The 57671-nt window shown below is 38.1% G+C and carries 45 protein-coding genes and 1 pseudogene; 13 read left to right on the forward strand and 33 right to left on the reverse strand.

The window, feature by feature from the left end; all coding sequences use genetic code 11:
- The coding region (locus ACLPIE_RS16295; RefSeq protein WP_430262767.1) for an IS3 family transposase at positions 1–708 on the forward strand (708 nt) is incomplete at its 5' end.
- A gap of 11 nt (positions 709–719) precedes the next feature.
- Here ACLPIE_RS16295 and ACLPIE_RS16300 read toward each other — a convergent pair.
- The gene (locus ACLPIE_RS16300; RefSeq protein WP_430262768.1) at positions 720–1220 is read right to left on the reverse strand and encodes a DUF4062 domain-containing protein; all 501 of its coding nucleotides are present in this window, start codon (positions 1218–1220) and stop codon (positions 720–722) included.
- Between the two features lie 666 nt (positions 1221–1886).
- On the opposite strand from ACLPIE_RS16300, the gene ACLPIE_RS16305 reads away from it, so the two are divergent.
- A complete protein-coding gene (locus tag ACLPIE_RS16305) occupies positions 1887–2906 on the forward strand; it encodes a glycosyltransferase (protein WP_430262769.1) in 1020 nt (339 codons plus the stop codon).
- Between the two features lie 140 nt (positions 2907–3046).
- Here ACLPIE_RS16305 and ACLPIE_RS16310 read toward each other — a convergent pair whose 3' ends face one another.
- From ACLPIE_RS16310 to ACLPIE_RS16320, 3 genes are all read right to left on the reverse strand, one after another.
- Complete coding sequence (locus ACLPIE_RS16310; protein ID WP_430262770.1) at positions 3047–4309, reverse strand: NupC/NupG family nucleoside CNT transporter; 1263 nt, start codon at positions 4307–4309, stop codon at positions 3047–3049.
- 123 nt (positions 4310–4432) lie between these two features.
- Positions 4433–5365 carry a pseudouridine-5'-phosphate glycosidase gene (locus tag ACLPIE_RS16315; RefSeq protein ID WP_430262771.1) on the reverse strand — a complete coding sequence of 311 codons (933 nt, stop codon included), beginning with the start codon at positions 5363–5365 and terminating at the stop codon, positions 4433–4435.
- Positions 5362–6453, reverse strand: coding sequence for a PfkB family carbohydrate kinase (locus tag ACLPIE_RS16320; protein ID WP_430262772.1), 1092 nt, complete (start codon positions 6451–6453; stop codon positions 5362–5364). The genes ACLPIE_RS16315 and ACLPIE_RS16320 overlap by 4 nt, the downstream gene beginning before the upstream one ends.
- 1647 nt (positions 6454–8100) lie before the next feature.
- On the opposite strand from ACLPIE_RS16320, the pseudogene ACLPIE_RS16325 reads away from it, so the two are divergent.
- Positions 8101–8711 (forward strand): annotated as a pseudogene (locus ACLPIE_RS16325) (LysR family transcriptional regulator); the annotation flags it as partial.
- 475 nt (positions 8712–9186) lie between these two features.
- On the opposite strand, the gene ACLPIE_RS16330 reads toward ACLPIE_RS16325, so the two are convergent.
- Positions 9187–10422 carry an MFS transporter gene (locus tag ACLPIE_RS16330; protein WP_430262773.1) on the reverse strand — a complete coding sequence of 412 codons (1236 nt, stop codon included), beginning with the start codon at positions 10420–10422 and terminating at the stop codon, positions 9187–9189.
- A gap of 27 nt (positions 10423–10449) precedes the next feature.
- Entirely contained in the window at positions 10450–11643 is a 1194-nt protein-coding gene (locus ACLPIE_RS16335) for a M20/M25/M40 family metallo-hydrolase (protein ID WP_430262774.1), read from the reverse strand.
- Between the two features lie 714 nt (positions 11644–12357).
- Here ACLPIE_RS16335 and ACLPIE_RS16340 point away from each other — a divergent pair.
- The gene (locus ACLPIE_RS16340) at positions 12358–13563 is read left to right on the forward strand and encodes an MFS transporter (RefSeq protein ID WP_430262775.1); all 1206 of its coding nucleotides are present in this window, start codon (positions 12358–12360) and stop codon (positions 13561–13563) included.
- 1 nt (position 13564) lies between these two features.
- On the forward strand, positions 13565–14494 hold the full coding sequence (locus ACLPIE_RS16345) for a LysR family transcriptional regulator (RefSeq protein ID WP_430262776.1): 930 nt from the start codon (positions 13565–13567) through the stop codon (positions 14492–14494).
- Positions 14495–14522: 28 nt separating this feature from the next.
- On the opposite strand, the gene ACLPIE_RS16350 is transcribed toward ACLPIE_RS16345, so the two are convergent.
- A complete protein-coding gene (locus ACLPIE_RS16350) occupies positions 14523–14669 on the reverse strand; it encodes a hypothetical protein (protein ID WP_430262777.1) in 147 nt (48 codons plus the stop codon).
- A gap of 153 nt (positions 14670–14822) precedes the next feature.
- Positions 14823–14993 carry a hypothetical protein gene (locus ACLPIE_RS16355; RefSeq protein WP_430262778.1) on the reverse strand — a complete coding sequence of 57 codons (171 nt, stop codon included), beginning with the start codon at positions 14991–14993 and terminating at the stop codon, positions 14823–14825.
- 645 nt (positions 14994–15638) lie between these two features.
- Here ACLPIE_RS16355 and ACLPIE_RS16360 point away from each other — a divergent pair.
- Positions 15639–15995: a tetratricopeptide repeat protein gene (locus ACLPIE_RS16360; protein ID WP_430262779.1), complete on the forward strand. Its 357-nt coding sequence runs from the start codon at positions 15639–15641 to the stop codon at positions 15993–15995.
- Between the two features lie 310 nt (positions 15996–16305).
- Here the strand turns inward: ACLPIE_RS16360 and ACLPIE_RS16365 are convergent, their stop codons facing one another.
- The 8 genes from ACLPIE_RS16365 to ACLPIE_RS16400 all read right to left on the reverse strand — a co-directional run bounded on the left by ACLPIE_RS16365 (position 16306) and on the right by ACLPIE_RS16400 (position 29095).
- A complete protein-coding gene (locus ACLPIE_RS16365) occupies positions 16306–17382 on the reverse strand; it encodes a DUF1120 domain-containing protein (protein ID WP_430262780.1) in 1077 nt (358 codons plus the stop codon).
- Positions 17383–17476: 94 nt separating this feature from the next.
- On the reverse strand, positions 17477–19855 hold the full coding sequence (locus ACLPIE_RS16370) for a fimbria/pilus outer membrane usher protein (protein ID WP_430262781.1): 2379 nt from the start codon (positions 19853–19855) through the stop codon (positions 17477–17479).
- The gene (locus tag ACLPIE_RS16375; RefSeq protein ID WP_430262782.1) at positions 19848–20555 is read right to left on the reverse strand and encodes a fimbria/pilus chaperone family protein; all 708 of its coding nucleotides are present in this window, start codon (positions 20553–20555) and stop codon (positions 19848–19850) included. Before ACLPIE_RS16375 ends, ACLPIE_RS16370 begins: the two co-directional genes overlap by 8 nt.
- Positions 20556–20634: 79 nt before the next feature.
- Positions 20635–21399 carry a DUF1120 domain-containing protein gene (locus ACLPIE_RS16380; RefSeq protein ID WP_430262783.1) on the reverse strand — a complete coding sequence of 255 codons (765 nt, stop codon included), beginning with the start codon at positions 21397–21399 and terminating at the stop codon, positions 20635–20637.
- Positions 21400–21961: 562 nt separating this feature from the next.
- Positions 21962–25240, reverse strand: coding sequence for a type I restriction endonuclease subunit R (locus ACLPIE_RS16385; RefSeq protein WP_430262784.1), 3279 nt, complete (start codon positions 25238–25240; stop codon positions 21962–21964).
- A 119-nt stretch (positions 25241–25359) separates the two neighbouring features.
- Positions 25360–26748: a restriction endonuclease subunit S gene (locus ACLPIE_RS16390; protein ID WP_430262785.1), complete on the reverse strand. Its 1389-nt coding sequence runs from the start codon at positions 26746–26748 to the stop codon at positions 25360–25362.
- Entirely contained in the window at positions 26738–28348 is a 1611-nt protein-coding gene (locus tag ACLPIE_RS16395) for a type I restriction-modification system subunit M (protein ID WP_430262851.1), read from the reverse strand. Before ACLPIE_RS16395 ends, ACLPIE_RS16390 begins: the two co-directional genes overlap by 11 nt.
- Before the next feature lie 177 nt (positions 28349–28525).
- Entirely contained in the window at positions 28526–29095 is a 570-nt protein-coding gene (locus ACLPIE_RS16400; RefSeq protein WP_430262786.1) for a hypothetical protein, read from the reverse strand.
- A gap of 262 nt (positions 29096–29357) precedes the next feature.
- On the opposite strand from ACLPIE_RS16400, the gene ACLPIE_RS16405 reads away from it, so the two are divergent.
- Complete coding sequence (locus ACLPIE_RS16405) at positions 29358–30374, forward strand: linear amide C-N hydrolase (RefSeq protein ID WP_430262787.1); 1017 nt, start codon at positions 29358–29360, stop codon at positions 30372–30374.
- 67 nt (positions 30375–30441) lie between these two features.
- Here the strand turns inward: ACLPIE_RS16405 and ACLPIE_RS16410 are convergent, their stop codons facing one another.
- The 4 genes from ACLPIE_RS16410 to ACLPIE_RS16425 are packed head-to-tail and all read right to left on the reverse strand — an operon-like array spanning position 30442 to position 35106.
- Positions 30442–31920 (reverse strand): TolC family protein, encoded by a 1479-nt coding sequence (locus tag ACLPIE_RS16410; RefSeq protein WP_430262788.1) that lies wholly within the window; start codon positions 31918–31920, stop codon positions 30442–30444.
- Positions 31921–31925: 5 nt separating this feature from the next.
- The gene (locus ACLPIE_RS16415) at positions 31926–33794 is read right to left on the reverse strand and encodes an FUSC family protein (protein ID WP_430262789.1); all 1869 of its coding nucleotides are present in this window, start codon (positions 33792–33794) and stop codon (positions 31926–31928) included.
- Entirely contained in the window at positions 33781–34821 is a 1041-nt protein-coding gene (gene mdtN, locus ACLPIE_RS16420) for a multidrug transporter subunit MdtN (RefSeq protein WP_430262790.1), read from the reverse strand. Before mdtN ends, ACLPIE_RS16415 begins: the two co-directional genes overlap by 14 nt.
- 3 nt (positions 34822–34824) lie before the next feature.
- Positions 34825–35106, reverse strand: coding sequence for a YtcA family lipoprotein (locus tag ACLPIE_RS16425; protein ID WP_430262791.1), 282 nt, complete (start codon positions 35104–35106; stop codon positions 34825–34827).
- Positions 35107–35642: 536 nt separating this feature from the next.
- On the opposite strand from ACLPIE_RS16425, the gene panS reads away from it, so the two are divergent.
- The gene (gene panS, locus ACLPIE_RS16430) at positions 35643–36554 is read left to right on the forward strand and encodes a ketopantoate/pantoate/pantothenate transporter PanS (protein ID WP_430262792.1); all 912 of its coding nucleotides are present in this window, start codon (positions 35643–35645) and stop codon (positions 36552–36554) included.
- Between the two features lie 412 nt (positions 36555–36966).
- Here panS and ymcF read toward each other — a convergent pair whose 3' ends face one another.
- The 3 genes from ymcF to ACLPIE_RS16445 all read right to left on the reverse strand — a co-directional run bounded on the left by ymcF (position 36967) and on the right by ACLPIE_RS16445 (position 39031).
- Entirely contained in the window at positions 36967–37131 is a 165-nt protein-coding gene (gene ymcF, locus ACLPIE_RS16435) for a cold shock small protein YmcF (protein WP_430262793.1), read from the reverse strand.
- Complete coding sequence (gene cspE / locus ACLPIE_RS16440; RefSeq protein WP_430262794.1) at positions 37115–37327, reverse strand: transcription antiterminator/RNA stability regulator CspE; 213 nt, start codon at positions 37325–37327, stop codon at positions 37115–37117. The genes ymcF and cspE overlap by 17 nt, the downstream gene beginning before the upstream one ends.
- Positions 37328–37891: 564 nt before the next feature.
- Complete coding sequence (locus tag ACLPIE_RS16445) at positions 37892–39031, reverse strand: glycerate kinase (RefSeq protein ID WP_430262795.1); 1140 nt, start codon at positions 39029–39031, stop codon at positions 37892–37894.
- Between the two features lie 752 nt (positions 39032–39783).
- Here ACLPIE_RS16445 and ACLPIE_RS16450 point away from each other — a divergent pair.
- The 3 genes from ACLPIE_RS16450 (at position 39784) to ACLPIE_RS16460 (ending at position 44103) form a co-directional block, all read left to right on the forward strand.
- Entirely contained in the window at positions 39784–41274 is a 1491-nt protein-coding gene (locus ACLPIE_RS16450; protein ID WP_430262796.1) for an allantoin transporter, read from the forward strand.
- Between the two features lie 101 nt (positions 41275–41375).
- Entirely contained in the window at positions 41376–42737 is a 1362-nt protein-coding gene (allB, locus tag ACLPIE_RS16455; protein ID WP_430262797.1) for an allantoinase AllB, read from the forward strand.
- A 70-nt stretch (positions 42738–42807) separates the two neighbouring features.
- Positions 42808–44103: a uracil/xanthine transporter gene (locus ACLPIE_RS16460; RefSeq protein WP_430262798.1), complete on the forward strand. Its 1296-nt coding sequence runs from the start codon at positions 42808–42810 to the stop codon at positions 44101–44103.
- 198 nt (positions 44104–44301) lie between these two features.
- Here the strand turns inward: ACLPIE_RS16460 and glxR are convergent, their stop codons facing one another.
- From glxR to ACLPIE_RS16485, 5 genes are all read right to left on the reverse strand, one after another.
- Positions 44302–45183 carry a 2-hydroxy-3-oxopropionate reductase gene (gene glxR, locus ACLPIE_RS16465; RefSeq protein WP_430262799.1) on the reverse strand — a complete coding sequence of 294 codons (882 nt, stop codon included), beginning with the start codon at positions 45181–45183 and terminating at the stop codon, positions 44302–44304.
- Positions 45184–45196: 13 nt separating this feature from the next.
- Complete coding sequence (gene hyi / locus ACLPIE_RS16470) at positions 45197–45973, reverse strand: hydroxypyruvate isomerase (protein ID WP_430262800.1); 777 nt, start codon at positions 45971–45973, stop codon at positions 45197–45199.
- 12 nt (positions 45974–45985) lie between these two features.
- Positions 45986–47767, reverse strand: a complete 1782-nt coding sequence (gcl, locus tag ACLPIE_RS16475; protein WP_430262801.1) for a glyoxylate carboligase — start codon at positions 47765–47767, stop codon at positions 45986–45988.
- Between the two features lie 177 nt (positions 47768–47944).
- The gene (locus ACLPIE_RS16480; protein ID WP_430262802.1) at positions 47945–48751 is read right to left on the reverse strand and encodes an IclR family transcriptional regulator domain-containing protein; all 807 of its coding nucleotides are present in this window, start codon (positions 48749–48751) and stop codon (positions 47945–47947) included.
- Positions 48752–48817: 66 nt separating this feature from the next.
- The gene (locus ACLPIE_RS16485; protein WP_430262803.1) at positions 48818–49303 is read right to left on the reverse strand and encodes an ureidoglycolate lyase; all 486 of its coding nucleotides are present in this window, start codon (positions 49301–49303) and stop codon (positions 48818–48820) included.
- A gap of 324 nt (positions 49304–49627) precedes the next feature.
- Between ACLPIE_RS16485 and allS the strand changes: the two genes are divergently transcribed.
- Complete coding sequence (gene allS, locus ACLPIE_RS16490) at positions 49628–50554, forward strand: HTH-type transcriptional activator AllS (protein WP_430262804.1); 927 nt, start codon at positions 49628–49630, stop codon at positions 50552–50554.
- 11 nt (positions 50555–50565) lie between these two features.
- On the opposite strand, the gene ACLPIE_RS16495 is transcribed toward allS, so the two are convergent.
- Genes ACLPIE_RS16495 through fdrA form a run of 5 tightly spaced genes read right to left on the reverse strand, consistent with a single transcriptional unit; the run spans position 50566 to position 56155 of the window.
- The gene (locus ACLPIE_RS16495; protein ID WP_430262805.1) at positions 50566–51402 is read right to left on the reverse strand and encodes an aldo/keto reductase; all 837 of its coding nucleotides are present in this window, start codon (positions 51400–51402) and stop codon (positions 50566–50568) included.
- Between the two features lie 33 nt (positions 51403–51435).
- A complete protein-coding gene (locus ACLPIE_RS16500) occupies positions 51436–52338 on the reverse strand; it encodes a carbamate kinase (RefSeq protein WP_430262806.1) in 903 nt (300 codons plus the stop codon).
- Between the two features lie 25 nt (positions 52339–52363).
- Positions 52364–53176 carry an oxamate carbamoyltransferase subunit AllH family protein gene (locus ACLPIE_RS16505; RefSeq protein ID WP_430262807.1) on the reverse strand — a complete coding sequence of 271 codons (813 nt, stop codon included), beginning with the start codon at positions 53174–53176 and terminating at the stop codon, positions 52364–52366.
- Positions 53177–53208: 32 nt separating this feature from the next.
- Positions 53209–54474 (reverse strand): YlbE family protein, encoded by a 1266-nt coding sequence (locus ACLPIE_RS16510; RefSeq protein ID WP_430262808.1) that lies wholly within the window; start codon positions 54472–54474, stop codon positions 53209–53211.
- 10 nt (positions 54475–54484) lie between these two features.
- Positions 54485–56155, reverse strand: coding sequence for an acyl-CoA synthetase FdrA (gene fdrA, locus ACLPIE_RS16515; RefSeq protein WP_430262809.1), 1671 nt, complete (start codon positions 56153–56155; stop codon positions 54485–54487).
- A 358-nt stretch (positions 56156–56513) separates the two neighbouring features.
- Here fdrA and allD point away from each other — a divergent pair, with 358 nt between their 5' ends.
- Positions 56514–57560, forward strand: a complete 1047-nt coding sequence (gene allD, locus ACLPIE_RS16520; protein WP_430262810.1) for an ureidoglycolate dehydrogenase — start codon at positions 56514–56516, stop codon at positions 57558–57560.
- Positions 57561–57671 lie beyond the last annotated feature (111 nt).

The raw sequence follows: 57671 nt of genomic DNA on the forward strand, positions 1-57671 counted from the left end.
ATACAGGCGCTGACAGAGGCGGCAGAACGTTATCCCCGTTACGGGTTTAAAAAGCTGTTTCAGATCCTGCGCAGGCAGGGCAACGGGTGGAATCATAAGCGCGTTCACCGGATCTATTGTCTGCTGAAGCTGAACTTTCGCCGTAAAGGCAAACAACGTCTGCCTGTGCGCAATCCGGCACCACTGGCAAAGCCGGAGGCACTGAATCAGAGCTGGTCGGTTGATTTTATGCATGATGCGTTGATCTGCGGCAGGCGTTTCAGAACGTTCAATATCGTGGATGATTTTAACCGTGAAGCCCTGGCGATAGAAATTGATCTGAATATCCCGGCTCAACGCGTTGTCCGGGTATTGGACCGAATAGTTGCAACACGCGGATACCCGGTGAAAATACGGATGGATAATGGTCCGGAGCTTATATCACTGACACTGGCGCACTGGGCAGAAGAGCATGGCGTGATACTGGAATTTATTAAACCGGGTAAGCCGACTCAGAATGCCTTTATCGAGCGTTTTAACCGGACATACCGGACTGAAATACTGGATTTTTATCTGTTCCGGACACTGAATGAAGTACGGGAGATCACGGAACACTGGCTGAGGGAATATAACCGGGAGCGTCCGCATGAATCCCTGAATAATCTGACACCGGAAGAATACCGGTTATTAGCTGAAAATAACGAAATCTCAAAAAGTGTGTGGAACTGAAACGGGTGTGCTTACACAGCTGGTCGGTCATACTTGGATATCGCTTTTACAATTGAACCCATTATTTTTAGAGTGAGGTCATCTTTGTTAGTCCAGAATTGAATCATCCTAGTGCTTTTTACATTATCTTTAAATTCACTCAACTTTTGATAACTAGCTTCATCCTCTCGAGGTGATTTATCTAGAGATACTGAATAATCTTTATCAGCTAAGAAAGCTAATACGGGTATTTTATGTTCTAATGCAAAGTGATATTCTTTTTCGGTATAACTCATCCCTGATGCAGCTTCGATACTGCCGTATCTATTCCCAATAATTAGAATATAATAATCACTATTAAGAATGACTTTTTGAATAGTATCCCATTGTTCTTCGTTGTCTGCGGAAAACAGCTCCATACCTGCTGGGATATGGTTTAGCTCCAAAATAAGGTCAGAAACTTTCTTTCGTTCCTGCTCCAAGTCTACATAGGTGGAACTAATAAAAAATTGATAACGAACCTCAGTGCTCATATATGCCCCATCAAATTAATTTCACATAATTTGTCTATGTATCCATAGTATCAAACTTGCAGTTTTTTACCTTTTAAATTAAAGGGGAGAAATTCGTTTTACCTCTATGCCAATAAGCTCTCACTCATCTAAAAACTGGTACAGAAAAGCACAGGTTAAAATTCAGCCGCACCTATTAGGCACAATCCGAGGAGTGATACAGCATCGGGACACAGAAAAAATGGGTGTCCTGCGCATCGTCCCATGATATGTACGTTAGGTAAACATATTAACTATATAATATATATAATATATAGGACAGACGGGACAGCGGGACAAACAAAAATAGATAAATATATTTATAAAAATACTATACTCTTCCTCTCCTCGGTCTAATCCCCCTAGCAAAATACTTTGGTAGTAAGCTTGGTAGTAAAAATAAAAACAATAAATACAAATGACATTATTTATCAAATAACTATATCACTAATTCAAACTCCGCCAGCTCGATAGTTAAGTAGCTTACTACCTGTAACATACTGATAAAAATCCAAAAATTAGGCATGTAATTTGAAAATTATTGTCAACATCCGTTTAATGATAGTTATTAGTATGTAAGTACCGCATTTTCGGCGTTATAATACATCAAAATATAGAAATTTAAATCGCCCATATCTAGGTATACAAATGAATTATTTTGAAAATGCAGTAAGGGATTATACGTGTTTCTCTGGTGCTAACACTGATGAATACAAACAAGGAAATGAGTTTAATATTGCATATGGTGCAGATAAAAACTTCTTATTTGGCACAGGCGTATCCATTGCCTCAGTTTTGCTAAACAATCCAGATATAAACTTCCACTTCCATGTTTTTACTGATTTTTTAAACGATAATGATGCTCAACTATTTAGTCAAATTAGTCAGCAGTACAGGACTTGCATCACACTCCATACGCTAAACTTGGATATGTTAAAAAAACTGCCAACAAATCAAGTATGGTCTCATGCTATTTATTTTAGGCTTATTATTGCCGACTATTTCTATAAGAAATGTGACAAAGTTTTGTATTTGGATTCTGATGTAGTTTGCACCGGAAGTATTCAAACTCTTAAATCACTAACTTTATCCTCTATGCCAGTCGCTGCAGTTATGGATATCGATGAGTCTTATTCAGTAGAAATGGCTAACCTATTTAACATTGAAGGGATTAAAAAGGGGTATTTTAACTCAGGCGTTATGCTGATAAACCCTGATGAGTGGAATTATAGGCAGCTAACTGAAAAATCAATGTCAGTATTTACTGATGAAAAATTACAATCAGTTATCAAATATTATGACCAAGATGCGATTAACATCGCTGTTAATGGTGATTGGTTAAAGTTAAATAATATTTTTAATCATAGAATAAACTTAAATGACATATATAAGAATAAGAAAAATAACGATATTTCTAATGCTGTTTTTGTACACTTTATTGGTTTAACGAAACCTTGGCATAATTGGTCTAAGTATTACCATGAAGTTAGTTGCTTCCTGATCGCCAAAGAAAAATCCCCTTGGAAAGATATAGATTTAATGACGCCTCAAAACATTACACACCATAAGTATGCATCTAAGCACTTTAGATACAACAAAAAATATTTATCATCATTTTATCATTATATTCTATACACAGCTTTAAAAATAAAAGGAAAAAAGAGGTAGTCATGCTTGGCTTTCATAATTAAAAAGTAGAAAGCCAAACATATAGTTATTAGTTTTAATTAATTCGATCCCCCATGAATCTACGAGGCAACATTGCTCGTGCATGAGGTTCCAACATACAGGGTATTCACCTGAACCAATCAGACACCAGGCGCTACAGCTAGGCCGATAAACAATCCGGCAATGGTGGCACTCATCAGGTTGGATAATGTCGCCGCTAATAGTGCACGAACCCCAACACGGGCAATATCTGATGCCCGATCCGGTGCAACTGCACTGAACGCCCCGACCACTACCGCAATCGAACCGAAGTTGGCAAAACCGCATAAGGCAAAGGAAATCACTGCAATCGTTTTGGCATCCAGTGTGCCATCGTGTAAATACGGGGAGAAATCCACATAAGCCACAAACTCATTAATCGCCAATTTTTCGCCGATCAGACTGCCAGCCAGCGTAATATGTTCACTGCTCACGCCCATCAGATAAGCCAATGGTGAGAAAATATAACCAAACAAACTTTGCAGACTGACACCCTCAAAACCCAGAACACCGCCGAGACTACCAACCATACCGTTAATAAGGGCTATCAATGCTACAAAGGCCAGTACTACTGTTGCTACACCGACAGCAATCTTCAGCCCGAGCATCGCACCACCCGCTGCCGCTTCAATAATACTCGCCGGACGCTTTTCACTGAAGGAGATCTCCGTGAACTCCACAGTGGATTCCTGTACTGCTGGACTTAATATCCTCGCAAATAGAATCCCGCCCGGAATCGCCATCAGTGATGCTGCCAGTAGATATTCAATCGGCACACCCAATCCGGCATACCCCACCAGCATTGACCCAGCAATTGAGGCCATACCACTGCATATTACAGTGAATAATTCATTATTATTCATCCGGCTGACAAAAGGTTTTAGTACCGCCGGCAACTCATTCTGACCGAGGAAAATAGTAGTTACTGCGGCAAAAGACTCAATCTTGCTAATTTTCATGGTCTTTTGGAAGGCATAGGCCAGCAGGTTGATCACCCAGCCCATAATTCCAAGGTAATACAAAATCGAGATCAGAGAGGTGATAAAGATAATGGCTGGTAATACACGGAACGCAAAGATAAACCCAGCACCATCAAATAACACATCCATTTTCGGACTAACCAGACTACCGAAAATAAAGGAACTGCCCGCATCACTGTAGGCAATAACGTTGTTCACCCCCGACGCAATGGTTTGAATAAACCATTTACCCGCAGGGATATACAGCATAATGGCACCGAGTGCCACCTGTAACAGCAGTGCCGCGCCGACTGTGCGCAGGCTGATTTTTCGTTTATTCACCGAAAAAAGAAATGCTATCAGTAATAAAACACCGATCCCAGCCAAACTCCGTAATAAATCCATAATCCGGCTCCGTGGTTATTATACTCATCAGTTGTATGCTGCAATGTCCCAGCAAAGGCTGATGGTGAGATCAACACATTACTGGGCTAGGTATTTCATTCGTTGTTATGACCGCTCGGTCACTTACAGTTGCTGATAGGCGGAAGCAATACGGGCAGCCAGCTTCGCGTTATTGAACACCAGTTCAATATTGGAGTTCACACTGTGACCACCGGTCAGCTCTGCCACTCTAGCCAGTAGGAATGGTGTACTGGCTTTGCCGTTAATGCCCTGCTCATCCGCTTCGCGCACAGCCTGTGCAATCGCACTATTGATAGTTTCTTCCTGCATGGCAAATTCATGTGGGATCGGGTTGGCAATCACCATACCTCCGTTCAGACCAGTCGCCCACTTGGTGTGCAGTGCTTTTGCCACGTTTTCTGGGGTTTCCATACGGATAGTGACTGGGAACTCGCTTTCACGGCAGAAAAATGCCGGCAATTTATCCGTCTGGTAGCCGACAATCGGCACACCGTAGGTTTCCAGATATTCCGTGGTCAGTCCCAGATCCAGTATAGATTTGGCACCGGCGCAGACAACCGCCACATTGGTTTGTGCCAGTTCCTGTAGATCTGCCGAAATATCAAAGGTATGTTCCGCACCACGGTGCACACCGCCGATCCCACCAGTGGCAAAAATAGCAATCCCAGCCATTTCCGCGATAATCATAGTGGAAGCAACGGTCGTCGCACCGTGGATGCCCTGAGCAATCACAAAAGGCAGGTCGCGGCGGCTCACTTTTACCACGTTATGGCCTTCTTTACCGAGCATCTCTATCTCATCATGAGATAGCCCCGCTTTCATGCGACCATTAATTACCGCAATCGTTGCTGGGATGGCCCCGTTATCGCGAATACGCTGTTCAACTTCCAGTGCCATTTTCACGTTGTCCGGATATGGCATGCCGTGAGAAATAATGGTGGATTCCAGTGCCACAACTGGCTTTTTTTCTGCGAGTGCCTGCGCAACCTCAGGGGAAATATCCAAATATTCTACGTTCAGTTGTTGAGTTTTCATGCTTGTGATTCCATTAGTTTGTGAACACTGTCTTTTGACAGACCGGGATTATTTGTCAGCTCGCTAGCGAGCGTCAGAGCCGAGCAGCCCTGCGAAAAACGGATACTCTGTGACAGCGGCTCGCCTTCGAGCCAGCAGCGGGCAAGGCCAGCCATCATGGCATCACCAGCACCTGTCACATTGACAATGTGGACACTAAAAGGCTTCGACCAGCCGTTTTCACCGCCTGCCTCGCTGTAATAAATACCTTCACTGCCCATACTCAGCGCAATGCGCTGTGCCCCCTGCTCATGCAAAGCATTAGCGGCACGCACAACATCCCGTTTATTCTCTACTTTGATACCGGTGAGAATTTCCGCCTCAAAGCGGTTGGGCTTCAGGGTGTGGATATGGCTGAGCCACGGCTTGATTTTGTTTGCTTTGAACGCGGAAACGGTATCGACAAAGACGGGTACATTGCCCGCATTGGTAAAAAGCCATTCCAACGCGCCTTCAGACAGATTACAGTCTGCGACTAACACACCGGCGTGCCGAATCAGGTCGCGAGAGGTCGCCAGTAGCGCTGGGGTCAGTTTATCTAAGATGCGCATATCATTGATGGCGGTAATCATTTCCCCCTGAGGATCTAACAGTGACAGATAGGTCGACGTAGTTTCCCCGTGCAAACGATGCAGATTGCTGACATTCACACCTGCAAGTTTTGCCTGCTCATACAGTGTATTACCGTAGAAATCATCACCGATTACGGAGATAAAATGAGATTCACAGCCCAACAGTGCAATATTCTGGGCGATATTGCGCCCGACCCCACCGGGTGAACATTTTATGTGACCGGGATTCGAATCTTCATAAACCAGATTCAGGTCAGAATAACCACAAATATCCATATTGGCTGAACCTACAGTCACCACATAGCGATGCTCAGAGAGGATATATCCCTTGCCCTTTATGTAGCCTTTATTAATCAGATTCATGATATGTCCGGCCACCGCTGAGCGGCTGATACCTAATACACTGGCTAGCTCCTGCTGCGGAATAAGTGGGTCACGCCGGAGGATCTGAAGAATTTCTTTTTCTCGACTGGTCATAAGCGAACACTTGTTGGTTATTAAACATGTGCTTGTTTTATTTTTTACCCACAACAAAGTAAAGCGCTGAAATAAATATTTAGCTGGAATTTAAGTGACGATCGTAAAATAGAAAGAGTGAGCTTTCAGTAGAAAAATAGGAGTTAGATCATGTTTTTTCTATCTTCAAAAATAAAATAAAAGATATAAAATAATAACCTTTAAAAAAATAGGATTTAATGAAAAATAATTTTTATATCTATCAATTTGTTATGTATACGCTGTTATACAAACAAACATATGTTTGTTTTCATAACATAAGAGAATTAACGCCAAATATGGGTTTCTATCGTTACATAAAGATAGTGATTGATATCAAATAAATTACCCTGAAATAAAAACATAAAAATACCTAGAGTTTTTATGCAGAAAATCTGTTTAAACTGATTTACTGAATCGGTTAATCAATTTTTATTTTTAACTAACACTATTAATCAATATTTATGTTAATCTATTAAAGAAATAGCAAAAATGGTTTTAACCGAGAGCATGGCGCAGGGTTGATATGACGTAAAATAGTCAGCCCCTTAGTTTTAAAAAGAGTTAAATCTTACTCGAATATTTTTATTGCTGATGGTACATACGGTCGATAAAAACAAGCTATTTCCCGAAGAACAACTGAAGATGGCAAAACCAATATACGATAGAGCCTTGTCAATAAAGGTATAGAAATGCAATACTTCATTCTGAAACCTAAAATAGATAAAAACTATATATTGTTGACGACTATTCTTCCATTAACAATATTTTTTATGTTCTAATTAAAATAGTCAGCCCCTTAGTTTTAAAAAGAGTTAAATCTTACTCGAATATTTTTATTGCTGATGGTACATACGGTCGATAAAAACAAGCTATTTCCCGAAGAACAACTGAAGATGGCAAAACCAATATACGATAGAGCCTTGTCAATAAAGGTATAGAAATGCAATACTTCATTCTGAAACCTAAAATAGATAAAAACTATATATTGTTGACGACTATTCTTCCATTAACAATATTTTTTATGTTCTAATTAATTTAGAGGTATAAGTAAATAAAAAAATTAACATCGATGTTTTCAAACGATCTCAATGAACATTTAATCTCCTGTATTTAGGTGTTTCATTTTTTCATTTACTGATTGTTAATAACAAATCACTTTTCACAAAAATACGTTTTAATAATATTAATTACAGGAATAACATTTAGAACTATATATATTCAGACCTAATATACTCAGGAAAATAAAGGAAAACAAACTATAATGCAGAGAAAACGCTCTGTGTGAAAATAAAAAAATAATATATGTTTCTATTCCTGCTATAAGATATCTCCAAAATATTGACTCTCAGCGTAATGATAACTTTTCATAAGGCATTATGAGCATTATTGTTGATTGAATTAGGAAATACAACGAGGATAGTATCCGCCCATGACCCCATACGTTCCAAGGTAGCAACAACGTAATATCGGGTGCCGCCTTCACGAGTTCTTTCATGTTCTTGACTAGATATTCGTAAAAATAGGTTACGAACATAAAAATAATATTTATCATAATGTATATGTACATCATGGTGAACTGGTTGGTTAGAAAGGATACAAAGCGTAAAGATACAAAAGGAATGCATTGTGCTCAAAGATAACTTTAATGAATTACAAATTTTTTTGCTGTTGCGAGGGAGAAAAGCTTTACCAAAGCTGCGGCTAAATTGGGCGTTTCTCAATCTGCTTTAAGCCATGCAGTCAAAGCATTGGAAGAACGTTTAAATGCACGACTCTTAACACGCACCACACCCAGTGTCTCGGCGACAGAAATAGGTGAAAAAATTATTGCTTGTCTTGAACCTCAACTGGCTGACCTTAGCCATGAGTTAGAGACAATCATTCAGCTTAATGGTACGGCATCTGGCAATATCCGCCTATCAACAGGGGAACATGCCGCCAGTAATCTTCTTTGGCCTAAACTCAAACCGTTTCTGCGTGCGTATCCAGATATTAATATTGAAATGGTGGTTGACAATGGGTTTGTCAATATTGTCGATGACGGTTTTGATGCAGGGGTACGTTTAGGGGAAAGTGTTGATAAGGACATGGTCGCCGTTAAAATTGGCCCTGATATGCGACTAGCTATTGTGGGTTCACCACATTATTTTGAATCTCAAGGCATACCCCGAACACCTCATGATTTACAAGATCATCGTTGTATCAATATGCGACTGCCTACTGCGGGAGGCTTGTATGACTAAACATCTAGCTTGCAGGCAATGAGCCATTTGCCCCTCGCAGGATGACGGTGTAAGAAAAAACTTATTGAAAAATAATCAACTCAGGCATCAACGATTATCTTATATAAATAGTAAGGAAAATGCGGATGACGGATATATATATTAGCCCAGAGAATATCAGTATTTATGATATTAATAATCGAGGATAATTTGATAGAGTCTATGAATTGAATTCATCAATGACATAATGTGATTAATTTTTGTTGACCACTTGAAAACAAACTTTCGAGGCTCCCCACTTTCTCCAGTCAAATAGAGAGCAAATCCTAGATAAATAAAAATAGAGTACGGATAAATTGTGTTCTTAAATGTTCACACTTCAAAAAAACATTTTAAATCTAAAAAATGTATTATTAAAGCCTAAACCACAGCGTATAATTAATTTTTCTAACTATCGCTGTAGCCCAGGCTTTTAGAATACTTTATATTATTAGCATTCTACATTATTATTGCTATTCTTTTTATTCATCATTAATAGTAACAAACAAGATAAACAAGCCAAAATAGCAGCACATAATAAGGTAATAAATATTAAGTTATACTGATTGTTATCTGCAAAATATCCAAATAGTGGTTGCATAATTGAATCCGGTGTATAGGCAAATACAGATACTAAACCAATTGCAGTTCCTGCAACAGCGATTGGAATTTTACATTCGGATAAAATTGAAAACATTGACGCATATATTGTACAAACAAAGAATGCGGCGAACATAGTTAATGACATAACAAGAATATTAAAACTAATTCTCTCACCGATTAATATAATAATTAATAAGCTTATTGCAACAATAGGACAAACAACTAAAAACCATTTTAGCGTTGATTTGAAATATTTATCAGCAATAATACCCGTTAACGGGGTTAATGACATAAATATATAAGAACGAACTAGAGATAAGGTTCCCGAAGTTTCATCACTTACACCAAAAGCAGATGTTAAGTAAGGAGTAAAAAATGTCATTCCAACATATAACGTGTATGTACAAAATAACGCTAATGTAATAACCCAAATTATAGGCATTTTTAATACAGAAAATGATTCATGAATAGTAGGTAACTTACCTTTATCACCTGTACTATCTTTCATATCCCTTAATAAATAATATAATGCAACAGCAACAACTATATTGGCAATAACTGAAACCCAAATACCCCAGAAATATGCATTAGACTGATCGGTAACAGATAATACACTATATAGTTTTATCGTAATATACCCAGCAATAGCACCTGTTAATCCATTAGACGCATAATATATACTATACGCCGTACTTGAGTTTTCTCCTCCAATAATTCTTACCGCTTTAAAAATAGCAGGCCAGGCTAAAAATAATGTTGTGAATGCGAGTAAAAACCAAATAATTAGAGATGCAACATAAGATTTATAAGCGAAACTATATGCTACTGTCAGTAAAGCAGTTGATATTAATGAAAGAAAAATACACTTACGACTAGAGAGTCTATCTGCTAGAACCCCTCCTGGAAGTAACACAACCATGCTCGAAATACCAAACATTGTAACCAAAAAACCCAGGTTTTGACCAGATAGCCCAGTATTATCTATCATTTGATTATAAAAATAGTATTTCATATAAGGAAGAAGGTAAATAGTACCACCAGCCATTCCTAAAGTAATTAATACTATAATATCTTTAATTTTCATAATTAATACTTCCAGAAGGGATATGGATTAACGTTCTAATTTTATTGATTTATTAAAATCATCTTTAATCAGTTCAAAATTAGTCGGATCTGCAATAAATTTAAGGAAAGTATGCCCAAAAACTTTTGCACCATTCGATATAGTTTTATTAATGGTTGGTTTTTTCATTTCATCAGCCATTTCTTTAGTATGTAATGGATAATATTCATCACAAACAGCTAGTATAGGATGCATACTTGGGCAAGCATAACCAACATTCCCCATGTCTGTGGAAATAGCAATAGGTATGCTAGGCTTATTTTTTAATCCTAGTTCATTGAACACATCACAAACAATATCTGTACCCACTTTTAAAAATGGCATATCAGAAAATTCATATCCAATATATTCCATCTCATATTCTGTGCCTGTTGCTAATGCTGCACCAGCTATACAATTAGTAACTTTATTTTTCATTTCTTGTAAATACGCAATTCGATCATGACGAAGACAAAACTCAAGTTCGACATAATCGGGAATAGAGTTACTTACTTCACCGCCTTTTACAATATAATATGACATAATTGCTCCAGGCTTTAATTGTTGTCTCAATAAACCACATGATGTCATTAATATTGTTGCGGCATCTAATGCATTTTTACCATCAAATGGAGCAGCAGCAGCGTGAGAACTAACACCTTTAAATTTGACTCTAAACGCACTTAAAGAAACAATTTTGTAATTTGCTGTTGATTCTCCACTACCCATGTGGATCATCATGGCAAAATCATATTTATCAAAAACTCCTTTTTTTACCATAGGTATTTTATAACCATCATATTCTTCATCGGGAGTTCCTATAATATCGATATCAACATCAATTTGATTTTCGATTTCTTTAAATGTAGCAGCAGTTAATAGTGATATCGCGCCACTAGCACAGTGACCACAAGCATGTCCTATTTCAGGTAGTGCATCATATTCAGCAATGATAGCCATTTTATATTTTGCATTATTATTCTTAACCACGTTAGCAAAATAAGAATAAGGAACATCACAGAAATTTCTAGTTACATTTAAACCTAAGTCGCTTAAAAATTTAACATGTGCTTCAGACGAATTTTTTTCATTTCCTGATGTTTCAGGATTATTTGCTAACTGCAAGCTTAACTCTTGTGCTTTTTTAGCATGTATTTGTATTGAGCTATCATATATACTTGTTAATTCATTATAATTTTTCATAGTTAAATTTCCTTGAATTATAGCGTTTAAACTTAGAGAGTTTTATAAATCCAGGCTGAAAATAAAAATATCAAATATTTTCAAGCCAAGTTTTATTATTTTTCCTTATTCAATTCATAATTAAAACCATCTAATAGATGTAAAAATAAGTAACAAAATATATGTCTACTAATAATATGCGTGCCTGCATAGTTTTAACATATTGTGTTATTTGATTTAAAAACCCACATCTATTCTAGAAAAATAGATTTTCATTAAAAAAATTATTTATTACTAATGATAGAAATATATATAGCACTTTTTTAAAAAAATAAAAATATCATGTTATAGCTCGCGTTCTCCTTTAGAGAACACATGTAATAAAATTCTTATCCGTTTACATAAAAAATTATGTCGATGTAGTCGCAATAGTGTATAAAATAGAAATAAAACCAATATTGCATATGGTTATAAACTTAAAAACAGCAATAAATACTTAATAACATATATTGTTTATTACTAAATCAGTTAATTTTTATAGATTATTTCTTATTTTAAATAACTTAAAAAAAACAAAAAAAGTTACATGTTGTTATTTAGTATAGATATTATTCTTGTTAAAAGTATGTTGACAGTTTAGATTTACTTACATATCTAAAATTATCAGAATAATCACATAGTCAGCACTTGGTGTGCAGCTATTATGATGATGATTTCATCCAGCTAGGATAATCAATGAAATTAAAAAATATCATGGCGTTAATCATATTAGGTGGTGTTGGCGGAAGCCTTTTCCTTTTACCTTATATGAAATATTATTTTTATAATCAAATGCTCGATAATACTCAGCTATCGGGTGGCGAACTGGGTTTTTTAATTTCTATGTTTGGTATAGCTAGTATATTTACGTTGATCCCAGGTGGAGTAATTGCAGATCACTTATCGAACCAAAAATGTATTTTAGGTTCATTATTAGCAACTATTTTACTTACTATAATATATAGTTTTACTTATAAATCTTATCTTATCTCTTTAATTATTTGGTTCTTACTTGCATTTTCGACACTTTTTTTGGCTTGGCCTGCCATATTTAAATTGGTAAGGATTATAGGGGGGGAAAGTGCGAGTACCGCTTATGGGATCTATTATGCCTCTACAGGGATAACGGGTGCCTCAATAGGCTATTTAATGATAAAACTATATAGCTATCTATCTATTAATAATAGTAATGCATACTCACTCTCTATACTTATCTTAGCTATTGCAAATATATTTATAGCTTTTATTTTTTATTATGTATTTCGAGATTTCAAATATAAAAGCATATCTAATGAAGCAAAAAATACAGTTAACCAATACCTTTCTCTGTTAAAAAATCCGAATATTTGGCTTATATCATTAGTCTTTTTTTGTACTTACTCTCTTCATATAGGAATGACTTTTTTTAATCCTTATTTAACTTCCGATTTCGGTCTTAGTAATGAAACATCTGGAACTCTAACTTTAATTAGAACATATATCTTTATGTCATTAACACCTATTTCGGGCTTTATTTCTGACCGTTTTTTTAAATCAACGCTTAAATGGTTTTTAACCGTATGTCCAATCATTTTGATTTCCTTTATTTTATTAAATTTTAAAATCGATAATTCATTAATTTTAATTAGTATTTCAATGATAACGTCTTTTTTTGTATGTACAATTTATGCCTCAATGTTTTCTATTTTATCTGAATGCAAAGTACCTATTAATATAGCAGGTGCTGCAATAGGTTTAGTCTCTGTATTCGCCTATACGCCAGATATCATTGTACAACCACTATTTGGTCACTTTGCAGATCTTAATCAATATCATTTAATATTTTCGTTTTTGATGATTATGACAGTAATCATCATGATATTTAGTTTTATTATTTTACATCTAATAAAAAAAGAGAAATAATATGAAAATGCACCAAATAATTTATTTCTTAGCCATTATTGACAATGGCGGTATAAGAGCTGCGTCACGAAGCATTAATGTATCACAAAGCTCAATATTTAAATCTCTTGTTGATTTAGAGAGAGAATGTGGATGCCAATTATTAGAAAGGAAAACTAATGGCGGAATTAAACTAACTAGTACAGGTGAATTATTAGAACCTTATTTTCGTTCAATTGAATTAAATCTAGCTTGGGCAAAATCAGCAGTTGATAAAACAAAAACGGGTGATTTTGGAACAATAAGAGTTGGGGTAACCCCAATTATTGCATCTACTGTTTTGCCTGAGGTTTATCAGTGGTTTAAATGTCGATTTAAAAACGTACAACTTCAATTCACTGATGGCCTATTAAAGAACGTAACCCCTTTATTAAAATCAGCAAAACTGGATTATGCTATAGCGTTAATAATGGATGACTGGGTTTGGGATAAAGGTCATATCACTGTACATGACCTATTTAAGATACCTCATGGTTTTATTGCAAAGCCTGAACACCCTATATTTAAGGATATTAACAAGGCTAGTTCAATAAGTAATTATGATTGGCTATTTACTTTAGATTCCTTTGATGAAGCTAATGACTTCATATCTAAATGTATAAATCCTCAAGGAATTACGATGCCTAAATCAGTTATACTTGTTGATACATTTAGCTGTTATTCAATGTTATATAACACAGAGAGTATTGCTGTAGTCCCAAGCTATTTATTTAAAACAGCACCGGGATTTGAAAAAATGAAAACTATAAATTTAGATAAGCATAAAAAAAACTTTAAATTACCTGAATTAAAATTAGTCATGATGAAATCTCCTTCTTGCCCAAATAGTCATGCTGGTGAATATCTAATGCATTGTTTTAAATCCGTCATAGAAAGAGAATTTAAGCATTAATTCACCTAAGCTGCGGATAAGAATTGAACTAAATACCCAAGTCACGATCAGATTGTTTGGCAAAAACAGTCATAATCGCAAGGACTTGGGCAATAATTAATTTAGAAAAAATATACACTGATGTCGATGACAGAGCGCCGGTTCTCGAAATGTATAATGGCGTGGGCGTGATCATACGGCTCCCCTCTAATTTACGTGGGGAGCGATTTCGTTGAAGCAGGCCTAATACCTACCCATAAAGAAATAACTCAATCTTAATAATGCCAGCGGTTTAGCTTACTTTGCTGTTTGTCATTGTCATTGGTCTTTCCTCTTGATGTCAAGTTGGTTAATGTACTGAGCAATAACGCTCAATAGATAACTCATCTACTCTGGCGCTACCTAGATTTGCCCAAAATGCTATTGTTGAAAGTACATCTTTTTCACTTGATGCGACAAAAAGAGTTATGAAGGATGTTTGGTTCCATAAACCACTTGCTTTATAAACCGATTTGTTCATTTTCACTCCAACTAACTACATCTAATAACCTTATAACTAAACGGCCTTATATCCGCTACAATGCTTGTAGTTATATGATGGGAGCGATTTTATTTTTTCCAAGTGGGCGGGGGTCATGATTTTATCATTTTATGCCGAAAATTTAATCTACCTCAAAAATTTTCGATACATCCTTGGCACTTTTCAATTTCAGAAGTTCCCTCATTAATTGAGATCTCTTAGTCAGCGTTTCCTAGCTGTTTACCGCAATATAAAATTTTGCCTATAAGACTCAATTACCACGGAACATTAAAGAATTTCACCAAATAACAGTTTTTTACACTACTCTAGCGGCTAACGATAAAATATGGTGTGTCATAACGAAACCAGTTTACAAGTTTAACTGACTGATAACCGGTCGTTAATTATCAGGAGTTCGTGTATTAGAAATAGTCGTACATTTGAAGGGATTTGAGTAAGCATACGGGCTGTTTTAGGATTTAAACTTGCTCGTTTTATATAATCGGTCATACCAGAACCGAAAATGTAATAGCAAAGTTGTCATGTATACTTTGGACTAAGTTAAAATGTCCGTCACGTAGGTTCTTCATTTAAGATAGGTCACATGGCCTCTAATAAATTTCAATCAAATTTGGTAAATCAATTATGTTTAAAAAAATAAAAAAGATGTTCGGTGCTAGTTCTATTTCTAACGAAGAAATTAACCATCAGTTATTAAAGGCAGAACAAGGTGATGCTACAGCTCAGTATAATGTAGGAACCATGTATGATGCAGGTGCTGGATTACCATTTGATGCAGTGAAAGCTATTGAATGGTATAAAAAAGCGGCGATACAAGGGCATGCAAAAGCTCAGTATTCACTTGGAATGATGTATGAATTTGGTTATGGTTCACCTCACGACAGGGTGCAAGCGGTAGAGTGGTTTAAAAAATCTGCGGATCAAGGTGATCCCGATGCCTTATTTCATCTAAACCATGTATATAACAAAGAATCCCGATAAATTTAGAGCCTATATCATCAGATTTTTATTCCAACAATAAGAATGCATGCAAATTTTTTGTTACATTAAGACTGTTTAAACGACAATTTAACCTTTTTACACGGAGACTGTTGCTTCCCCTGTTATCTTCCTTAGTACTACAGAACCGAAAAAAGCCGAGAATTAAAATTTCTCGGCATGAAAAATAATTTCTTATGCGGATCTGAAGTTCTTTAATAGTTTAAATATAATCACCAATACTTAGGTTTTCATCATGTCTTCAAATAGTATCACTTATGTATCTTTAAACTTGTTCTGAATCTGTTTAATACTATAAATAACATAATTCAATAATTGAACGCCCCTTGAATTCAATCGCTTTATTAAATTTGAGTAAAGACGATTTATTAATAAAAGCTTGAACCTTTATTACCCCTTTTACATTAGAAAATAAGGCAGGTTGTAACGTTCCAAGTTTAGCCCAAGATGTGATTTTTTTTGAGGTACTATCGGGTAATAGATCACCATTTGTATGTTGCCAAACTATATTGGGATCGCCACATGATGCATTACCTGATATTGGCTGTACTTTTTCTGATTTACTATCTATATATAACGAGTTCAAGTCTAATGCCACCGCATAACCACCGATAGGAACACCTTCTTGGGTATTCCCTAATCCTCCAGCCATCATATTATTATTTAATAACTGAACCGGAGGCATTCCATAGCCGTTAGCACCTTCTTGTTTATTTGGTGCTAATGAACGTTCTATTTGATTAAACGTTTGAATTGCTATGGCCGTTTTTCCTGAATCACACTGTACCGTAAAATTAATATTTTTTTCAGGTAATATTGTATAAGAATGGTTACTTAACTCACTTCTATTTATAACACCGTAATCAATAGAAGAAGAATCAACAATAAGGTTGCATGCCGTTGTCATTTCTGAATAGCTAACGCCCAAACTTGTGCTTTCTCCCATTGTTTTTAAAGGAATTTTACTTCTTAATACAACACCTTTTTTGCTCAATGCATTAATCTTTAAATCAACAAGTAAATTGAAGGAAAATATTTTCCCCTTTTTACCCCTTTCCGGTTGAATACGTATATTGGGCTGAATTTTTATTTCCCTTTGTGATGATATCGCTCTATTTGAATTATTTAATTCAATAGCATCAATCAAAACGGGATTTCCATCTAGCATCGCATTATTTACGTTTAAAATAACTTCTGATGAAGTACGTGCAATTGCATCATTAAGACTAGGAAAATCAAGGTATGGTGTACTTTCTTCACTACACTCAATAGTTACAGGTACAACTCGAACCCCCGCATATATCGCACCATCTTGCTTTTTTGTATTAAAATCAGCTAGTGTTTCATAGTTAATCTCATCGGTTCCCATACGGATGTTACATGTTCCTTGGTTATTCGATGCAAGGACACTAAAAGGTAGGCAAATAAGGAGCCCTGTTATAAATTTTATCATTCTAAAGCCTTTAGTTTGCTATAAGACATACGGGATTTATTATTGTAAATAGTTCTGTTTTAGAAACGCTGACATCTTTAGTAAGTTCGATAATACATTTTTTATTATTTCCAATGTTAACGGAATAACTAGTCGGCAAGGTTAAGTTATCGATAATAATTCGCCCTGCATTGTCAGTTATCGTTAGCAAACTACCATTTTTATCATATACTTTCAGATTGTTAGAAAGCTTTTCCCCATTAAAAGAAGGAATTAAAATAGCACGGTTAACTTGGCTGACGTGAAAATTAACCAAAGGAACACTCCCATTCGCAGGTTGGAACTCTATAATACCATAAGGAATATTCATATTTTTAGGTAATCTTCGGTAGTCTATTTTTGCATAGTTAGTTCTATAGCTGTCTATGCTTGGTATGACAGCGTAACCATTACTATTAGTCATAATTATTCCTGAAGACGATTGTATAGGAATATTTTTTTGGCTTTCCGTTTTTGCTATTGCGAAAGTTTTAGCGACTCTTTTTGGTGAGAAGATAAGCTCATTGTCAAAATAAACTATTCCACCAGACAATTCACCATAGTAACTGCTAGTATTATTACCTTTACTAACGTTACCTGAAAGTAAGGTAACAGGCGTTGTATAATTCATGTTTAGTGAGACATTTTGATTATCTGGGTTAGTATTTTTATTCCCACTGATTGAATAACTCAAATTATCATAATTATGGTTACTATATCTTGTCCCATAGTTTTTATTATTACCGTAGTGATTCATCCAGCTCGATATACTTTGCTTATTACCTAACGAAATATCAACATTCAGATAAATAGTATTATCATTTTCGCGATTGTACAATCGGCGCTCATAACCCAAATAAATATTATATTTATTTGCAAATAGATTATTCCAAGTTGCATTGTAATAATTTACTGTTCTATCGCCAATTGAGCGATTCCAACTTAATGAAAATGTTCCAATATCGTTAACATGTGTATTCCCAGCAATACCATATTGCGTTTCATTGTTTTTTCTATGATTTGAATATAGATCTGACTCATAATCATTCAATGTTTCATTAAAGTCTCGATAATCTTTATTTCTATATAAAGAATTCATCACTAAACTAGTATTAGCCATGATTGGATAGTTATAGCTAAATGTATAATACCCACCATATTCATTATTTTTATCACTGTTTTTATTTTTGGATAGATTCGTTGTAACAGTTGCTAAAGATAAATTACTAAATTGATAAGTGTTACTTAATCCCAGACCTTGATAATCTTTGGACGCAAGTCCTCCGAAAGCAACCAGCATATCTGGACGCAGATTAAATCCTTTGCTGATATTCATAACATAGGGTTTTTTATCTGTTTTATTTTGATTTACCTTACCTAAACCAAATGATATACCTTTATTTATATTATTTGATGCTAATATAAAAGAACTAGCAGGAACGGTAAACGTATCCTTCTTATTACTTTGGTTTATTACAGTTACCGATAAGTCTAATCGATTATTTAGTAGAGGTAGGTTTTCTAATGTATAAGGCCCTTCAGGAACCGTTGTTGTGTAGATTAAAATCCCTGCTTGTCTTACCTCAATAATAGAGCGTTCAGATGCTATACCATTAACAACACCACCACCTTGAGATGAGTTATCCAATGCTAACTCTGGTATTAGCTGGAAACCAATAACTTGCCCAGAGCTAAAAAACGAATTAGATAAATTAATTTGGCCTATCTGTAAGTTTTTTTTCAGTGTTTCTAGTGTTTTCTCAGCATATAAGGTTTGATGATTGAAATTTGATTCACCATTAAAATACGTATACGTTTGGTCACTTCTCACGATCCAATTGTATAAGTTGAACCCCAGTGTAAAGTTTGAATTGAAAAATGACTGAGTATTGAAATCATTTTTAGAAGAAAAATATTTAGCATCATAATTGAAAACTCCAGACTTTCCTGTATGGAGCCAATTATTATTTGATTGATCTTTAAAAAGTGTTGGTGATGCATATATGTTGACCCGTAACTCACTAGGCAATAATTCTACCTCTAAGTTATCATAATCCTTTAATGTCGGGCACGCAGAGTTACTTTTAGATAACTCTATATTCGTAGCGTCAATAAACTTAGTATCGAGACAGAGTTCCCCTTGTGAATTAAAAGAAAAAGTACTCTGTCCAATATATTTATCATTTAAAAATACACTAACATTACTATCCCCTTGGGGGAAATGAGCTTTTTCACTATATAATTTAGCAATATCATTAGGTATTCCTTTGTGTTTTAATGCATCTTGATCGAAAATCACTTCATCCGCATATGAAGAAATAGCTATAGATAGTAAAATTATAGTAGTACTAATCTTGTTATTTTTAATCATTTTTACTGGAGTTTATTTTTACAGTATATTTTTTAGTCGTTGAATACCCCCATTGAGTATATGGTTGTATAGCAATTTCATTTATCTGTTTTGGAGCATGCTGATTTGTTGTTAGCTTTATCGATTGATTAGGTAAAAGGTAATTCGATGGTAATACCCACTCAATGTTTCCAGGCATACTTTCAATACTATTGCTTAATCTTACGATATAAGGACTAGGGTTAGTTACTTGTAACGTATTATTTTCGTATTTCCATTTCAGTAACTCCCATGGTGCATCATTTTCAACCAAATTTTTGGGCTTTATGATGAGTGGAAGGTTTTGTCGAATCGTAAATTTAATTTGATCAGCATTGGGGTCTCCTTGTGGCGGGATACCTTCAAAAATAACTCTCATCAATACTTCATGTTTTAAATCTGTGTTACTGGTTAGCATAAAGCGTATCAATTGCTTCGCCTTTGGTTCAACTCGAATAAGTTGAGGCGTAACAATAACAAGATTTTGGTATTCAGGGTCGACATTTACTAGTTCTGTTGTTAACAAAACAGGATAGTCATCTGTATTAGTCACAACTATCTCACCATCTTGACTTTTTTCATTAACAACAACAACTGATGTTGCAGGTAATATACCTGATGCAATCGATAGCTGTGAAACTAATAGCGTAATTATAAATAATAGGTATGTTTTTATTTTCATCTTAACTGTGTCATTTAAGTATAAGGCAACTGAACCAATTCAGTTACCTTATATAAATTAGATATAATTAAAATATAATTTAGATATAATTTAATTCAATTGTAGATAAACCATTGAGTAAAACAGGTTTTGTTTTACCAAACGTTGCTGCTTCTTCACTTACATAAGCTTGAACTTGTAAAATTCCATCATAGATACTAGCTTCGATAGGAGTTCTTTCTCCTGATTTTGCAAAAGAAGTTTGTAAATCCATGTTATTTGAGAATAAGTTACCACCTGAAGGCATCCAAACAGCGCTTGGATTGTAATAAATATTCTGAACTTGATTTCCTGAAATAGTTGTTAACGCATTATTTTCACCTAATGTACTAATATTTAAACTATTAGCTTTATAACGAACTATATAACCACCAATATTTACACCTGTAGATGTTTTACCTAACCCAGCTACCCCATTTGAATTATTTCCTGCAGGAACGCCTAATAAACTAATTGGTAGAGCTGCAAATCCTTGACTATTTTCAGTTGCACCAGCAACAGAACCTAATCTTTTGCTCACAGCTGATAATTTGATAGGCGCATTTGCTGAACAGCGAATAGTAAAACTGGTCTCATGTACTGGTAATGCAGCAAATTTACCGCCAAAAGAACCATCTTCAAATTTCAATGTATCAACATCAATTAAGCCATAATCGATATTCCCACCACCCGCGATATCTAATTCACAAGCTGATGGGTCAATTCGACCTGTAACACTAATATCGATTGAACCAACATTTACAGCGGAGGCTGCAAATGAGAGAGCCAACGCGGAAGAAATAACGAACGGTAATACTTTTTTCATTTTTCATTTCCATAAATAACAATTAATAAGAGTTCATTATAGGCATTGATATAATTAAAAACCTAATATAATTGTATTTACAGATGTTACATTTCATTAAATTATAATTGTTTTATATTTTATAAAAATCATCATCCTCTATATTTCAAGTAATTACAGACTATCTGAATGTAAAGTTCCGAAAAGCCATTCCATGTTTTATAATTTTTTAGACAATAAACAGTGTCATTAAATTTAAATTAGCATAGCTCATCCTAGCTATTAACATATTAATCAAAAAAAATTGATATATTAATTTTTATGGTTAATTTCTTTCTTTGAGATATTTTTCTTTTATTTTCATTCCTAACAACCTAATTTTTAAATGAATACTCGCAATTACATTTAATCTGTCGAATTTTTTCTTGCTTTGTTAGTTAATGGTTAAATCATTGTACTAAATACCAGTTAATTGAAATATAAATCTTAAAAAAACACGATGAGCCACACTTTAACCCAAAGTGTAGCTCATCGTTAGTTTTTTATAAAATGAAGTAATTTAAGATACGTATACTATTACCAATCAGCCCAACTGATATTTTTTAAAGTTCTCGGCTTGTTCTAACACACTTTTATAGACCTCGTCATTCGCCACTGGTGGGAAACCATAACGGTGTAATAATAAAATCAGATCGACTTTCAGCTTCGCTTTAATATCTTCTCGATTGCTCCAGTCAGGATATTGTGTGCTGTCATCGACAATAAGCTTCATATCCTTAGCAAGCGCCAACATTTTGTCATCATCATAAGTGAAATCGTATTTCTGGCACATATGCAACAAAATATCGAGGAAGGCTTTTTCTTCCATATCGATGCCAATGTCCTCAAACGACATCATTTCTGCCTTGATGTCATAAATCATATCCGCCATTTGTGCAGTAAAATCGTCGAACTCTTCACCATTGAGCACATCATTCTCTTTGCGTTGGTTATATTGTTCGACTAATGCTTGAAAGCGCTTGGAGAAGTTAATCCCTTGCAGCTGATTGACCTTTTGAAAATCACTAATGGCTTTTTGGAGCATCTTTTGCAGCAGTTGCATTTTGGTATTCGGCAGTTTGATTTTATTGATGCGCGCCATATATTCATCATCAAAAATATCGATGGTTTCCGCTTTGTCATCGCCTAATGTGAAAATCTCTTCCACGCCTTCCGCTTTAAGCGCTTCGGCTATCATCTCGCGTACTTTTTGGTTCATCTGCGCCGTGTCGGGTGCATCGCCTTTGGTTAATTTGTAGACGATAGAACGTACCGCGAGATAAAAATGGATGTGCTCTCGTTCATCTTGGGTGATATCTTCACTGCCCACGCAAACATCATAAGCGGCTTTTAACCGCTTTACTAAGCCCATAAAACGCAGTTCAACTTTCTTAGTTTGCAGGACAAACTCAGCCGCCTGATTAAGGCAGTCTAATTGCAGCGTTGGCGAACCTGAAAAGTAACCACGGCTATCAAATTTATGGAATACTTGTGAAAGTAAATTGAGGTGATTACGAACCTCAACGATAGACTGCTGTATATCTTCAAAGTTAGACTTATCGGCTTTTGAATACATCGCCAGCGCCATATTCATGCGGCTTTTAATACCGATATAGTCAACAACCAGCCCCTTTTCTTTTTCCTCGAAACGGCGATTCACTCGGGATATGGTTTGAATAAGATTATGCTTTTGCAATGGCTTGTCGATGTAAATGGTATCCAACTCTGGCACGTCAAAACCGGTCAACCACATATCCACCACGATAGCGATTTTGAAGTTGGATTTCGGGTTTTTAAACTGTTTATCTAACTCTCTACGATAGTCTTTCGTTCCCAGTAAGTTGTACATGGCCTCATGGTCATCTTTCCCACGGGTCATCACCATGTTGACCATCGGCAGGCGCATTAACTCGCTTTTCTCTTGCTCAGTGAGTTCGACGCCGTCGATTGCCTGTTTCGCGTCAAACCACTCCGGCCGTTGTAATTTGAGGCTCTGATAAAAGGCATAGGCAATTTCACGGCTGGCGCAAACCACCATCGCTTTGCCTTTAATCGTCGAGCCCTCTTCCACGCGCTTTTCATAATGCTGCGCAAAATCTTTCGCTAGCGCGTCAATACGGTCAGGATCGCCCAAAATAGAGTTCATATTCGCCGTGGCTTTTTTGCTTTCTTCTATTTGATATTCGCTAGTGCCTCGGGCTTCACATTCTTGATAATAGCGCTCGATTTCTTCTAATTTGCTGTTATCAAGGGCGATTTTAGCCGCACGCCCTTCATACACAATGCGTACTGTGATCTCATCATTCACCGATTCGGTCATGGTGTAGCTATCGATGGTTTCACCAAAGACATCTAAGGTGGCGTCGATAGGCGTCCCTGTAAAGCCTACATAAGTGGCATTCGGCAGTGAGTCATGCAGATATTTGGCAAAGCCGTAGCTCTTTTTAACCGTACCGTCTTCTTGGTTGATAGTGATTTTTTGGTCGAGGTTGATTTGGCTGCGGTGAGCTTCATCCGAGATACAGATAATATTGCTGCGTTCAGAAAGCAGTTGAATATCTTCGGTAAATTTATGAATGGTGGTGAGGAATACCCCGCCACTGGCACGCCCTGCGAGTTTATCACGTAAATCTTGGCGGCTGGTGACAGGCACAATAATTTCATCGCCAATAAAGGATTTTGCGTTGCAAAACTGTTTTGCGAGTTGTTCATCAAGATCGGTACGGTCGGTAATTAAAATAATTGTTGGGCTGGCAAAGTCGACACTTTTCATCAATAGACGCGCTAAAAACTGCATGGTGTAGCTTTTACCACAGCCTGTCGCACCAAAGTAGGTGCCCCCTTTACCACTACCGCCGATATTTTCACCACCTGCGGTGATCTGCTTACGCGCTTTTTCGATGTTGTAATACAACTTACGAGCCGCATAATACTGCGGGTAACGGCAGCATACTTTCACTTCATATTTACTGGTATCAGGGAAGAAAATAAAGTTTTTCAGCACATCCAATAAACGCGATGGATGAAATAGCCCTTCAATTAAGGTGTACAGGCCATTGATACCTTGTTTTTCCGTTGACTCGTTACCGCTGACTTTACGCCATGCATAATAGAATTCATAAGGGGCAAATAAGTTGCCCATTTTGTTATTCACACCATCACTAAGAATACACAGGGCGTTATAAACAAACAGCTTAGGGATATCGCGGCGATAGCGTACACACAGTTGTGTCCATGCATCAAATAGGGTTGCCTCTTCTCCACGTACCGCTGATTTAAATTCAAACACCACCAGCGGGAACCCATTGACATATAAAATGGCATCAGGGATGCGCAGTTGTACCCCACCGTCTCGCGCTTGGCCTTCGATTTCTAACTGGTTCACTAACCGGTAGCGGTTATTATCTGCCACAGATAGCTCGACTTCCCCTGCAAATAATTTCGCTAATTGATTTGGCAGGGTCTGGGTATCGAGCAGTTCGATATACAGGTCTTTTTGGTTGCGGTCTTCGCGCTTGAGTAAGAAGCCGTTACTGAGCCAATGGCAAAAGGTTTTGTTGCTTTGGTAGAGGTCACTGGCAGGAAGAGATTGCAATTGCTGTACAATCGTGGTGATTTCTCCGTCGGTGATGCCATCGGCTTGATATTGCCTTGCAAGGTACTGGCGTAAGTCATCCACTATCAACACTTCACTGTTGTCACTGCGCGGGATAGTATTGCCAATATAATGCGGGTAACAGATTTGCCCTGCATTGTTTGCATGTTGTCCTAGCAGACTAATTATTGCCTGTTCCAGTTTGGCTTCAGTGAAAATGTGGCTCATGTCGGTGGCTTCTTATTCGTTTTAAAATTTGTTTTATCGCGTTTTTAATTAAGCTAGTTTAATTGATTCGATAACAAAAACCGCCCCATAATCGAAAAAATGTGAAGCGGTCGAATAAATTAGATTAAGGTTTCTTCTGGGTTGTCTATTTTTATATCACTCAAAGACAACTCGCCGGAGATCAGTTTAGGGAGAAGCGTGTCGCGGAGTTTGGTTAAAACTATATTTTCTATGGATTGAACATCTATTCGTTTATCCCATTCCGAACAAAAAAAATCAAATTTATTAATTAATTCAAAAGGATATTTTATAAATAAAAGCGCTTTAAAATCTTTTTGATTGATACTACCAAAAACAGTTCCCTCACCTTCAAATACCTCAAAGTATTTAGATAAGCTATTCATCGAGTAATAAGTAAAAGATATGCATCCTGATTTATGTCTCGCAGCAGCTATCCCTCTCCCAATTGCACAATCTTCAGCCGCAAGATTAATATCACCAACAGGAGCCCGAACACTAATTAATGTGTCATTCTTATTTGCCATACGCTTTGGAGCAGTACAATAAACCCGATTCGTTGGAAACCTGAAACCGAAATCTGTTTTACCTTGAAAAAAAGGTAGTCCAATTCCTATTTCATTATATGTTGAACTTGGAGGAGATTGCCCCATCGTAACGTCAAACTCGGCACCAACATTTGAGAGAGTCCAAGATGTTGGAATCCATCCCCCAAGCCCCAATGCAGGCTCTGCACACTCTTCAAAAGAATCAGGAAATAACTGACGAATATCGTCTGGTAACTCTTTAAAATCATCACGTTCACGCACCGCTTTACGTATTTCAACCCGACGCAGTAATTCATCGGAGAAGGCTAAATCCTGCTCAAAAAAACCGGCATCGAGTGCGTTATCAATCACAGGGTCAAAATCCACAAACCATGATTTAAATAAGGTTTTCGCCATTTGTTCTAAGGTTTGGTTGATTTGGCGGTTGAGATCAATTTTGTTTCTAATCGCACTCAAATGCGACGCTATCATTGACTCATGCTGAAACCAACGTGGAATCTCAAAAGCTTTTAATACTGGTATTCGAATATTACTGACAGTTGTACCAGTTCCTTCATTCCATGATACTTGATGCTGAACAAAAGGAGATTGCAGTGCCCAGAACAGATATTCTCCAGATACTTCTGTTTTAGGTCTCAATAAAACCTGTCTCTGCCCTAAACAACATTTTAAACCTTTAGGAATAAGGCAAACCTCTCCCATAGGAGCCTCACGAGTGAGAACAAGATCACCGGCTTTAGGCTCTGCTCGCTTTATTCTGCTTTTATACCCGTTTTCATCAGTGAAACTTGGAGACGATAAGTCCAGCGAACCATTTCTGATATTTTGATTACGCAGAACAATATAACCAGAATCAGTCCATTTCGGAGTTGAGTGCGGGCAATCAATTATTAGCTCACATAAATCGATTAACTTCATAGTCACCAATTGTTCATTCCCCATAACCCAACGCCTCCATATTTTTACGAATCGCTTTATCCAACTCTGCGGCTTCATCCATCTGGCGATAAAGGGTTTGGGTCAATTCCTGCATCTTGGTTTCAAACGCCACACCGTCATCTTCGACCTCCGCAGCGCCCACATAGCGCCCCGGCGTTAATACAAAATCATTGGCCTTGATATCGTCAAGGGAGGCGACTTTACAAAAACCCGCCCTATCCTGATACTGCTCAATCCCAATCTCTTTCTTATCAACACGGCGTTTCAGTTCGCTTTCGCTACTGCGCCATGCATGGAACGTATCGGCGATAGTGGCGATATCCTCCGCTGTGAGCTCTTTTTGGGTACGGCTGATCATCGTGCCGAGGTTACGGGCATCGATAAACAAGGTTTCCCCTTGGCGATCCCGATAACCATATTTGGCACTGGCGTGTTTGCTTTTGCTGATAAACCACAGACAAACGGGGATTTGCGTGGTAAAAAATAACTGACCGGGCAGTGCAATCATGCACTCAATACGGTCATCTTCGATGAGTTTTTGGCGAATTTCCCCCTCACCGCTGGTATTCGAACTCATCGAACCATTGGCTAACACAAACCCCGCAACACCATCTTCACTGAGCTTAGACAACATATGCAAGATCCACGCATAGTTGGCGTTGCCTGTCGGTGGTGTTCGAAAACCGGCAAAACGTGGGTCGCTGGTAAGCTCGGCTTCATTACGCCAATCTTTTAAGTTAAACGGCGGATTCGCCATAATAAAATCAGCTTTCAAATCAGGGTGTTGGTCGGCAAAAAAAGTATCCGCTGGGCGTTCCCCTAAGTTGCCCGTTAGCCCCCTTACCGCCAAGTTCATTTTTGCCAATTTATAGGTGGTGCTGGTCAGTTCCTGCCCATAAATCGCAATATCTTTGCTTTTCCCTTGGTGGCTTTCCACAAATTTCAACGATTGCACAAACATACCGCCCGAGCCGCAGCACGGGTCATACACTTTACCTTGGTAGGGTTCAAGCATTTCAGCAAGTAGGGTAACGACTGATTTCGGGGTATAGAATTCGCCCCCGCCTTTACCTTCACTGGCGGCAAAGCGCCCTAAAAAGTACTCATAGACTCGACCAACCAGATCTTCTTCCCCTACTCCACATTCGGTCGCAAGAGTGTTGATATTTTCAATGCTGTCGATCAGTGAAGCGAGCCTTTTCGGCTCAAGCCCTTGGCGAGAAAAATAGTTATCCGGTAATGCGCCTGTGAGGGATGCGTTGCTTTTTTCGATGGTGGATAACGCAGTATCAATGATAACGGCGATATCATCTTGTTTCGCACGCTCTTGCACATAAGACCAACGGGAGACTTGCGGCAAAAAGAAAACGTTATCTTGTTGATAAAAAACATCCATATCAACAAAGGCTTCCTGACCATTCTTGATTAATTGGCTGCGTTTGGCTTCGAATTTATCACTGATAAATTTCAGGAACACCAAACTAAGCACGACATGTTTATATTCGGAGGATTCAACGCTACCACGCAGTTGATTAGCAGTATCCCAAAGGGTTTCTTCAAAACCTTTGCCTTTGGTGTTTTTTTTCGCAGGTGATTTAGCCATGTCGATAGATTCTCTTTTCTTATCCATTATTATCGAAGAACACTGAATTCGCGTTGGTTATTTTTACGCTAACTGCCGATAATGTATATAAAATAGGTTTGGCAAAGATTATCGCATAAAATCAGGTGGTTTTGAGTAGCTAACGCTAAAATTATATCAACCTATATAGCCTAATATTTATTGTTCAGGCTTATATGGAGAAAACTGGTAATCAACAATGTATGCGCCGATAGAGCCCGTTTTTGTTGTAACCCATACGGTTCCCGTATTTTCCTTGGTTTTCGATTTTGGCTCACTAATGCAAAATGAAACCCACTGCCCCGTATAGATTTCTTTTAACCGTATACCATATTCACATCGAGGGGATTTAATACGCGGAGGCCCTGGTGATACAATGTCATATTCTGTTTGGTATTGAATTGTTTGGTCTAATGATAAATAAGTAAGCACATTAAATGTTGGAATAATGAGCATAAGGCCAAGGAAGCCGCCCCAAAAATAATCAATGATTACATACTTTGATGGGCGAAAAAAAGGGTGCCATATTCCCCCAATAATCCCTGTAAGAATGGCAAAAACAATAATAATCGTCCATTTAGGAAACCATTCAAATAACACAATACTATCGCCTAAATGAAGCGAAAATGCTAAATAAGCTATGCAAGAGACGTAAAGGATAATAAAAATGTAAGTCGGTAATGATTTTTTCTTGCTACCTTTACTGTATGATTTGAATTGGTATTCCATGAAAATCCTTAGTTTATGTCCCTAAATTAATTATTACTGACCTTATTATAATTACTTGTATTATTATATAATTTAAAGCTACCTCAATACCATTAAGTGCATAAGATCTACATTTTCAATTCTAATGTTCAAGCTTCACTATCGGACTATTTTTCAGCAGCAAGAATTTATGCCATTATTAAAGGTATTATGACATTAAAAATTTTTGCTTAAATATTCAACAATGTTCTATTAGCCACCATCTCTATAAGAGGATAATAATATGTGTACAAGCTTATCAATAACAGATAGCCACAATAATATTTACCAAGGGCGAACATTAGAATTAACAGAAAATCTACCCTCTTGGATAACGTATTATCCTACAAATACTTTTTTTCAGAAAAAAGCCCCAAACGGGGAAAATGGGATCAGTTACATATCTAAATTCAATATTCTTGGCATAACGACCGAAGTTTATTTTGATGGCGATAACCATAATATGTTCCAAGGGCTAAATAGTGCGGGACTTGCCTTTAGTGCGAATATGATCTCTGATGCAGAGCTTGTACCGATTAACCCAGAAAATTATGACCAATCATTGCCTGTTACCTCATTAGGTGAATGGGCTTTATCCCTTTTTTCCCATGTCAATGAAGTTAAAAAAGCGATTGAAGATGGGTATTTTTGGTCTCCAACTCTCGTTAATTTTAGAAATTTAACATCACCATTCCACTATGCCTTTTATGATAAACAAGGCGGTAGCATTATTGTTGAGTCAGTAAATGGAAAATTACAGGTTTTTGATAATCCTACTCGCGTCATGACTAATGGCCCTGATTTTCAATGGCATTTAAAAAACCTAAACAACTATAGTCAGTTATCAAACCTTGATGTGTCTACCAACAACCTGGGCAATATTCGTGTTACCCAACCTGATAGTGGTATCGCGACATCAAATCTTCCTTCATCAGATACTTCTGTTGGACGCTTCATTCGAGCTGTTTTTTATAGCACCTATGCACCCAAAGGGGATAATGCAAAAGAAGCTATGACTACGCTAGCACATATCATGAATAATTTTGATCGTACTAAAAATATTTCAATCGGTAATATGGGTGAAGGTGAAGGAACAGCGAATAACGTACTTTCTGAATATACTGTTTGGACCTGCTTATCTGATTTATCTAATGGTGTTATGTATATTCGGGGATATGGTGAAATGAACTATAACCAATATTCAATGAGTCAATTTAGCGGTGAAGAAAAGCCTGTATTCCAAAAACTGAATATTTCTTAATTCAAGTTATAATGGCAGAAGATAATACATATTCGATTATTTTCTGCCATGTTATAAGCCCTATTGGCTATTTAATCGAAGTACCTTCATACCTTGGTAACGCATTCTCAATATCACCTAATGCAAAGGCTAAATCCACAGCAGCAATCACTGAACTGGTATAAGAATCAATATAAGCAAGCTCGGCGGTTAGTAATGCAATTTCTGCGGTATTGATTTCAGTCACCGTTCCTAAACCATTTTTATAAAAATCAACACTGGCGGTATAACTTAATTGGGTTGTTTCAACTAAATTCTTCGCCGCTTTATTGGCCTCAATCGCCGATTTTAGTGCATTTTCAGTTAAGCTCATCTCACGAATCGCCACTTCTTGGCTTTTTCGCAAATTCTCTTGGGCAATCAGAATATCGGATTGAGCATTCTTCATCCGTGCTTGCCTGACTCCCCCTTCATAAAGCGGAATACTGACACCGATTAGAATGTTTGAAGATGATGAGCTCTGGTTGATACCGGGTAATCCTTGTACATCTAAGCTGTTGTTCCCCCCCGCGACGGCTCCTGCTAAATAAACTTTAGGAAAATAGTCAGATTCGACCGATCGCGTGGTGTTCATCGCGGATAATGTCAGTTCGTAATTAGCGAGGACATCAGGGCGTTGAGCTAATGCGTTTCTAATCCTTTCATGAGTCAATGGCGCGATGTTATCAGGAAGAACTTCATTATCATTATATTGAATATTAATCGTTTTAAGTGGGGACATACCAATGGCTGAGAGTAATAATTGGTATTGATCCCTCTCTTTTCCCATCGCTAATACGTTTTGAAATTCTAATTGTGAGACCTGTTGTTTCGCTAATGCGACATCGAGCACCGTTGCTAGCCCGCGAGCTTTCTTTTGCTCGACTGCATACAATATACGTTGGCTACGCTCTAAAGCTTCATGGGTTATTTTGGTTTTTTTCTGTGCTGCGCCATAGGCATAATAGGCAATAGTCACATCATGAATAATTTTTTGGTGAAGTAAATTGAAGTTAAGATCAGAAGCTAAAGATGCATGTTTGGCCGCATCAGCGAGTGCTCCTCGTTGGCCAAAATCAAACAATAACCATTGGAAGGTCACAGCTGGAATGAAAACATGGTCAGAAACATCAATTTTATCCACTAAATCATTATGCGGTAACTTGACTGTCCCCCGTTGATAACCGCTTAGCGCTGTTGCAGTTATAACGGGTAAATAAGTACTTTCAACCATTCCCACATTAGTTGCGGCTTTTTTAGCAAGCTCCCATGCAATACGCGTTTCAGGATTATTTTTTTGTGCCACATCGATAAGACTTGCTAAGTTATATTGATCTTTAATCGGTTCATTATGTTCCGCATATAAATTTTCTTCAGGGGAAGAGATATATGCGTCCGCCTCATATTGTAAGGGCTGCTGCACATTTCCCATAAAGGAACGGCTTGTATCGACACAACCGGCAAGAAAAATACTGAGTATCGAGATGAGTATATATCGTTTTTTTTCGTTTCTCATTGATTGGGTCATTGTCATTACTTCTCACTCATTATTTCTTGAATGACTTGCTCTTTTTCTTGAGCCGATAAATTTGAAGGTATTGCATCTAATATGTCATATTTCAAATCACTGGCAGATTTCGAGTTTGTATTAACATCAAAATTATCTTGATGATTTGAAGAAATAAATTCAGACGGATAATGTTGGTAACTATCCACCGAAACTTGTGTTAAAAATTGATTAAAGAAATGGGTTAAAGCCCCGTTCTTATCTTTAAATTGAGGTTCGAACATTAATAAATTAATGTCATCTTTTATTTTGATGACGCCCTCATTGATTGCTGCAACTAAGCTGAGAGCCTCGACATTATTAGTATAAGATTTTAATTTAAAAGCGGCATAACTATCTAGAATAGTTCTAATTTGTGAGTTAACCGCAGCCATGATGGAGACAGGCCATACTTTAGTAAACATAATGAACATCACTATGTTACCTAATAAGATGCCAAGTATCCTATCGGAGGCAACATCCATATCATAGCTCGGTTTAAAACCATGAAGAACCGTTAACAAGAATGCCAGTCCTACTTGAACGCCCGCATAAGATATACGTTCATTACCTGCTGCTACCCATGCGGCCGGCAAAATACAGAAAAAAACGAGTACCATTAGGCTAAAAATATCGGATAAATGAGGGATGATATACAGAAGAGAAATAATCCCGATTAATGCACCAATTAAACACCCTATAATACGCAGTGTCAGCTTATGCACTGTTTCACCGACAGAAGTTAAGGCAACGACATAGCAAGTGATCATCGCTGTGTGGATACCTTGCCATTTAAAATAGTCATAAAAAATGTAACATATTAGTGCAGCACACGTTGTTTTAATGGCGAAATATTTATGGTTTGGATTCGTAAATGCGTCTTTAACAAAAAAGGGATTTTTGACTTTAGGGTCATTATTCACTTTATTCTTAAATAGAATATTTTGAAAGTCAGCCAGTATTTTCTGGCCATCTCGGTGGCTATTTTTTTCGTTTCTTAGCGTTTCCAACGATTCAATTTGGTTGTTTGCTAAACAATGTGCAATATATTGGCATTTTTCCGCGAGCAATAAGCGAGTTTCTTCTGAGGTAGCATCGGGTAAATTTAAGGACATAATCAATATTTCATAGGAATTATCAATCATGCTATCTAGCCACTGAATATCCTTTTTCCCTTTAAGAAAAAAGAGCTTAATGAGCAGTAGATTCCGCTTACATTCACCCTGAGTACTCAAAGCCTCACTGATTTTAATTGAATGCGGTATTTTCCCTAAAAAGAACTGGTTTGCCGTCTCAAAACGTTCAGCTAACTTATTCATTAATATCTTTTGCGGGCTAATCCCAAAGAAGTAATTAAAAATAATCACTAATAACATGGGAGATACGGCCATTAGTAGTGCGTATAAAATCCCTCTTGTCGCCGCATCGGCAAAAGGAACATCATCAATCAAGGTCATTAAAAATGCGATAACGAGAGCAATTAAGTTACCGATGTCACCAAGGCTACTAGCTGAGGACAAATACATAAACAGCCCTGAAAAAAGGACCATAAAGAAAAAACGCAACATCACATTTTGAATCGTTAAGTTAAATAATATAAAGATCACACAAACTGCGATACTGCATAGCACCATTACGCCAACACATAATAAAATGTTTTCAATTGCATTCGCTTTGACAAGGTAGATAATTAGGTAGCAGCTAATCGCCGATTCTGGAATTTCGTATAACATAGCAACACCAGCCATTAATGCACATAAAAAGGCAATGCGCCATGTTGTTGCGAAACGAAACTTAAATGGCAACAAATCTTGCTTTATTTGTCGCACGACCAGTAAAGTTTTAGCAGTCATCATCTTGAGATACAATATTAACAGTCGCGGTGGCACCTATCCGCATCAGGTTTTTCGGGGGATTTTCTAAAACCACCCTCACAGGAAAACGTTGCTCAACACGTACCCAATTTAAAGACTTAGGTACGTATGGTAAGTCTCGCGGTATATTTAGCAAATCGGTAGACATGACTCCCCAACCAATACCTTGTACTTTGCCTTTAATGGGTTGCTTATTATTAATCATTGAATAAACGACTGCGCAACTCCCCATCTGGATATTATCTAACTCTGTTTCTTTAAAGTAAGCAGATGCAAACCATGTATCTGTATCAATTAATGTAAAAACGGATTGCCCTGAAAGCACAAACTCCCCAGCAGACATTGTTAGCCCAACAATATACCCGTTGCTCGGCGCGGTAATTTCCGTGTTCCCTAATTCCCACTCCGCCATCGCTAGTGATAATTTTAGTGACTCAACCAGTGCTTCTTCAGATTTAGTGTTATTAATTAATGCATCAGATGCCACATTTTGCTTTTGAGCTTGTTTTAAACTGACTTCTGCATCACGTTTTAAGGTTCTTGCATCATCAACTTGTTGTGCGGTGACAAAACCTTTTGCTAACAATGGCTCTAAACGTTTTAATGACTGAGTTGCAAGGGCAAGGTTAACTTGTGCACGTTTTATTTGCTCTTCAGCAACTTCAGAATTTGATGTTTCGGCAACAATAACCCTTTTCTTATTACTTAACGCCGCTTCTGCAACGAGTAACTCGGCTTTCGCTTGACTCACCCGTAAAGCATACATAGTAGGGTCAATAGTAAATAACCGTTGCCCTTTTTTAACTTCCTGATTTTCTTTAATATAAAACTGGCTTATCCGTCCCGGCACGACAGAGGAAATATTGATTTTATTGGCCTCAATCACTGCATCTTCACTTAGTGGATTCAGTATTGATGATTGCAAGCTTTTCCATAGCAATAGTAATAAGGCAACAAATACGCCGATTGAGATAATGGTAGCTATCTTTTTCTTATTTTTTATATTCATAATTTAATGAGAAAAATAAAGTAAGGATACTGTAATAGAGATTGATAATAAGACACCAAAGTAAAATATTAGAGGAAAAGGTAATTTATCATCAATTTCTAAATAAATGAGAAAAACACGCAATAATATAGCGCCTATCAATCCAATTAAGACACATAGCATCCAATAAGGGAAATAAGCACCTAACATCGGAAATAATGGTGAATGACCTTGGTTGCATCCCACTAACAATAAGGATAGCAAACTAACGCTGATAATATGGCGATATTTTTTAATTAAGCTCAAGATAACGCACCTATCATATTATGACTGATTAACTTATTGATTAATTACTACTATAACTCTTTTTACATAATAATCGAATGGTAAATCGAAAGTTTATTAAACCTATAAAACTAAGTAAAATATGAATAAGACAGATTAAAGATATCTAAACCCGATATTCAATATCAGCTCTAACAATAATACATTGATATTAAAGAAATAACTTTTAACAAAGCACATGTGTGATTAAAAAATAATCAGCAAACTTAATTAAGCTGATATATGGGCTATATGACTCAGCTCACTTAAAGGGAGTTAAACGCATCATAAATTCGCAAATCAAAATATTCTTTACAACTTTAAACTAAATTATGCTAAAAATGATGCTCTGTAATTGACTCATTTATCGTCCACTTTTATAGTCGAATTCATAGCCATCTATACCGACTTTATGGATTGCTTACACAACACGGGTCTATAACTCAACATCACCCACAATTGATATCATCTCACTGCCCATTGAAAAATAGGGAAATAGATAAAAAAGGAATGTCTTAATGTTGTCTAAAGTTACTCGATTATTCCCATTATGGGCCTTAATCTTATCTATACTTGCTTATTATACGCCACACTCATTTACAGGGATCTCCCCGTTTATTAGCTATTTACTCATGCTAATTATGTTTACCATGGGGGTAACACTAAGAATTAGTGATTTTAAACGCGTAGTGACAAGACCTGCACCCGTGATTATTTGTACCTTTATTCATTACTTGATTATGCCCCTCGCAGCTTGGCTTTTAGCTAAAGCTTTTGATATGCCAGCTGATCTTGCTATTGGAATGATACTCGTCGGCAGCGTGGCAAGTGGCACGGCTTCAAATGTGATGATCTATTTAGCACGCGGAGATGTCGCATTATCTGTCACGATTTCGTCGGTATCCACCTTAGTTGGCGTATTTGCAACACCGTTATTGACGCTGTTATATGCAGATACATCAATCAGTGTAAACGTTATGGGAATGCTGCTTTCTATTTTACAAATCGTGATTATTCCGATTATTGCAGGATTAGCCATTCACCACCTTTTCAGTGAAACCGTGAAGAAAGTTGAGCCATTTTTACCTTCCTTGTCAATGATCTGCATCTTAGCAATTATCAGTGCGGTTGTTGCCGGTAGCCAAAGTCATATTGCCTCTGTTGGCTTTATGGTGGCGATTGCCGTGGTATTACACAATGGAATTGGTCTGATTGGTGGCTATTGGGGTGGGCGTTTATTTGGTTTTGACGAGTCAACGTGTCGGACTTTAGCCATTGAAGTGGGTATGCAAAATTCAGGGTTAGCTGCCACTTTAGGTGCTCAGTACTTTGGTGCTATGGCAGCACTTCCCGGGGCATTATTTTCTGTTTGGCACAACTTATCGGGCTCTTTACTCGCCGGATACTGGCAAGGCAAACCCACTAAATAGATACGGTTTAATCTCTTATAATGCCATAAAACACTGAACTGCCTCATAACGTTGGGCATTTTTAGTTAGGCGATTTATAAGGCCTAATTTCGATATTTAACGAAACTTAGGCCTTATAATTAGCGTTGAACCCTGTAGTATTGTAATTCTCTATATTCATCCGTTTTATCAATCCGTTCATCACCATCTTAAAATGGACTTTATGATACATTTCGGATTTTAATAGCCCGAAAATATTTTCAGCAACAGCATTGTTCACACACTGTTTCTGATAGTGACAATATGATGGGTCAGCAATGATAATTTTAAAATCGCAGTGATATTTTGACATAAAAAACCCCCAGTCATTGGTTTTCCAATAGATGGGGGTTATTTCATAGCAAGGTTTAAGTAATTACCTAATTCTTCGCTATTAACATGCCTGTGTTTTCATCACACTTTTGCAAAAAATACATTTTGCACCATGTGGGTTGCTGGCCGATATATCAAACTGTGAAGTTCTATATTGGGAGCCACTACAACAAGGGCATTTAAAATATAGATAGACTTTTATGATGTCTTTAAAGTGCCACCACATTGCCAGCAGCAGGGCCTTTCATCCCATTTTCAATGGTAAATGACACTTGTTGTCCTTCCGTTAAAGATTTGAAGTTATCGCTCTGAATTGCAGAGAAATGAACAAACACATCTTTGCTACCGTCTGCCGGAGTGATAAAACCAAAACCTTTATCATCGTTGAACCATTTTACTGAACCAGTCATTGTATTAGACATAGAATTTCCTTTAATTTTTGTAATTGCCATAGGGCATAGATTAGGTTTGAGTTTTACTTTTACTTATGGGAATTAATTAGAAGGAATTCGCAATGAAGAGGTATCTTAGATAGCACTAAATGGTGAACAACTTTAAACTGACTAGCATAAATAGGCCTGTATTCCAAACCAACGCTGTAATTAGGCCACATAAATACTAAGATAGCAAACTTTATTTTTTCCCCATTTTAAACTAGACGTCCAACTGAAAGTAGTTTAGAGCCAATCCACAACAGAAGTTATTATGGGACAGCCGTCTCTTGATACATGAGAACGACTTTATAGATAATAGCGAGCTTAAATCACTCAGTGACTAAAATCTCATAACATCGACGTTATCGTTTACATGACAAGGTTACTACCGGCATATTTTCATCACTCTGCTCACTGAATCGCACATGATGTCATTCACGCTGGCACTACCTATTTTATCAATCAATTAACATAACGACCGTCATTTAATCTACCAGTATACACAAACTCACCACAGGCAATTGTGAGTTTGTGTTTCATCTCAATTAACCACTATAGCAACTTACCTAACTGTAAAACTTTTGCAACGTTATACGCTGCTTGTTGTAAGTTTTCAGCCCCCTGATCTAGCGCCTCCGCCAACGGACTTAACCTTGGTAGAATACTGAAAAAAGCATTAATACCTTCTTGATGTAAAGCTTCAACACCCTCACCCAATACGCCACTTAATGCAATAACAGGAACATTGTGTCTAGCTGCAACTTTGGCTATTCCTAGAGGCGCTTTGCCACCGGCTGTTTGCCCATCCATACTACCTTCTCCCACAATCACCAAGTCGGTATCATGGATTTCTCGCTCTAATTTCACCGCATCAATAACGATATCAATACCAGGTTTAAGCTGTGCGTTCATAAATGCAGCGGCAGCGACCGATATCCCACCAGCAGCGCCTCCACCAGATAAATGTCTAAAATCATGCCCCTTCACTCGTTGAATGACATCAGCAAAACGATTTAAGCCTTTTTCCAATTCCAATACCATCGATGAAGTCGCCCCTTTTTGTGGACCAAATATTGCAGCAGCGCCTCGTTTTCCAACTAAAGGATTATCGACATCACAAGCCACTTCTATCGTACAATGCTGCAATTGAGGAGACATATTTGTGGTGTCAATCGTTGCGATGTGATTTAAGATTTCACCGCCTAAACCAAGTTCATTTTGTTGGCTATCATAAAAAATGGCGCCTAGAGCTTGAAGCATACCAACGCCACCATCAACGGTCGCGCTTCCTCCAATTCCTAAAATGATTTTCTCCACCCCTTTTTCGAGGGCATCTTGAATTAACTGGCCTGTACCATAGCTTGTCGTATGCATTGGATTACGCTGCTCTGGGCTAATTAACATCAACCCACTGGCCTGTGCCATTTCAATGACGGCGGTTTTGCCCTTGTGTAATAAGCCATAGTAAGCACTCACTAGATCTCCCAATGGGCCTTTAACTTCAAGCGATACTCGTTCACCACCAACGGCTGCAATGAGTGCATCAACAGTTCCTTCCCCCCCATCTGCAATTGGTAAACAAAGATATTGGGCATCTGGAAATACACGTTTAAACCCTTTAGCAATAGCATTTGCTGCACATTCTGCACTCATACTTTCCTTGAAAGAGTCAGGGGCTATGATAATTTTCATATATGGCTACCTATAAAAATTTTAAGTAATCACTTAATAATATTGTTAATTTAGCAAAATATTATCGGTTATCAAAATACATCCACTTTGGCAATTTACCCATATTGCTTATAAATAAATTATCTTATTAGATTTAAGATAATTATATTTAGCACCCTGTCTTAAAAATTTTTTAGTGCTAAGTATAGCCATTATCTTCCTCTCGCCATTGTATCAAAAAAAACCAAATGATAAAGAATTATGTGGAAAATTTTTCCACATAATTTAACCATTAAATATCAGTATATTAACTGGCAATCAATGATAAACTAAAGCCAAAACATACCAGAAAAAATCAAAACCAATCAAAAATAGATTAAATTAACTTAAACAGAACAAATAACCTCAAAATAAACAACAAAAAAATGATAAATAAAAAATAAAAACAACCATAACTAATTGTTTATAAAAGGGATTTATCAATAATAGTGCTCTAGATCTATTTTTTGGAAAAATTTTTTAAATTTATATTGCATCTATCCATTAACGGTGGCTATATTGAACTCAAGAATTAATTCCTTTGTAGTTAATATAATTAAAAATTAAGCTAATGCTGATAACTATATATAAACAATTAGTTATTAAGTTGATGCGCATATAAAAAATAATATTATTTAAAAATTTAAAACAATATCTTTATTACTTTATTAAAAATTCGATTAGTTAAATCTCTCGTTTTCAAATTTAAATTATATGCGTGAAAGGACACATATATGAACAACTCAGAAGAAAAAGAGATTTATCGTGAACGTGGTTATACAGATGATTTATTACCTAAAACACCGGAGCAAAGAACATGGAAAACATTTAATTACTTTACACTATGGATGGGTTCTGTCCACAACGTTCCTAATTACTTAATGGTTGGCGGTTTTTTTATTCTAGGTCTTTCTACTTTGAATATTATGTTCGCCATCGTATTAAGTGCAATATGTATCGCTTTCGTTATGGTTATGAATGGTGCTGCGGGGTCTAAATATGGTATCCCATTCCCTATGCTACTTAGGGCATCTTATGGAATTAAAGGCTCACTCTTTCCTGGCGTGTTAAGAGGTTGTATTGCGGCTATTATGTGGTTTGGCTTGCAATGCTTCACTGGCTCATTAGCGTTATTAATATTAATTGGTAAAATTTGGCCTGAATTTTTAAATATTGGTAATGGTGAAACCTATATGGGTGTTACCATTCCTGCATTTATTGTTTTTATTATCTTCTGGATAATGAATGTGGCCATAGGACTAGGTGGAGGTAATGTATTAAATAAACTGACCGCCATTCTTAACCCGTGTATTTATATTTTATTTGGTGGCATGGCGATTTGGTCAGTTTCTTTAGTTGGCATTCAACCTATTTTGGATTATATCCCAAATGGTATTAGTGAAGCACCAAGTAAAGTATTCTTTTTCTTTATCGTTATTAATAGTGTTGTCGCTGTCTGGGCTGCACCAGCGGTAAATGCCTCTGATTTCACGCAATATTCAACCAGTTTTAAACAGCAAGCCATTGGGCAAACTGCCGGTTTATTAGTTGCTTATGTTCTCTTTGCCATTAGCAGTGTGTGTATTTTAGCTGGCGCCAGTATTCACTATGGCGTTGATACATGGAACGTACTCGATATTGTTCAGAAATGGGATAGCTTATATGCCTCACTATTTGCGGTAGTTGTTATTCTCATGGCGACAATTTCGACCAACGCCGCTGGTAATATTATTCCGGCAGGATATCAAATTGCTGCGCTATCCCCATCAAAACTCACTTACCGTCACGGTGTTATTATTGCCAGTATTATCAGTGTATTAATTATGCCTTGGAAATTAATTGAAAATCAGGACAGTATTTATACTTTCTTGGATATTATCGGCGGTATTCTCGGCCCAGTGATTGGCGTCATGTTATCGCATTATTTCATCGTCATGCGTACAAAAATTAATTTAGACGTTTTATACACCCGTACAGGCGATTATAAATTCTATGAGCATGGATTTAATGTTACCGCTTTCGTTGTCACTGTTATCGCTGTTATTTTCTCGCTTGGTGGGAAATTCATTCCTGTGTTAGAGCCTATATCACGCTTATCTTGGTTTGCTGGCGTCATATTAGCCTTTGTTCTCTATTCTTTATTCAAAAAAGACACCACTAAAGTGGTTGAAAAAAAAATAAAAGTCATGGCTGATTCAGATATTGGCGTAAAAACCCCTGTGTAATCTGAATTAAATGCCCTATTCAGCCCGTTTCAATATATTGAAAACACGCTGAACAGTAATGTTAATAAAATGAAATTATAATCTTATCTAAGGAATACCCTATGTCATACGATTTAATCATTAAAAACGGTACTGTTATTCTTGAAAATGAAGCAATTAAAACAGATGTCGCTGTAAAAAATGGCAAAATTGCCGCTATTGGTGCTGGCTTATCAGGTGCAAAAGAAGAAATCAACGCAGAAGGTCTAGTCGTCTCTCCTGGTATGGTTGACCCACATGCTCATATTTCTGAACCAGGCAGAACACATTGGGAAGGTTACCAAACAGGTACCCGATCCGCCGCGAAAGGTGGTATTACAACAATTGTAGAAATGCCATTAAATCAATTACCTGCAACAGTAGATCGTGAAAGTATTGAAATTAAATTTGATGCGGCTTCGGGTAAACTTTCCGTCGATGCCGCACAACTAGGTGGTCTTGTTTCTTATAACTTAGGCAAATTAAAAGAACTAGATGATGTCGGCGTTGTAGGTTACAAATGTTTTATAGCCACTTGCGGCGATAAAACTATTGATAATGATTTTAGTGAAGTAAATGACTTTCAGTTTTTAAGAGGTGCCGAAATTATTAGTGAGTTTGGCTCACCAGTATTAATTCATTGTGAAAATGCCGCCATCTGTGATGAGTTAGGGCGTGAAGCCGAAGCTGAGGGGCGTTTAACGGCTCACGATTATGTCGCTTCTCGTCCTGTATATACTGAAGTTGAGGCAATCCGCCGAGTGTTGTATCTAGCAAAAGTGGCTAATTGTCCCGTTCACATTTGCCATATCAGTAGCCCAGAAGGGGTCACTGAGGTAACAAAAGCACGTCAGGAAGGGCAAAGAGTAACCGCTGAATCTTGCCCTCATTATTTTGCGCTAACAACAGATGAGTTTGCCAAAATCGGCAATACCGCAAAATGTTCCCCGCCGATCCGTGATGGTGAAAATCAAAAAGGAATGTGGGAAAAACTATTTAATGGGGAAATTGATTGTCTTGGCTCAGACCACTCCCCTTGCCCGCCTGAAATGAAAGAAGGCCATGTATTCAAGTCTTGGGGGGGCATTGCAGGCATGCAAAACTGCGTCGATATTATGTATGACGAAGCGGTTCAGAAGCGTGGTATGAGCCTACCTTTATTCGCCAAAATCATGGCAACGAATGCAGCTAATATTTTTGGCTTAAAACATAAAGGTTCTATCACGGTGGGTAAAGACGCAGACTTTGTGCTCATCAAACCAAACTCAACCTATGAGCTGAAATCTCAAGATCTCGAATACCGCCATAAAATCAGTCCATATATTGGTCGCAAAATTGGTGCCCAAGTTGCGCGTACCATTTTACGTGGAGAAACTATCTACGATATTAAAACCGGTGTTCGTGAAACGCCTATCGGACAGTTTATCTTAAAACACCAACAGTAATATGATGTGAATAATACAGCACGCTCTTTATTGAGTGTGCTGTATTGTTATTTATAACAGGATGTCATTTATGTTTAGTTTGAACAAAGATAATGCGTTATCCGGCTTACAATGGTTCTTTTTTATTTTCTGTAATACTGTTGTCATTCCTCCCACATTACAATCTGCATTTCATCTGAGCAATACCACCACCCATACCATTACCCAGTATGCCTTTTTAGCCACATCATTAGCTTGCTTAATTCAAGCTATTTTCGGGCACAAACGATCTATCATGGAAGGCCCTGCAGGGCTTTGGTGGGGAACTATTTTATCTGTCGCATTTGCCGAATCTGCCCAAGGGACACCATTAGACGTTATTGGTGGAAGTTTTGCTGCCGGGATTGCAATTGCAGGGATCATAACTGTAATTATTGGTTTGAGTGGAGCAGGAAAATATTTGGCATTACTATTTTCACCTGGAGTTATGGCCGTGTTCATGCTGTTACTCGGTGCGAACTTAATTACTATTTTTCTAAAAGGCATGTTAGGTTTACCTTTTAGTGCCACAACAGAGATTGTACATATTAATTTTAGTACCTTTTTGCTGGCTTTATTTATTATGGTACTGATCATCGGAATTATTGTCTTACTCCCTCGCCATATTAATAAATATGCCGTACTGATTGGTTCAATACTAGGTTGGTTATTATTTGCAATTATCTTTCAAAGTGATTCAATCGGAACGAATGGCATTGAGTGGCAACTTTTTCCTCTCGGAAAAGTTGAATCTATTAATTATGGCATTGTCGCAACCTGTATTATTGCTTCATTATTAAATACCTCAAATACTTTTGGTGCGATTAAAGGAACCGATTTATTCCACCCAGATTCACCCGCGACCCCTGCTATGTATCGCCGAAGTTTTATTACCTCTGGAGCACTGACTTTTGCCTGTTCACCTCTCGGCATTGTCCCTTTCGCGCCATTTGTTTCTTCAATAGGTCTAATTACTCAAACCAACGATTTTAGTAAAAAACCCTTTATTATTGGTAGTTTACTATTTTTTATTATTAGTATAGTTCCGTTTTTTTCAGGGCTATTTTCTACCTTCCCTTTGGTTATCAGCAGTACTGTCATGATGGTTACCTACTTACCCTTACTTTGGTCCTCCTTGTTATTTATCCGTATTTTAAATTTAAACCCACGCAATATTTATCGCCTTGCTTTACCTATTTTCATTGGTATATTTTTGATGAGTGTTCCCCCTACTTATATGCAAGACATTCCATTAATGGTAAGACCTATCATTACTAATGGTTTATTAATGGGAATTATAATTTCTATTGTGCTTGAAAATATATTTAAGTGGGATACTGTAAAATAGGAAAGATAAATAAGTATTTTTTGCACAGGTAATATCTACTCATGGTATTACCTTTTTTATTCACTTAATGTTCACTTAGTACAATGCAAAAAAAAAGCCCCAGATACATGGGGCAAATAAACGACTAGTTAAACTATTGACTACTTAACTTACACTTAAAACATGAGGATCATTGCATTCAAACAACCAGTCTACGCATTAATCTCCTAATTTGTGGTTAGCCATGATTTCGATTGCTTTGATTAAGGCTGAGTGGTCATTATCTTGTCCACCATGTGCCGCACATAAGTTGAACAGCTCCTGACAGGTCGCCGTATTCGGTAAGCTCATCGATAAAGCCTTAGCGCCCTGCAAAGCAAGATTTAAGTCTTTTTGATGTAAAGAGATCCTAAAACCTGGGTCAAATGTACGTTTTACCATGCGCTCACCATGCACTTCAAGGATACGCGAAGATGCAAATCCTCCCATTAATGCTTCACGCACACGCGCAGGATCGGCCCCTGCTTTTGACGCAAAAACTAACGCTTCTGAAACGGCTTCAATGGTTAATGCAACAATAATTTGGTTAGCGACCTTACAGGTTTGCCCATCACCATTTCCGCCTACCAAACTGATATTTTTTCCCATTAATTCAAATAGTGGTTTTACTTTTGCAAAGGTTGCATCTTCACCGCCCACCATAATGCTCAGAGTGCCTTGCTTGGCGCCAACTTCGCCACCGGAAACGGGCGCATCTAAGTACTGACCACCTAATTCATTGACTTTTTTTGCGTATTCTTTAGTTTCAATTGGGGATATCGAACTCATATCCACAATAATTTTTCCTTTCAATGCCGCCGATGCACAGCCGTTTTCACCAAATAGTACCTCTCCAACATGCGGAGTGTCTGGTACCATGATAAAAATAATATCAGAATTTTCAGCCACTTCCTTCGCTGTTGAAAAAGCTTTTGCCCCTTCATTAGTAAGGTAAGCCGGAATTTTTCCACGGGTATTTACCGCCAACTGATGGCCACCTTTCAACAAGTTAGCGGCCATTGGGCCACCCATAATCCCTAAACCAATAAAGCCTAATTTCATAACATTCTCCTAATTATAAATACGGTTTCATCCAGCCTAAACCGGCTTCGGTTGTCGTTGCTGGTTTATATTCGCAGCCAATCCAACCTGTGTAGCCCATTTGTTCGAGCTGTTTAAATAGATAGGTATAATTAATTTCGCCAGTCCCTGGTTCATTGCGACCTGGGTTATCCGCTAATTGAATATGGCAAATGTGCTTTAATAAACGCTTCATTGTTGCAGTTAATTCACCTTCCATACGTTGCATATGATAAATATCGTATTGGAAGAAAATATTCGTGTGGTCAACACGTTTAATTAAATCTTCAACTTGTGCAGACTTATTGAGGTAGAACCCCGGTATATCATAGGTATTCACGGCTTCAACTAATAAACGAATGTTTTCCTTTTCTAACTGCTCGGCTGCATAACGAAGATTTGCAACGAGGGTTTCCATCGTTTTTTCTTCACTAAGGGATGGATCTTTTCGCCCTACTAAGCAATTAATTTGTTTACAATTCAAGACTTTTGCATATTCAATGGCTTTTTTGACGCCTTCTTGAAACTCTGCTTGTCTTTCAGGTAAACAAGCAATGCCTCTTTCGCCAGCATTCCAGTCACCTGCTGGAAGGTTAAAAAGAACTTGAGTCAGTTTATTTTCATCCAACGCTTGCTTGATTACTTGCGCTGAAAAATCATAAGGAAACATGTATTCCACGGCTTTGAAACCATTTTTAGCCGCCAATTTAAAGCGCTGCATAAACTCAGCTTCAGTAAATAGCATGGATAAGTTAGCTGCAAACTTAGTCATTTTCTCGCATCCTTATTGATATTGATAAAATGCGGTCGCGGTTGGCGCATCGGCTTCTGAAGTCGCTATCTCTTCAAATTCAGTGACATTATCCAACTCTGTTCCCATAGAAATATTCGTGACACGCTCCAGAATAATTTCCACAACAACAGGCACACTGAATTCTTTCATGAGTTTTTCAGCTTGTTTGAATGCAGGTGCAATATCTTCTGGTTTAAATACACGAATCGCTTTACACCCTAAACCTTCAACCACTTTGACGTGATCAACACCATATTCACCGATGGCTGCATTATTGATATTTTCAAAAGAAAGTTGGACACAATAGTCCATATCAAAGCCACGCTGTGATTGACGGATCAGTCCCAAGTAAGCGTTGTTCACTAAGACATGGATATAAGGCAATTTGAATTGAGCCCCAACCGCCAACTCTTCAATCATAAATTGGAAGTCATAGTCACCAGATACCGCAACAACTTTACGTTTAGGATCAGCGGCACATACCCCTAATGCAGCAGGTAAAGTCCAACCTAACGGGCCTGCTTGACCACAATTGATCCAGTGACGAGGTTTAAAGATATGCAACATTTGAGCTGCGGCAATTTGCGATAAGCCAATGGTTGTGACATAGCAAACATCGCGGCCAAATGCTTTGTTCATTTCCTCGTAAACACGCTGAGGTTTTACCGGCACATTATCAAAGTGCGTTTTACGTAACAGCGTGCGTTTACGCTCTTGGCACTCATTCACCCATTTGCTGTAATCAGGTAAAGAACCCGCTTGTTTACGTGCTTTTGCACGCTCAACCAGTAGTGCTAAAGCCGCTTTAGCATCAGATACAATCCCTAGATCCGGGCAGAAAATACGGCCAATTTGTGTAGGCTCGATATCGATATGCACCGTTTTACGGTCGCCGACATATTTTTCGATAGTACCGGTATGGCGATTAGCCCAACGGTTACCAACCCCCAATAAGAAATCTGATTCTAATAAAGTCGCATTTCCATAACGGTGTGCGGTTTGTAAACCTACCATACCCGCCATCAATTTATGGTCATCAGGGATACTTCCCCAGCCCATTAACGTTGGAATGACCGGCACATTACAGATTTCAGCTAATTCTTGCAGTTTATCCGACGCATCTGCATTGATAACGCCACCACCAGAGATAATCAGTGGTTTTTTCGACGCAAATAGCATATCGAGTGCTTTATCAACTTGAGCGACTGTCGCCGCTGGTTTGTATGTTGGCAGTGGCTCGTAAGTTTCTGGATCAAACTCAATTTCAGCGACTTGCACATCAAAAGGTAAATCAATTAATACCGGCCCCGGACGGCCTGAACGCATTAAATGGAAAGCTTGCTGCAGCACTCGAGGAACCAACGCAGGCTCTAACACCGTTGTTGCCATTTTTGTAACGGGTTTTGCGATAGACTCGATATCCACCGCTTGGAAATCTTCTTTATGTAATTTCGCTCTTGGGGCTTGGCCTGTAATGCACAAAATAGGAATTGAGTCAGCGGAAGCGGAATATAATGCCGTGATCATATCGGTTCCAGCAGGGCCTGATGTACCCAGACACATCCCAATGTTGCCCGGATTTGTTCTCGTATATCCCTCTGCCATGTGTGAAGCGCCTTCTACGTGGCGAGCCAGATAATGCTTGATCCCACCATGCTTACGCATCGCACTATAGAATGGATTGATCGCGGCTCCGGGAACACCAAATGCCGTTGTGATCCCTTCTTTTTCCAGTACATACATTGCAGCATCAACTGCGCGCATCTTAGCCATAACAACTCCTATTTGGAAAATTTTTCCAACTTGATTTTTTGTCTAAAAAAACCGTTTTTTAAAACGGATTATCTATGTATTCTGTACTTGTTGGTAAATTAGCTCATTGATTATCAGCTAATAACCTGTTAACGCTTAGTTTTTCAGCGGATGGTGACACCCGCTGGTGTCTTGTCTTTATTGGCGCTCACCTAATGCAGCGCTGATATCCGCAGCAACGTCTCGAACCAGTTCCCCCAGTTCAGTAAAACGTTCTTCAGTTACTCTTGAGCTAGGTCCCGAAATAGATATTGCTGCTATCACTGAATTATTACGATCAAATATAGGTGCCGCTAAACAATTAAGACCCAGTGCGTGCTCTTCATTATCAATGACATAGCCTAGTTCTTGGTAGTGCTCTAACGCCTTTCTTAACACATTAATACTGGTTATGGTTTTAGGGGTAAATTCCTGTAAACCGGAACGTGTCACAAGCTCTAACATTTCTTCTTCATCAAGTGGGAACAACAACGCTTTTCCTGCACCTGATGCGTGTAATGGTAAGCGACTACCTAAAGGTGCACACATTCTAACTAAGGCATGACATTCACATTGGCGGATCAAAACCGCATCTAAATTATTACGGATAGCAAGGTTTGCCGTTTCCCCTGATAGCAACATGAGTCTGCGCATAAATGGCCCTGCCACTGACACAACGTCTCTATCATTCATATACGTAGCCCCAACCGTAAATGATTGTAGGCCGATATGCCACCAGCCAAGCTGCGGGTCTTGAAAAATAAATTCTGATTGCTCAAGGACTTTCAGTAAACGAAATGTCGTTGATAAAGGCAAACCTAACTGCTCGGATAAAACGGAGACTGATGAGCTACCACCTGAATTGGCCAGAAATTGAAGAATATCCAGCCCACGTTCAAGTGCCTGCGCACCTTTTGGCGAACTTTTATCTGTCTGTGGTCTTCCTTTTGTGCGTGGTTCAGTCATTTATTTTTACCTTTTATGGTTGCTATCGGCAGAAAGGCGTAATATTGCCTAAGCCCAATAGAGTAGTTAAGGAAAAACTATTTGACAAGGCTCAGGGAGATCCTTAACAACACAATTGTCTGCGCCGCCTCTATCTACCGTTAAAAAATCCGTTTGTGATTGAAATGCATAAATAGGATGATGCCATACATCACGATGATAATTTACCCCCTGCTTCCCATTGGTAATAAATGCTCGCAAGGTACTAACAGGGATATCATCCCCTGGTTCTGCAACAACGACGATAAAGCGCTCACCATTCATTGGGATAAAAGCCTGACTGGAAAGCGGATGCTTCTCTAAAAGCTTAACATTCATTGGCATATCAATAGGTTCTGAACGACTGATACTCATTAAAACTGGGTTTTCATCCGTAATTTCTGCTTTACCTAAAGCATGATAACGCTCAGTCGTACCATCATTGATATGAAAAAATTCAGATCCTTCAACTTGGATGACGTCTCCATAGGGGGCAAACGCTTCCGGTGTTAGATCAGATAGAACAAGTTTCATTGTTTTCTCCTAGCACACTAAAAATTTTAAGCCACTATTTTGTACAACCACCTATATGACAAAATCAGTTTATCAGGTTGTATTGTATTTAACACCATTTTTTGGAAAATTTTTCCAACAAAAAACACAGATCACAATTTTCCATTTTTTACTGAATATAATCCTTTAATATTCAGTAAGATAATACTTACTAACAATTATGCAGAATTTATGCTTATTGCTTTCTATTATGATGAAACCTACTTAGTGAGTGACGTAAAACAATATGTAGATCTAAAAAATATTATAAATTGATTTTTCCTTTAGCTTTAGGGAGATGCAAACATGTTAGATCAAGAAACAATGACAACTTTTATCACCGTTGCACAGTGCCAGAGCTTTTCTCAAGCCGCAAAACAACTCTATAAAAGCACCGCAACAATCAGCTATCGGATAAAAATCTTAGAAGAATATGTTGGAGTGCAACTTTTTACTCGTACGACACGAACCGTTAACCTGACCTCGGCGGGGGAATATCTCCTTGAACATTGTCGTGAATGGCATAATTGGTTAAGTAATATGCCAAATCAGTTACGACTGATTAATGACGGTGTCGAACAAGAAATCACAATTGCAATTAATAACTTGCTCTATGAACCGGATGCCGTCGCTGGCCTACTCCAACACCTTACTGAACGCTTTCCTTTCACTCGTATTAATATCACTCGTCAAGTGTATATGGGAGTATGGGACGCCCTACTAAGTAACAAATGTGACATTGCTATCGGTGTTCCAGGATCTGAATCATTGGACAGCGATGTCAACACGTTACTTTTAGGTAAGATAGATTGGGTGTTTGCTGTTGCCAATCACCATCCACTCGCTTCTATTGACGGTATTATTGGCGATGAACTACTACGCGGTTACCCAACCATCAATGTAGAAGATACTTCACAAGTTTTATCCAAACGCACGGCCTGGTTATTATCGGGTCAAAGGGAAATCAAAGTGCCTGATATGAAAACCAAAGTACTCTGTCACCTTAAAGGAACCGGAATTGGCTTTTTGCCTGCCTCTATTTGTAAACCCTATATTCAAGCCAAGCAACTTATTGAAAAATCAATTAAAAGACCAAGAAGGCCATCTCCATTATCCTTAGCTTGGAATAGTAACCAACAGGGAGAAGTATTAAAAACGGTCGTTAAGCTGTTCAAATTACGAGATCCCATCATTCAAAGTTTGCTGAGCCCAATTGACCCAGCAACTAAGTAAATTTGAACTCACTATAAAACATCCAGATATTGCTTATGCGTTGGGGGTGGAAAACTTTCATCTAATAAAGCAATATCGTCTTCATCTAACACCAACTGGCAAGCTTGCGCATTTTGCAACATGTGCGCCTTGCTACCTGACTCAGGAATAGCAACCACTCCATCACCACGGATCACCCACGCTAACGCTACCGTTGCAGGTACAACTTGATATTTTTGTGCGATAATCTTCAAGGTTGAGTGTTGTAATAATTGATTACCGCTTCCGAGTGGTGAATAAGCCATTAACGGCATTTTTTTGTGTCGACACCAGTTCAGCAATGAATAATCAATACCGCGACTACCAAGGTTGTATAACACCTGATTAGTGGCACAATAACGCCCACCTGCGATATTGTCATATATCTCTTGTAGTTCATTGATATCAAAGTTAGATATTCCCCAATAACGAATTTTCCCTGCGGTTTGCAATTGTTCGAAACCCTTGATGGTCTCTTCAAAAGGAATATCGCCAGCCCAATGCAATAAGTACAGGTCAAGCCTATCCGTGTTTAATCGGCGCAAGGATGCCTCACAAGAGTTAACTAACGCTTTACCCCCCGCATTGAAAGGATAAACTTTTGATACTAAAAACGTTTCATCTCGTCGTCCTGCGATTGCTTTACCAATTAATTGTTCAGAAGCCCCATTTCCATACATTTCTGCGCTATCAATTAATTTTAAACCGACATCAAGGCCAGCCTGTATGGCCTCAATTTCTTCTTTTGCACTTTTACGCTGCTGCCCTAAGTTCCAGCTACCCATGCCAATAGCGGGTAAAATATCGTGGCCAAATGAAACGCTTTTCATTACTGATCCTTTGATTATCAACACAATTAATTACTACGGCATAATTTTCGTTCCTGCCTCTCCTTTCAAAATAGCATCTATCTGCTTTAATGCACCAATATAGGCAGGTTTACCAGAGCGTTGCACAAAGCGACTAACCGCCATCAATTTCGGCCCCATAGAACCATCATCAATCGCCATAGGGGCAATCTCAGCTACCGTTGCGTTTCTAATCACGCTTTGCTCTGGTGTTCCCCAATTCCGATATACGGCATCGGCATCCGTTAAAATAATGAGGTGGTCACACTCAAGCACTTCCGCTAATAAAGCGGAAGATAAATCTTTATCAATAACTGCTTCGCTACCACAAAAACCATTATCTTGCACAATAACAGGGACGCCACCGCCGCCATTACAGATGACAATATGATTTTGATCTAACAAGCATTTTATAGCATCAATCTCAAGGATACTTTTCGGCTCTGGCGATGGCACCACTCGACGATAATATTTGCCATCGGCTTTGATTGTCCAGCCTAGCTTAGATTCTAGCTCCTCTTTTTCTTGCTTATCATAGACAGGACCAATATATTTAGTTGGGTTTTGATAGGCAGGGTCATTACCATCGACTTCAACACGAGTTAGCAATGTAGTGACCGGCTGTTTAGGGTGTTTGCGCCCCAATTCTTGCATCAACATATAACCAATCATTCCCTGACTTTCGGCCACTAAAATATCCAAAGGATAAGCAGGAACCTCGGTATAGGCTAAATTCTGCAACGCCAATAACCCGACTTGTGGTCCATTGCCATGTACAATCACCACTCGATACGTCTGCGCCAGTTGCCCCAAAGTGCCCGCTATCGATGCGATAGCTTGATATTGGTTTTCAGCGCAAAGCACTTCTCCACGCTGCAATAATGCATTGCCACCTAAGGCGATAACAATAGTTTCCATATTTGTCCTCGTTTATTCGCGAACGTTAACCCATTTCATCCATTCCCGCTAACCACACACCAATTAATGTATCCGCACCAGAAAAATGACCGACCTGAAGCAATAATCGAACCGCTTGTGATAATTTCATCGGCTGTACTAACGCCGTTGCTAACGTTTGTAATGGAGTAGAAAAGATGCCTTCGGAAGCGAAACGTAAATAGTTCACACTAATCAGAGTCGTTAATGACTCCAATGGGGGCGTTCCTTGAAAGAAATTAGGGAGCTTGTCTTGATTAATTTTCTGATTAAGAAAAGTCACTAACAGCATACCTATTAAAATATCATCGAAGCTCGGGGTTAACCCAGGCCCTTTGCCGATTAAGGATTGCCAATCAATGGTATCCCCTTGTAGATATCGCTGATAATTCGCTTTAAGTGTTTTTAATTCACGACACAACACACCATTCATAACCTCAGACAAACTACCATGCAGACCACTTTTTGCTTTTGACTGCCTTAATATGTCCCACAGAGCAACCATGCTTCCTTCCGGTATGGTTTGTGGCATTAATTTCAATGACAAGCGTTCTTTAGGCGCTTCAAGTTGCCAATGAGGGCTAACCAATCGGTCTTTTTGATATTCAATTCGCTCACTGTGGTCATCAAAAATCGCTTGAAAATCAATTTCAGAAACCATCCATCCCATCGGACTCAACCCACGACCATAGCGATGTAATGTCAATAATTCACCTGAAGGAGTGACAAAATTAAGTGCATGATTAAAGCGCCCAACGCAATTCAACATTCCTGTTTCTCTAGGCAAGTGAGCGCTAACAGACAGTGCTTTCATGATCATTTTTAAGCTCCTTCAGTATGAAAACTAGCGATTTATTCACTGATGCCCATTTTTTCAGCGAGTGCAATAATCGCTTTTTCGAAGCAGGCCAGTGGCGCTCTTACCGTACCCGCACCAATTTGACCAATCCCCGCATCTTTATGCGCTATTCCTGTGTTAATAAGCGGTGTTATACCTGTTTCAACAACTCGACGCGCATCCAATCCGATACAAGCGCCTTGGAAATCCCAAGTCGGAATTTGCAGCATCATGTTGTGCTCTAAGTAAATTTCCGTCATTTCTTCTGACACTTCTAATGCAGCACTCATGCCACCACCTGCACCAACAAAACGCGTCACACCCGGTGCGGCTACCATCGCTGCCCCACCAATACCGAATGCTTCGGTAATTGCACTATCCCCAATATCTGGGTTAGCATCTGCTTGGCTGTAACCTGAGAAAAAGAGACCTTCTGGTGTGTTAACCGGTGCTGTAAACCACTGATCACCCATTCCACTGATTTTCACGCCAAAGTTTTTACCATTACGTGTTAATACTGTAACAATGGTTCCATGTTGAATTTCTGCGCCCGCATCCATAGCTGATTTACAATAGGCCATTGCAAGATTGAGGAAAAATTGGTCTGTAATACTTAAAAATTGCATCACTTGCTGTAGCTCAGTTTTCTCGATATCCAGTGAGCTCATGATTGGCGCTAATTGCCTCAATAACAATGCTGACGTTGCAATGTTACGTTGATGAAATTCATCACCCATAGTGATGCCTTGAGCCATTACCGCTGTTAAATCAATACCATTTTCTAGTGTTTGTAAGGTTTTTTTCAGTACAGGTGCTAATGAATCACGCATCCAACGATGACGTGCTTGCACATCTTCCCCATAAGCCCCAAAACGCATGACTTTACCAATACCTTCATTCATGTTGCAGTAAGCAAAGTTGCCATGCGTCATATTCTTAACAACTAACATTGGCATATTGGCGGAAGTAATTCCCCCCATAGGCCCTACCGCTTTGACGCTATGGCAAGGAATAAATTCAATTTCACCATTATTCAATAAGTTAAGTGCTTGCTCTTCATTATCTGCCCATTTTTCAAATAGGCAGGCTCCAATACAAGCACCACGCACAGGCCCACTCATTTCATTCCAAGTAATAGGAGGCCCTGCATGCAGCAGTTTTTTACCTTGTTGTAAAGTTGGAACGAGATCTTTTGCAGGTTCAACACTTTGCCAAAAAGGACGAGCGGCACGAATACGTTCAATTACTGCGGTATTTGCTTCTTCAATCGTTGAGTACATATCCAAACCCTTATTTCAATTTTTTCAGAATATTAGCTAATTTTTTATTACCACCAGCAACTGGAGCCCACTGGTAGTGAATAACTGGAATATCATTGGCTTGTAAGTCATCCGCAAAACTACGTATACCGGCGTTAATAACAGAAACACTTTGTAAGATGTCTTGCTCTATTTGTGGAAATGCAATCACAGGCGGGGAGATAATATTGCATGCAAGCGTAACGGCTTCTGGTAGTGAATTCATAACAGCAATGCCTGCATCTTCTAAATAGGCAATTTGTTCAGAGCGTACTTGTGGGTCTTGTTCCGTCCCTGTCACTGTTGCAATAACCGCAATCGGTGAATGACTTGGACGTTGTTTTCTTAATGCATTGATTTCTTTGGCGAGTGTTTGCGCTGAATCCATTTGAGCGCCGTAACCAATAACAACATCCAGTAATAACACCCCCACATCATTTTTCTGAGCAAGATCTGCAATTTGCTGGTTACGAGTGGAAGGATCTATCATAGGATGAGGTTTACCTTGAGTATAAAAATCATCACCTAAGTCAATGATCTTATGGCCACCTTGGTTAAGCATCATTCCTTGATCATGGGTAGCGTCTGTTTGTAATCCTAATTTTTCTGCCAATAGCATTGCGCACTCAGCCGCTAGCGTCCCCCCTGCATACAAACCTGAAATGGCCTTACCTTTTGCTTGTGGCTGGAGCGCTGCGGCTTTTTCAACACAACCAAGCATTGCTGCAACACGCGCAGTTTCATCCAATGTTTCAGTAAAGTATAAATTTCCGTCCTGTTTTATTTCGGGTTTTGTACCAAGAAATAATGCAACAACGGGCTTTCCTTGGGCTTTCAGCTTATCAATAACTTTATGACGGATTTCTTTGGCTGGCGGTTTAGAAACAAAAGCAATAACATTGCTTTGTGGATCTGCAGCTAACAATTCAATGGCAGTCATTGCACTGACACCACCAATCTCAGCGGTTAAATCACGGCCACCTAATCCAATCGCATTTGTAATACCTTGCCCCGCAAGCGTGATTTGAGAGATAAGCTCTTGAATACCTGTTCCCGAGGCACCAATAATGCCAATGTTTCCTTTTGGCGCTACGTTGGAAAAAGCCAGTGGTGCCCCCGCTAAATAAGCTGTACCACAGTCAGGTCCCATTACTATCAAGCCACGCTCGCTCGCTTTAAGCTTTAACCTACGCTCATCCGCTTGTGACACATTATCGGAGAACATCATGACGTTACAGCCATCATCTAGCGCTTGATCGGCCAGCTCTGCGGCAAACTCCCCCGCTATGGAAACTAATACAACATTTGCATTAGGAAGTTTATTTTTCGCCATTCTCCAACTACGCACACGTTGCAGCTTTTTCCCTGTCTGCTGCTGTCCTTGAGCTAATGCTTTGAGTGATTCATCCAGCGCTTGTGCAATTTCATCAACAATAGCGGTATCGGCAGACTCGGTTTTAATCGCAACACAAATATCATTGGGTGTTGCATCATCAAAGGATGGATGCCAAAATCCGGTCGCATCAAGTAACGACTTATTCGCAGGTGTTCCCATCATGACGGATATTTCTGAAACATTTGGAGATTCACTTAGTTTTCGCGATATCAGCATTAAGCTCACTGAATCTTGGAAGCTCCCTTTTTTTATGAAAGCATGGATCATAGTGACATCCTTTAAACAGCTTTTATTAATTGAAGTTTTATTTACTCAATAAATGAGATGAAAAAATAAATAGGCATTTATTGAAAAATAAAATTACAAATAAGCCTTATAAATAAGTTGAGAATGCTCACACTTTATATATTGTTAGAAATTCCTTTAAAATAAGCTTGGTATTAAAAGAAAAAACGTCAAACTTAAAACTATTAGATTCGTTCTAATAATTAAGAGGCTATTTGCATAAATTTTTATAAAATCGAATAAAAATAATCTAGATCACATTTATAGATAATTTAGTTGTTACATTGGTATCAGCAAAGAGTTTTATTAAACTTCAAAAACACTAAAGGGTTATTTATGTATGAAAGTTTCTAAAGAAAAACTCCATCAGCTCATCGCTAATAAAATCCACGCGGCAGGATTATCTAAAGATCATGCTGATATCGTTTCTGATGTTCTTGTCCATGCCGATGCAAAGGGGATTCACTCTCACGGCGCGGTACGTGTCGAATATTATGCAGAACGCATTTCTAAAGGTGGCACAAATAACTCACCTAATTTTACTTTTGAAAAAACAGGCCCTTGTAGTGCTGTCTTTGATGGTGATAACGGTGCGGGTCATGTCGCCGCCAAACTGAGTATGGATGAAGCCATTAAAATGGCAGAAGAAAATGGGATTGCAGTCGTAGGTGTGCGTCGCATTGGCCACAGCGGCTCATTATCTTATTTTGTTCAACAAGCTTCTAATGCAGGCATGATAGGTATTTCTGTCTGCCAATCAGACCCAATGGTTGTGCCTTATGGTGGAGCTGAGACCTATTATGGCACTAACCCTATCGCATTCTCTGCCCCAGGTGAAAAGGATAATATCACATTTGATATGGCAACAACCGTACAAGCATGGGGCAAAGTTTTAGATGCACGTTCAAAAAATGCAAAAATTCCTGATACTTGGGCTGTCGATAAAGACGGTAATCCAACAACAGATCCATTTGCAGTAACAGCTTTAGTCCCAATTGCTGGCCCTAAAGGTTACGGTTTGATGATGATGGTCGATATTCTCTCGGGTGTGTTACTGGGATTACCATTTGGTAAGCATGTTAGCTCCATGTACCACGATTTAACGCAAGGCAGAGAGCTTGGCCAATTACATATTGTTATCAACCCTGCTTATTTTACTGACCCTGTTATGTTTCGCAAACATATCACTCAAGTCATGAATGAACTAAATGCCGTTAAACCTGCTCCAGGCTTCGATAGAGTTCAGTTTCCTGGACAAAATAGTTTAGCAAGAGAAAAACAAAGCGAAGCAAATGGCATCGATATTGTCGATGATATTTACGATTATTTGGTTTCTGATGATATCTACCAAAAATCCTATGACAATAAATCGCCATTTGCTAGCTAAATAAATACGGAAATACGATGATTAATCGGATCTCCTGCCAATATTTATTGCAACGTTCTTCCCCTAGTCACTCAATAAATAAGTGACTAGTGGCACTTTGCCAAATATAAC

The organism is Providencia sp. Me31A (assembly GCF_050487165.1).
Taxonomy (GTDB): Bacteria; Pseudomonadota; Gammaproteobacteria; order Enterobacterales; family Enterobacteriaceae; genus Providencia.

Bases quoted from the DNA above. Each gene is read 5' to 3' on its own strand.
- ACLPIE_RS16300 (WP_430262768.1), bottom strand. From the start codon at position 1,220: ATGAGCACTGAGGTTCGTTATCAATTTTTTATTAGTTCCACCTATGTA.
- ACLPIE_RS16305 (WP_430262769.1), top strand. From the start codon at position 1,887: ATGAATTATTTTGAAAATGCAGTAAGGGATTATACGTGTTTCTCTGGT.
- ACLPIE_RS16310 (WP_430262770.1), bottom strand. From the start codon at position 4,309: ATGGATTTATTACGGAGTTTGGCTGGGATCGGTGTTTTATTACTGATA.
- ACLPIE_RS16315 (WP_430262771.1), bottom strand. From the start codon at position 5,365: ATGAAAACTCAACAACTGAACGTAGAATATTTGGATATTTCCCCTGAG.
- ACLPIE_RS16320 (WP_430262772.1), bottom strand. From the start codon at position 6,453: ATGACCAGTCGAGAAAAAGAAATTCTTCAGATCCTCCGGCGTGACCCA.
- ACLPIE_RS16330 (WP_430262773.1), bottom strand. From the start codon at position 10,422: ATGAAAATTAAAGATATTATAGTATTAATTACTTTAGGAATGGCTGGT.
- ACLPIE_RS16335 (WP_430262774.1), bottom strand. From the start codon at position 11,643: ATGAAAAATTATAATGAATTAACAAGTATATATGATAGCTCAATACAA.
- ACLPIE_RS16340 (WP_430262775.1), top strand. From the start codon at position 12,358: ATGAAATTAAAAAATATCATGGCGTTAATCATATTAGGTGGTGTTGGC.
- ACLPIE_RS16345 (WP_430262776.1), top strand. From the start codon at position 13,565: ATGAAAATGCACCAAATAATTTATTTCTTAGCCATTATTGACAATGGC.
- ACLPIE_RS16350 (WP_430262777.1), bottom strand. From the start codon at position 14,669: ATGATCACGCCCACGCCATTATACATTTCGAGAACCGGCGCTCTGTCA.
- ACLPIE_RS16355 (WP_430262778.1), bottom strand. From the start codon at position 14,993: ATGAACAAATCGGTTTATAAAGCAAGTGGTTTATGGAACCAAACATCC.
- ACLPIE_RS16360 (WP_430262779.1), top strand. From the start codon at position 15,639: ATGTTTAAAAAAATAAAAAAGATGTTCGGTGCTAGTTCTATTTCTAAC.
- ACLPIE_RS16365 (WP_430262780.1), bottom strand. From the start codon at position 17,382: ATGGGAACCGATGAGATTAACTATGAAACACTAGCTGATTTTAATACA.
- ACLPIE_RS16370 (WP_430262781.1), bottom strand. From the start codon at position 19,855: ATGATTAAAAATAACAAGATTAGTACTACTATAATTTTACTATCTATA.
- ACLPIE_RS16375 (WP_430262782.1), bottom strand. From the start codon at position 20,555: ATGAAAATAAAAACATACCTATTATTTATAATTACGCTATTAGTTTCA.
- ACLPIE_RS16380 (WP_430262783.1), bottom strand. From the start codon at position 21,399: ATGAAAAAAGTATTACCGTTCGTTATTTCTTCCGCGTTGGCTCTCTCA.
- ACLPIE_RS16385 (WP_430262784.1), bottom strand. From the start codon at position 25,240: ATGAGCCACATTTTCACTGAAGCCAAACTGGAACAGGCAATAATTAGT.
- ACLPIE_RS16390 (WP_430262785.1), bottom strand. From the start codon at position 26,748: ATGGGGAATGAACAATTGGTGACTATGAAGTTAATCGATTTATGTGAG.
- ACLPIE_RS16395 (WP_430262851.1), bottom strand. From the start codon at position 28,348: ATGGCTAAATCACCTGCGAAAAAAAACACCAAAGGCAAAGGTTTTGAA.
- ACLPIE_RS16400 (WP_430262786.1), bottom strand. From the start codon at position 29,095: ATGGAATACCAATTCAAATCATACAGTAAAGGTAGCAAGAAAAAATCA.
- ACLPIE_RS16405 (WP_430262787.1), top strand. From the start codon at position 29,358: ATGTGTACAAGCTTATCAATAACAGATAGCCACAATAATATTTACCAA.
- ACLPIE_RS16410 (WP_430262788.1), bottom strand. From the start codon at position 31,920: ATGACCCAATCAATGAGAAACGAAAAAAAACGATATATACTCATCTCG.
- ACLPIE_RS16415 (WP_430262789.1), bottom strand. From the start codon at position 33,794: ATGATGACTGCTAAAACTTTACTGGTCGTGCGACAAATAAAGCAAGAT.
- mdtN (WP_430262790.1), bottom strand. From the start codon at position 34,821: ATGAATATAAAAAATAAGAAAAAGATAGCTACCATTATCTCAATCGGC.
- panS (WP_430262792.1), top strand. From the start codon at position 35,643: ATGTTGTCTAAAGTTACTCGATTATTCCCATTATGGGCCTTAATCTTA.
- ymcF (WP_430262793.1), bottom strand. From the start codon at position 37,131: ATGTGGTGGCACTTTAAAGACATCATAAAAGTCTATCTATATTTTAAA.
- cspE (WP_430262794.1), bottom strand. From the start codon at position 37,327: ATGTCTAATACAATGACTGGTTCAGTAAAATGGTTCAACGATGATAAA.
- ACLPIE_RS16445 (WP_430262795.1), bottom strand. From the start codon at position 39,031: ATGAAAATTATCATAGCCCCTGACTCTTTCAAGGAAAGTATGAGTGCA.
- ACLPIE_RS16450 (WP_430262796.1), top strand. From the start codon at position 39,784: ATGAACAACTCAGAAGAAAAAGAGATTTATCGTGAACGTGGTTATACA.
- allB (WP_430262797.1), top strand. From the start codon at position 41,376: ATGTCATACGATTTAATCATTAAAAACGGTACTGTTATTCTTGAAAAT.
- ACLPIE_RS16460 (WP_430262798.1), top strand. From the start codon at position 42,808: ATGTTTAGTTTGAACAAAGATAATGCGTTATCCGGCTTACAATGGTTC.
- glxR (WP_430262799.1), bottom strand. From the start codon at position 45,183: ATGAAATTAGGCTTTATTGGTTTAGGGATTATGGGTGGCCCAATGGCC.
- hyi (WP_430262800.1), bottom strand. From the start codon at position 45,973: ATGACTAAGTTTGCAGCTAACTTATCCATGCTATTTACTGAAGCTGAG.
- gcl (WP_430262801.1), bottom strand. From the start codon at position 47,767: ATGGCTAAGATGCGCGCAGTTGATGCTGCAATGTATGTACTGGAAAAA.
- ACLPIE_RS16480 (WP_430262802.1), bottom strand. From the start codon at position 48,751: ATGACTGAACCACGCACAAAAGGAAGACCACAGACAGATAAAAGTTCG.
- ACLPIE_RS16485 (WP_430262803.1), bottom strand. From the start codon at position 49,303: ATGAAACTTGTTCTATCTGATCTAACACCGGAAGCGTTTGCCCCCTAT.
- allS (WP_430262804.1), top strand. From the start codon at position 49,628: ATGTTAGATCAAGAAACAATGACAACTTTTATCACCGTTGCACAGTGC.
- ACLPIE_RS16495 (WP_430262805.1), bottom strand. From the start codon at position 51,402: ATGAAAAGCGTTTCATTTGGCCACGATATTTTACCCGCTATTGGCATG.
- ACLPIE_RS16500 (WP_430262806.1), bottom strand. From the start codon at position 52,338: ATGGAAACTATTGTTATCGCCTTAGGTGGCAATGCATTATTGCAGCGT.
- ACLPIE_RS16505 (WP_430262807.1), bottom strand. From the start codon at position 53,176: ATGATCATGAAAGCACTGTCTGTTAGCGCTCACTTGCCTAGAGAAACA.
- ACLPIE_RS16510 (WP_430262808.1), bottom strand. From the start codon at position 54,474: ATGTACTCAACGATTGAAGAAGCAAATACCGCAGTAATTGAACGTATT.
- fdrA (WP_430262809.1), bottom strand. From the start codon at position 56,155: ATGATCCATGCTTTCATAAAAAAAGGGAGCTTCCAAGATTCAGTGAGC.
- allD (WP_430262810.1), top strand. From the start codon at position 56,514: ATGAAAGTTTCTAAAGAAAAACTCCATCAGCTCATCGCTAATAAAATC.